58 protein-coding genes (1 of these 58 running past the window's edge) are annotated in these 57,671 nt (G+C 34.6%); 49 read left to right on the top strand and 9 right to left on the bottom strand.

All coding sequences use genetic code 11. The features are described from left to right. The 20 genes from spoIIIAA to spoIVB all read left to right on the top strand — a co-directional run. Nucleotides 1-61: the final stretch of a stage III sporulation protein AA gene (spoIIIAA, locus tag F9279_RS09600; RefSeq protein WP_152112427.1), read on the top strand. It extends 866 nt beyond the left edge of the window; the window shows 61 of its 927 coding nt (coding positions 867-927); its start codon lies beyond the left edge, outside the window; the stop codon is at nt 59-61. Further along, entirely contained in the window at nt 62-577 is a 516-nt protein-coding gene (gene spoIIIAB / locus F9279_RS09595) for a stage III sporulation protein SpoIIIAB (protein WP_152112426.1), read from the top strand. Between the two features lie 17 nt (nt 578-594). Beyond that, nucleotides 595-801: a stage III sporulation protein AC gene (gene spoIIIAC, locus F9279_RS09590; RefSeq protein WP_152112425.1), complete on the top strand. Its 207-nt coding sequence runs from the start codon at nt 595-597 to the stop codon at nt 799-801. An 8-nt stretch (nt 802-809) separates the two neighbouring features. Continuing rightward, complete coding sequence (spoIIIAD, locus tag F9279_RS09585) at nt 810-1,205, top strand: stage III sporulation protein AD (RefSeq protein WP_152112424.1); 396 nt, start codon at nt 810-812, stop codon at nt 1,203-1,205. A 38-nt stretch (nt 1,206-1,243) separates the two neighbouring features. Continuing rightward, nucleotides 1,244-2,473, top strand: a complete 1,230-nt coding sequence (gene spoIIIAE, locus F9279_RS09580) for a stage III sporulation protein AE (protein ID WP_152112423.1) — start codon at nt 1,244-1,246, stop codon at nt 2,471-2,473. 16 nt (nt 2,474-2,489) lie between these two features. Further along, complete coding sequence (spoIIIAF, locus tag F9279_RS09575; RefSeq protein ID WP_152112422.1) at nt 2,490-3,119, top strand: stage III sporulation protein AF; 630 nt, start codon at nt 2,490-2,492, stop codon at nt 3,117-3,119. Next, on the top strand, nt 3,112-3,765 hold the full coding sequence (gene spoIIIAG / locus F9279_RS09570) for a stage III sporulation protein AG (protein WP_152112421.1): 654 nt from the start codon (nt 3,112-3,114) through the stop codon (nt 3,763-3,765). Before spoIIIAF ends, spoIIIAG begins: the two co-directional genes overlap by 8 nt. A gap of 13 nt (nt 3,766-3,778) precedes the next feature. Next, nucleotides 3,779-4,327 (top strand): SpoIIIAH-like family protein, encoded by a 549-nt coding sequence (locus F9279_RS09565; RefSeq protein ID WP_193224525.1) that lies wholly within the window; start codon nt 3,779-3,781, stop codon nt 4,325-4,327. Nucleotides 4,328-4,594: 267 nt separating this feature from the next. Continuing rightward, nucleotides 4,595-5,077, top strand: a complete 483-nt coding sequence (accB, locus tag F9279_RS09560) for an acetyl-CoA carboxylase biotin carboxyl carrier protein (RefSeq protein WP_152112419.1) — start codon at nt 4,595-4,597, stop codon at nt 5,075-5,077. 14 nt (nt 5,078-5,091) lie between these two features. Further along, nucleotides 5,092-6,450 carry an acetyl-CoA carboxylase biotin carboxylase subunit gene (gene accC, locus F9279_RS09555; RefSeq protein WP_152112418.1) on the top strand — a complete coding sequence of 453 codons (1,359 nt, stop codon included), beginning with the start codon at nt 5,092-5,094 and terminating at the stop codon, nt 6,448-6,450. Between the two features lie 15 nt (nt 6,451-6,465). Beyond that, nucleotides 6,466-6,873: an Asp23/Gls24 family envelope stress response protein gene (locus F9279_RS09550; RefSeq protein WP_152112417.1), complete on the top strand. Its 408-nt coding sequence runs from the start codon at nt 6,466-6,468 to the stop codon at nt 6,871-6,873. Nucleotides 6,874-7,490: 617 nt separating this feature from the next. Continuing rightward, nucleotides 7,491-7,886 (top strand): transcription antitermination factor NusB, encoded by a 396-nt coding sequence (gene nusB, locus F9279_RS09545; protein ID WP_152112416.1) that lies wholly within the window; start codon nt 7,491-7,493, stop codon nt 7,884-7,886. Nucleotides 7,887-8,002: 116 nt separating this feature from the next. After that, on the top strand, nt 8,003-9,349 hold the full coding sequence (gene xseA, locus F9279_RS09540) for an exodeoxyribonuclease VII large subunit (RefSeq protein ID WP_152112415.1): 1,347 nt from the start codon (nt 8,003-8,005) through the stop codon (nt 9,347-9,349). A 2-nt stretch (nt 9,350-9,351) separates the two neighbouring features. Further along, on the top strand, nt 9,352-9,591 hold the full coding sequence (gene xseB, locus F9279_RS09535; protein WP_319020752.1) for an exodeoxyribonuclease VII small subunit: 240 nt from the start codon (nt 9,352-9,354) through the stop codon (nt 9,589-9,591). A 3-nt stretch (nt 9,592-9,594) separates the two neighbouring features. Next, nucleotides 9,595-10,488 (top strand): polyprenyl synthetase family protein, encoded by an 894-nt coding sequence (locus tag F9279_RS09530; protein WP_152112414.1) that lies wholly within the window; start codon nt 9,595-9,597, stop codon nt 10,486-10,488. A gap of 393 nt (nt 10,489-10,881) precedes the next feature. After that, nucleotides 10,882-12,774, top strand: coding sequence for a 1-deoxy-D-xylulose-5-phosphate synthase (gene dxs, locus F9279_RS09525; protein ID WP_152112648.1), 1,893 nt, complete (start codon nt 10,882-10,884; stop codon nt 12,772-12,774). Between the two features lie 7 nt (nt 12,775-12,781). Next, a complete protein-coding gene (locus F9279_RS09520) occupies nt 12,782-13,609 on the top strand; it encodes a TlyA family RNA methyltransferase (RefSeq protein WP_152112413.1) in 828 nt (275 codons plus the stop codon). Between the two features lie 307 nt (nt 13,610-13,916). After that, the gene (gene ahrC, locus F9279_RS09515) at nt 13,917-14,366 is read left to right on the top strand and encodes a transcriptional regulator AhrC/ArgR (protein ID WP_152112412.1); all 450 of its coding nucleotides are present in this window, start codon (nt 13,917-13,919) and stop codon (nt 14,364-14,366) included. Nucleotides 14,367-14,384: 18 nt separating this feature from the next. After that, nucleotides 14,385-16,073: a DNA repair protein RecN gene (gene recN / locus F9279_RS09510; protein WP_152112411.1), complete on the top strand. Its 1,689-nt coding sequence runs from the start codon at nt 14,385-14,387 to the stop codon at nt 16,071-16,073. Nucleotides 16,074-16,280: 207 nt separating this feature from the next. Further along, nucleotides 16,281-17,576, top strand: coding sequence for a SpoIVB peptidase (gene spoIVB, locus F9279_RS09505; protein ID WP_152112410.1), 1,296 nt, complete (start codon nt 16,281-16,283; stop codon nt 17,574-17,576). 46 nt (nt 17,577-17,622) lie between these two features. Here spoIVB and F9279_RS09500 read toward each other — a convergent pair whose 3' ends face one another. Beyond that, nucleotides 17,623-18,543, bottom strand: coding sequence for a 1,4-dihydroxy-2-naphthoate polyprenyltransferase (locus F9279_RS09500; protein WP_152112409.1), 921 nt, complete (start codon nt 18,541-18,543; stop codon nt 17,623-17,625). Nucleotides 18,544-18,934: 391 nt separating this feature from the next. Here F9279_RS09500 and spo0A point away from each other — a divergent pair, with 391 nt between their 5' ends. From spo0A to F9279_RS09420, 16 genes are all read left to right on the top strand, one after another. Beyond that, entirely contained in the window at nt 18,935-19,720 is a 786-nt protein-coding gene (gene spo0A, locus F9279_RS09495; RefSeq protein ID WP_152112408.1) for a sporulation transcription factor Spo0A, read from the top strand. A 159-nt stretch (nt 19,721-19,879) separates the two neighbouring features. Next, nucleotides 19,880-20,581, top strand: coding sequence for a tyrosine-type recombinase/integrase (locus F9279_RS09490; RefSeq protein ID WP_152112407.1), 702 nt, complete (start codon nt 19,880-19,882; stop codon nt 20,579-20,581). 547 nt (nt 20,582-21,128) lie between these two features. Further along, the gene (locus F9279_RS09485) at nt 21,129-21,329 is read left to right on the top strand and encodes a cold-shock protein (RefSeq protein ID WP_152112406.1); all 201 of its coding nucleotides are present in this window, start codon (nt 21,129-21,131) and stop codon (nt 21,327-21,329) included. A 244-nt stretch (nt 21,330-21,573) separates the two neighbouring features. Beyond that, nucleotides 21,574-22,296 (top strand): glycerophosphodiester phosphodiesterase, encoded by a 723-nt coding sequence (locus tag F9279_RS09480; RefSeq protein WP_152112405.1) that lies wholly within the window; start codon nt 21,574-21,576, stop codon nt 22,294-22,296. 165 nt (nt 22,297-22,461) lie between these two features. Further along, entirely contained in the window at nt 22,462-24,075 is a 1,614-nt protein-coding gene (locus F9279_RS09475) for a sigma 54-interacting transcriptional regulator (protein ID WP_152112404.1), read from the top strand. A gap of 20 nt (nt 24,076-24,095) precedes the next feature. Further along, entirely contained in the window at nt 24,096-25,169 is a 1,074-nt protein-coding gene (gene buk / locus F9279_RS09470; protein ID WP_152112403.1) for a butyrate kinase, read from the top strand. Between the two features lie 18 nt (nt 25,170-25,187). Beyond that, nucleotides 25,188-26,612 carry a dihydrolipoyl dehydrogenase gene (gene lpdA, locus F9279_RS09465; protein ID WP_152112402.1) on the top strand — a complete coding sequence of 475 codons (1,425 nt, stop codon included), beginning with the start codon at nt 25,188-25,190 and terminating at the stop codon, nt 26,610-26,612. Nucleotides 26,613-26,680: 68 nt separating this feature from the next. Continuing rightward, nucleotides 26,681-27,673 (top strand): thiamine pyrophosphate-dependent dehydrogenase E1 component subunit alpha, encoded by a 993-nt coding sequence (locus tag F9279_RS09460; RefSeq protein WP_152112646.1) that lies wholly within the window; start codon nt 26,681-26,683, stop codon nt 27,671-27,673. 14 nt (nt 27,674-27,687) lie between these two features. Further along, nucleotides 27,688-28,671, top strand: a complete 984-nt coding sequence (locus F9279_RS09455; RefSeq protein ID WP_152112401.1) for an alpha-ketoacid dehydrogenase subunit beta — start codon at nt 27,688-27,690, stop codon at nt 28,669-28,671. Nucleotides 28,672-28,691: 20 nt separating this feature from the next. Further along, a complete protein-coding gene (locus F9279_RS09450) occupies nt 28,692-29,948 on the top strand; it encodes a dihydrolipoamide acetyltransferase family protein (RefSeq protein ID WP_152112400.1) in 1,257 nt (418 codons plus the stop codon). Between the two features lie 79 nt (nt 29,949-30,027). Next, the gene (locus F9279_RS09445) at nt 30,028-30,468 is read left to right on the top strand and encodes a BrxA/BrxB family bacilliredoxin (RefSeq protein WP_152112399.1); all 441 of its coding nucleotides are present in this window, start codon (nt 30,028-30,030) and stop codon (nt 30,466-30,468) included. Between the two features lie 514 nt (nt 30,469-30,982). Beyond that, nucleotides 30,983-31,762, top strand: a complete 780-nt coding sequence (locus tag F9279_RS09440) for a transporter substrate-binding domain-containing protein (protein WP_152112398.1) — start codon at nt 30,983-30,985, stop codon at nt 31,760-31,762. A gap of 78 nt (nt 31,763-31,840) precedes the next feature. Next, on the top strand, nt 31,841-32,500 hold the full coding sequence (locus F9279_RS09435; RefSeq protein ID WP_152112397.1) for an amino acid ABC transporter permease: 660 nt from the start codon (nt 31,841-31,843) through the stop codon (nt 32,498-32,500). Then, nucleotides 32,493-33,215 (top strand): amino acid ABC transporter ATP-binding protein, encoded by a 723-nt coding sequence (locus F9279_RS09430; RefSeq protein WP_152112396.1) that lies wholly within the window; start codon nt 32,493-32,495, stop codon nt 33,213-33,215. The genes F9279_RS09435 and F9279_RS09430 overlap by 8 nt, the downstream gene beginning before the upstream one ends. Nucleotides 33,216-33,556: 341 nt before the next feature. Further along, nucleotides 33,557-33,961 (top strand): VOC family protein, encoded by a 405-nt coding sequence (locus tag F9279_RS09425; RefSeq protein ID WP_152112395.1) that lies wholly within the window; start codon nt 33,557-33,559, stop codon nt 33,959-33,961. Between the two features lie 83 nt (nt 33,962-34,044). Beyond that, the gene (locus tag F9279_RS09420; protein ID WP_193224524.1) at nt 34,045-34,551 is read left to right on the top strand and encodes a L,D-transpeptidase; all 507 of its coding nucleotides are present in this window, start codon (nt 34,045-34,047) and stop codon (nt 34,549-34,551) included. A 43-nt stretch (nt 34,552-34,594) separates the two neighbouring features. On the opposite strand, the gene prli42 is transcribed toward F9279_RS09420, so the two are convergent. Further along, complete coding sequence (prli42, locus tag F9279_RS09415; protein ID WP_152112394.1) at nt 34,595-34,693, bottom strand: stressosome-associated protein Prli42; 99 nt, start codon at nt 34,691-34,693, stop codon at nt 34,595-34,597. 179 nt (nt 34,694-34,872) lie between these two features. Here prli42 and F9279_RS09410 point away from each other — a divergent pair, with 179 nt between their 5' ends. The 5 genes from F9279_RS09410 (at nt 34,873) to gndA (ending at nt 40,209) form a co-directional block, all read left to right on the top strand. Then, nucleotides 34,873-35,994: a tripeptidase T gene (locus F9279_RS09410; RefSeq protein WP_152112393.1), complete on the top strand. Its 1,122-nt coding sequence runs from the start codon at nt 34,873-34,875 to the stop codon at nt 35,992-35,994. Between the two features lie 322 nt (nt 35,995-36,316). Then, a complete protein-coding gene (locus tag F9279_RS09405) occupies nt 36,317-36,535 on the top strand; it encodes a hypothetical protein (protein ID WP_152112392.1) in 219 nt (72 codons plus the stop codon). Between the two features lie 347 nt (nt 36,536-36,882). After that, nucleotides 36,883-37,350 carry a chemotaxis protein CheW gene (locus tag F9279_RS09400; RefSeq protein ID WP_152112391.1) on the top strand — a complete coding sequence of 156 codons (468 nt, stop codon included), beginning with the start codon at nt 36,883-36,885 and terminating at the stop codon, nt 37,348-37,350. A gap of 39 nt (nt 37,351-37,389) precedes the next feature. Further along, nucleotides 37,390-38,655: a DNA polymerase IV gene (locus F9279_RS09395; protein WP_152112390.1), complete on the top strand. Its 1,266-nt coding sequence runs from the start codon at nt 37,390-37,392 to the stop codon at nt 38,653-38,655. Nucleotides 38,656-38,796: 141 nt separating this feature from the next. Further along, nucleotides 38,797-40,209: an NADP-dependent phosphogluconate dehydrogenase gene (gndA, locus tag F9279_RS09390; RefSeq protein ID WP_152112389.1), complete on the top strand. Its 1,413-nt coding sequence runs from the start codon at nt 38,797-38,799 to the stop codon at nt 40,207-40,209. Between the two features lie 247 nt (nt 40,210-40,456). Here gndA and F9279_RS09385 read toward each other — a convergent pair whose 3' ends face one another. Together F9279_RS09385 and zwf are read right to left on the bottom strand one after the other, a co-directional pair. Then, nucleotides 40,457-41,554 carry a metallophosphoesterase gene (locus tag F9279_RS09385; RefSeq protein ID WP_152112388.1) on the bottom strand — a complete coding sequence of 366 codons (1,098 nt, stop codon included), beginning with the start codon at nt 41,552-41,554 and terminating at the stop codon, nt 40,457-40,459. Nucleotides 41,555-41,632: 78 nt separating this feature from the next. Beyond that, nucleotides 41,633-43,105: a glucose-6-phosphate dehydrogenase gene (gene zwf, locus F9279_RS09380; protein ID WP_226793418.1), complete on the bottom strand. Its 1,473-nt coding sequence runs from the start codon at nt 43,103-43,105 to the stop codon at nt 41,633-41,635. Between the two features lie 398 nt (nt 43,106-43,503). Here zwf and rnz point away from each other — a divergent pair, with 398 nt between their 5' ends. Continuing rightward, the gene (gene rnz / locus F9279_RS09375; protein ID WP_152112386.1) at nt 43,504-44,418 is read left to right on the top strand and encodes a ribonuclease Z; all 915 of its coding nucleotides are present in this window, start codon (nt 43,504-43,506) and stop codon (nt 44,416-44,418) included. 328 nt (nt 44,419-44,746) lie between these two features. Then, nucleotides 44,747-46,903: an NTTRR-F1 domain gene (locus F9279_RS09370; protein WP_152112385.1), complete on the top strand. Its 2,157-nt coding sequence runs from the start codon at nt 44,747-44,749 to the stop codon at nt 46,901-46,903. Between the two features lie 237 nt (nt 46,904-47,140). Here F9279_RS09370 and F9279_RS09365 read toward each other — a convergent pair whose 3' ends face one another. Together F9279_RS09365 and F9279_RS09360 are read right to left on the bottom strand one after the other, a co-directional pair. Beyond that, nucleotides 47,141-47,977 (bottom strand): STAS domain-containing protein, encoded by an 837-nt coding sequence (locus tag F9279_RS09365; protein WP_152112384.1) that lies wholly within the window; start codon nt 47,975-47,977, stop codon nt 47,141-47,143. Between the two features lie 369 nt (nt 47,978-48,346). After that, entirely contained in the window at nt 48,347-48,754 is a 408-nt protein-coding gene (locus F9279_RS09360) for a MerR family transcriptional regulator (protein WP_152112642.1), read from the bottom strand. 233 nt (nt 48,755-48,987) lie between these two features. On the opposite strand from F9279_RS09360, the gene F9279_RS09355 reads away from it, so the two are divergent. Beyond that, nucleotides 48,988-50,028 carry an NAD(P)-dependent alcohol dehydrogenase gene (locus F9279_RS09355; protein WP_152112383.1) on the top strand — a complete coding sequence of 347 codons (1,041 nt, stop codon included), beginning with the start codon at nt 48,988-48,990 and terminating at the stop codon, nt 50,026-50,028. 90 nt (nt 50,029-50,118) lie between these two features. Here the strand turns inward: F9279_RS09355 and F9279_RS09350 are convergent, their stop codons facing one another. Next, nucleotides 50,119-51,207 carry a GerAB/ArcD/ProY family transporter gene (locus tag F9279_RS09350; protein WP_152112382.1) on the bottom strand — a complete coding sequence of 363 codons (1,089 nt, stop codon included), beginning with the start codon at nt 51,205-51,207 and terminating at the stop codon, nt 50,119-50,121. 295 nt (nt 51,208-51,502) lie between these two features. Here F9279_RS09350 and modA point away from each other — a divergent pair, with 295 nt between their 5' ends. Both modA and modB read left to right on the top strand, forming a co-directional pair. Next, nucleotides 51,503-52,300, top strand: a complete 798-nt coding sequence (gene modA / locus F9279_RS09345; protein ID WP_152112381.1) for a molybdate ABC transporter substrate-binding protein — start codon at nt 51,503-51,505, stop codon at nt 52,298-52,300. 4 nt (nt 52,301-52,304) lie between these two features. Next, complete coding sequence (modB, locus tag F9279_RS09340) at nt 52,305-52,961, top strand: molybdate ABC transporter permease subunit (protein ID WP_152112380.1); 657 nt, start codon at nt 52,305-52,307, stop codon at nt 52,959-52,961. Nucleotides 52,962-53,096: 135 nt separating this feature from the next. Here modB and F9279_RS09335 read toward each other — a convergent pair whose 3' ends face one another. Beyond that, nucleotides 53,097-53,576 carry a hypothetical protein gene (locus tag F9279_RS09335; protein WP_152112379.1) on the bottom strand — a complete coding sequence of 160 codons (480 nt, stop codon included), beginning with the start codon at nt 53,574-53,576 and terminating at the stop codon, nt 53,097-53,099. A 185-nt stretch (nt 53,577-53,761) separates the two neighbouring features. Here F9279_RS09335 and F9279_RS09330 point away from each other — a divergent pair, with 185 nt between their 5' ends. From F9279_RS09330 to F9279_RS09325, 3 genes are all read left to right on the top strand, one after another. Then, nucleotides 53,762-54,430: an alpha/beta fold hydrolase gene (locus F9279_RS09330; RefSeq protein WP_226793385.1), complete on the top strand. Its 669-nt coding sequence runs from the start codon at nt 53,762-53,764 to the stop codon at nt 54,428-54,430. Nucleotides 54,431-54,451: 21 nt separating this feature from the next. Next, nucleotides 54,452-54,592 (top strand): hypothetical protein, encoded by a 141-nt coding sequence (locus tag F9279_RS25150; RefSeq protein WP_193224523.1) that lies wholly within the window; start codon nt 54,452-54,454, stop codon nt 54,590-54,592. Nucleotides 54,593-54,664: 72 nt separating this feature from the next. After that, nucleotides 54,665-55,009, top strand: coding sequence for a hypothetical protein (locus F9279_RS09325; RefSeq protein WP_193224522.1), 345 nt, complete (start codon nt 54,665-54,667; stop codon nt 55,007-55,009). 212 nt (nt 55,010-55,221) lie between these two features. Here the strand turns inward: F9279_RS09325 and F9279_RS09320 are convergent, their stop codons facing one another. Continuing rightward, nucleotides 55,222-57,180: an LTA synthase family protein gene (locus F9279_RS09320; protein ID WP_152112377.1), complete on the bottom strand. Its 1,959-nt coding sequence runs from the start codon at nt 57,178-57,180 to the stop codon at nt 55,222-55,224. Nucleotides 57,181-57,671 lie beyond the last annotated feature (491 nt).

Genomic DNA, 57,671 nt, shown 5'->3' with positions numbered 1-57,671 from the left:
CGTGACAGCGATACGAAATGGACAAGGGCAATTACTTTTGAATGAAAAGAAGGTGACTTAATTGCTGAAAATAATTGGCGCCATCTTAATAATTGCTTCCACTAGTTTCGGTGGTTTTGAATTCTCAAAGGTACTAAGTCAAAGACCTAAGCAACTAAGAGCTTTAAGGTCTGCTCTTCAGTCACTTGATGCCGAAATTATGTATGGTCATACGCCATTACATGAGGCTTGTAGAAGGCTATCAGAACAATTGGCAGAACCATTAAGCTCCTTTTTTAAAAAATTCTCCGATCGTTTGTTAACAGAGGATACCAATGTGAAGGACGCATGGACCGTCAGCCTGGATGAAACATGGAAAAAAACAGCAATGAAAAATACAGAATTAGAAATAATGAAGCAATTCGGTGAGACACTTGGTCGACACGATCGATTTTCTCAACAAAAACAAATAATCTTAACGCTCACTCATTTAGAAAGAGAAGAACAAGATGCGAGAGATTTGCAAGGGAAATATGAAAAGATGATAAAAAGCTTAGGATTTCTATCAGGACTTCTGATTGTTATCTTATTGATGTAGTTTTAGGAGGAGACTGTATGGGCTTAGAGGTCGATATTATTTTTAAAATTGCAGGTGTAGGAATCGTCGTCGCTTTTTTACACACCATTCTCGACCAGATGGGCAAAAAAGAATATGCCCAATGGGTAACATTATTTGGATTTATTTATATCTTGTTTATGGTAGCAAGCATTGTAGATGATTTATTTCAAAAGATTAAGTCTGTATTTCTATTTCAAGGATAAAGGAGGATATCATCATTGAGATTCTTCAAGTAGTTGGAGTTGCTTTAATTTCTACATTTCTCGTCATTATTGTGAAAGAACAGAAACCAAATATTGCTTTCTTACTTGTTGTTTTCGTTGGTTGTGTTATCTTCCTTTTTCTAGTTGATCAGATAGCTGCCATCTTTGACATGGTAGAAAAAATTGCAACAAATGCAAATGTCAATACCGTCTATATCGAGACAATTCTTAAAATAATTGGTATAGCCTACATTGCGGAATTTGCTGTCCAAATCACAAAAGATGCTGGACAAGGCTCTATTGCATCAAAGATTGAACTTGCTGGTAAAATTATTATCCTTGCGATGGCTGTTCCAATCTTAACGGTTTTAGTAGAAACAATCTTAAAACTAATACCTAGCTAAAAAGGATGGAGGAAACCTAAAGTATCTGAGGTGCAAAGATGAAACTAAAACTAAAAATTATACTAATTATAATGGCAGCAACATTCTTCCTATTCAATCCAATTGTACAAGCATCACCTCATGAATCTCTAAATACAGAAGCACCAGAAAATACCGAAGAAGCGGAGTCGATGCTAGATCCAGATGAGCTAGTAAGTACACAAATTGAAAAACTAAATTTAGATGAACTGAAAAGTTTCTGGGATTCTATTATTTCTGAATATGGTGGCTTTTTACCTGAAAGTCAAAAAGGAAGCTTATATGACTTTATTACAGGTGATAAGAAACTAGATTTAGAAAGCTTCTTTCAAGGAATTTTACGGTTTGCCTTTCACGAAATAATTGTGAATGGGAAATTACTAGGTTCTCTCATTTTACTAACTATTTTCAGCGTGTTGCTTCAAACTTTACAAAACTCATTTGAAAAAAGTTCTATAAGCAAAGTTGCTTACTCCATTTGTTTTATGGTTCTTATAATCCTTGCTCTCAATAGTTTTTATGTAGCAATCACCTATGCAAGTGAAACCATTGCAACTATGTCTAGTTTTGTGTTAGCACTAGTTCCATTACTACTTGCCCTAATGGCTGCTTCTGGTGGTGCAGTTTCAGCAGCTTTCTTTCATCCAGTTATACTTTTCTTAATGAATACTAGCGGGATGTTAATTGAAAAAATTGTTCTGCCACTCTTATTTCTTTCTGTACTACTACATATTGTTAGTAGTTTATCAGAGCAATATAAAGTGACACAATTAGCGAATTTATTACGCAATATAAGCATCGGTATTTTAGGGATATTTCTTACTGTTTTCCTCGGGGTTATTTCTGTTCAAGGTGCATCTGCAGCTATTACAGATGGAATTACCATTAAAACGGCAAAGTTCGTAACAGGGAACTTCATACCCGTTATTGGGAGAATGTTTACAGATGCAACAGATACCGTGATTAATGCTTCTCTGCTATTAAAGAATACAGTTGGAATTGCAGGAGTAGTTATTCTTTTGCTGATTGTTACATTTCCTGCAATTAAAATTCTAATGATCTCCTTTATCTATAAATTTGCTGCAGCACTATTGCAACCAATCGGTGGAGGGCCAGTCATTACCTGTTTAGATGTTATTAGCAAAAGTGTTATCTACGTATTTGCAGCACTTGCTGTTGTATCATTAATGTTTTTCCTTAGTATAACGGTGATCATAGTGGCTGCAAATTTAACGATGATGGTTAAGTAGAAAGGAGGGGGAGAATGTGGAATTTATTAAGGAATGGGTAACCAATATCATTCTCTTTATCTTGCTAGCAACTGTCATAGATATGCTTTTACCTAATTCTACTTTTCAAAAGTATACAAAAATGGTGGCAGGTTTATTGCTTCTTACTGTTATTTTAACTCCTGTGTTTAAGCTAGTGAGCCATAACTTTGAGGACATATTAGTGTCAGCAACAAGTAATAAGCGACTAGAAGAAAATATGAATAATTCAATAGAATTGCAAAAAAAAGAAATACAAGCATCACTTGATGAATATACATTAAATAAAATGGCTGTCCAATTAAAAGAGGATGCAAATGAGGAGTTGATAGAAGAGTACGGAATAGAAATAAATTCTATAGCGTTATCCATTGATAATAGTGAGAATGATGTGGGGTTTCCTGAGAATTTAAATAAAATGGTGATTCAATTAAAAGAAAGTAAGGCTCCACAAGATGCAGTGGAAGTTGTCAGTACCATCCAGATTGACACACAGCAACCTCTTCCAAAAAATAATGAGCAATTGGATACAGCTAGCATTGTTTCCTTCCTTTCTGAAAAATGGGATGTTCGTAACAGTGTGATAGAAATTACATACGAAGGAGGGGGGGAAGAGAAGGATGGATAATAAAGAAAAAGGACCATTGAATTTTCTTAAAAAGCTACTATCTAATGATAACAAAGTAAGTAAACAAGGAAAGCTTCCTTATCTAGTAGTGGTTATATTATTTGGTGCAGCCATCATGCTGGTAAGTAATATGTTGCTAGATAAAGATGATCAAGCACAGGAAGTGGCTGCTTACAACGAAGACGAAACTTCAGAAGCAACAGAAGAAACCTTTGGTCAAAAAACTAGTGGGAATCCAAGCAGTATTGATGAATATGAAGAGCAGTATAAACAAGAAATAAAGGACGCAGTAAATGCGATTGCAGGAGTTAAGGATGCAGTTGTTTATGTAAATATAGAAGGAACAGAGAAGAAAGTATATGAAAAAAATACTTCCCAAACCACCCAAAAAACAGAGGAACAAGATACGCAAGGTGGTAATAGGAAGGTAGAAGAAACAACAAACGAACAAAGTGTTGTACTAGTGCCTAGCGGAGACAAAGAAGTTCCATTGGTTGTGGAAACAGTGAAGCCTAGCATTAAAGGTGTACTGGTTGTCGCTAAGGGTGCTGAAGATATAAAAATAAAATCTATGATAGTAGAAGCAGTTACTCGAGCATTGGATGTACCTAGCCATCGGGTTTCTGTACAACCTAAACAAAACTGAGGAGGATTTTCAAATGTTATTAAAAAAACAAACAGTCTGGTTATTAACGATGTTGAGTCTAGTAGTAGTTTTATCTGTTTATTATATTACTTCACCTGATTCTCAATTAAATGAGTTTGCTACTACGGATGAATCGAAAGAAAATGCACAATCTGAGGAAGTAGCAGAAGAGTCAAAAGGAGATAGTACGGTAACAACTACTGATTCTGAAGCAGTTTTTGAGCAAATGCGCCTTGATATGATGGAGAAAAGAGATCAACAAAAAGAAGAGTTAGTTACCATCCAGGGATCTTCTGAAAAAACAGCAGAAGAAAAAAATGCAGCAACAGAAAAAATTGAGGAACTTCAAGAAATTACAGACAACGAAAAGATAATGGAAAGCTTAATTAAAGCAGAAAATTATGAAGATGTATTAGTTCAAACCTCTGAAAATGGTACTGTAAATGTAACGGTAAAAGCAGAAGAGTTATCTGCTGAAGCTGCTAATGACATTGTACAACTAGTAAGAAAAAATATGGATGCACCTAATGCAAACGTAGCAGTTAAAATTGATCCGAAATAAAGGGAATTAATAAGAGCCTAAAGAAAACAAGAATCGTTTTCTTTAGGCTTTCCGTTCGTTTTCTTTATATATGTAATGGAATGATAACGGTTACTTCCTTTGGGTTGTCTAGTATTAGTTATTTTTTTGAGATAGTGGTATGATAAGTATGTAGGGAATAAGATGGAACAAAAACAGGGAGATTTTCAGAAGTTTGTTGAATTATCATAAGGTCTTATCGTATGATATTAGTATCTAGTCCTAATAAGATTTTAAGGGGTGTAACAAATGTTAAAAATAACAGAAGTAAAAGAACTTATAAAACTAATAGATGATTCAAGTATCAGCAATTTTTCATATGAGCAAGATGGTGTGAAGGTAGAAATTAAAAAGAATTATGGAGAAACGGTTCTAGCAGCTCCCGCACCATTAGTAGCTAAACCAGTAATTCAACAAGAGGCAGTACAACCTGCTGTGACAGCTGTAGCTGAAAGCAATAACAAATCTATAGAGCCAGCGCAAGATGAAAACCTACATAAAATTACTTCTCCTATGGTTGGTACCTTCTATCAATCCTCTTCACCAGAATCAGAGCATTATGTGAAGGTTGGAGATAAGGTTTCAAAAGATTCCGTTGTATGTATTGTTGAAGCAATGAAATTATTTAACGAAATTACTGCAGAAGTTGATGGAGAAATCGTTGAGATACTAGTTAAAGACGGCGAACTTGTAGAATACGGTGAACCATTATTCTTAGTGAAGGCGAAGTAAGAGGGGTTAATCGCATGATAAAAAAACTGTTAATAGCAAATAGAGGAGAAATTGCTGTCCGAATTATTAGAGCGTGTCGTGAATTAGATATTCAAACTGTTGCCGTATATTCACAGGCTGATCATGATGCACTACACGTACAAATTGCAGATGAGGCATATTGTATTGGACCAAAAGCTTCTAAAGACAGCTATTTAAATTTTACTAACATCATTAGTGTTGCAACATTAACAGGTTGTGATGCTATTCATCCAGGGTATGGGTTCTTAGCGGAAAATGCTGACTTTGCAGAATTATGCAGAGACTGCAAAATTACGTTTGTCGGACCTAGTCCAGAGGCTATAAGTAAAATGGGAACAAAAGATATTGCAAGAGAAACAATGCGTCAAGCAGGTGTTCCAATTGTACCAGGTTCTCAAGGAATTATTAAAGATGTGGAAGAAGGCGTAGCTTTAGCAAGTGAGATTGGTTATCCAGTTATTATTAAAGCAACTGCTGGAGGCGGCGGTAAAGGGATACGTGTAGCAAAAACGGAAGAAGAATTAGTAAAGGGTATTAATATTACTCAACAAGAAGCTCTAACAGCTTTTGGTAATGCAGGAGTATACTTAGAAAAATTTATTGAAGATTTCCGTCATGTTGAAGTACAGGTATTAGCGGATAATTACGGAAATGTTATTCACTTAGGAGAAAGAGACTGTTCTATTCAAAGAAGATTACAAAAGCTTCTTGAAGAAACTCCATCACCAGTTCTTTCAGAAGAAATGAGAGATATTATGGGTGAAGCAGCTGTTAAAGCGGCTGAAGCAGTAAACTATTCAGGTGCAGGAACAGTTGAGTTTATTTATGATTATCGTGATAAGAAATTCTATTTCATGGAAATGAATACACGTATACAAGTAGAGCATCCGGTAACTGAAATGGTAACAGGAATGGACTTAATTAAAGAACAAATTAAAGTCGCTTCAGGTAAACCATTAGAAGTGGAACAAAAAGATGTAACCTTTAATGGTTGGGCAATTGAGTGTCGTATTAATGCAGAAAACCCTGCAAAGAACTTCATGCCTTCTGCTGGTAAAATTAACATGTACTTACCTCCCGGTGGTTTAGGTGTTCGTGTTGATTCTGCTGCATATCCTGGGTATACCATTCCTCCTTACTACGATAGTATGATTGCCAAAGTAATAACGTATGGTGCAACAAGACAAGAAGCAATCGCACGTATGAAACGTGCGTTAAGTGAATTTGTCATTGAGGGTGTTCATACCACTATTCCTTTTCACTTAAATCTTCTTAATCATGAAAAGTTTGTAGAAGGAAACTTCAACACAAAGTTTTTAGAGATATATGACTTGATGAAATCAGAAGTATAAAAGGAGGAAAGTAACATGAGCGAAACGACAAACTTAGAAATGAATCAAGAGACAAATGGGTTAGGTAAAGTAGAAATTGCCCCAGAAGTGATTGAAGTTATTGCTAGTATTGCTGCTCTAGAGGTAGAGGGTGTAGCTCAGATGAGAGGGAATTTTGCTTCTGGTGTTGTGGAGAAACTAGGAAAGAAAATGCACAACAAAGGAGTTAAAGTAGACTTAAGTGAAGACGGGATTAAAGTGGAAGTTTACTGTGTGATGAACTTTGGAATTTCCATTCCACAAGTGGCACAGCAAATCCAAGATAATATCCGTCAAACCCTAATAAACATGACGGGTTTAATAACTCAAGAAGTAAATGTACACATTGTTGGAGTACAATTTGAAACATCCAAACAAGATTTAGAACTACAACAAGAAATGTAACCTATACAATTTCATTCATTCATTAATAATGGATGAATAGTAGGAATTATAAAAGGCTGGTTTAGGTAAAAAATGAAAACTTACTAAAAAAGATTCACTTTCTTAGTAAAAGATCATTTAAATCCTATCCAGCCTTTTTAGGGCTGTTCATGCTGATGCAAAATTTTAAAAAAGGTACAGCTGGTAGAAAAAGTGATTTAGAGAGAGAATAAAATTTTTATACAGCTGATCTACGTTACAGTGGTGAGACTCCAGTGGGATTAGCGAGACCTCTTTAGGAGCGAGCAACAAAGTGGCTCGTAGATGAGTCCCGTGGAAAGCGACCATTAAGCCTCGGAAAACACAGACTATACAATACGCGGATAAAAATATGGTTACTTTTTATCAATTGTTATAGTTGCAAAGGGTGAACCCTATTCAAAATAAAGATAAAAAGTTGCTAGAAGCATAATAAAAAGCAAAGAATACCATCTAAAGATGATTAATCTACTGTTTTTTATTTGTAAGATAGAGTTTTGTTTTCATTTATGCTATTATTCATGTATTAAAGTAAATTGGTGAAGAATCATCTGACATTAGAAAATTGTCGATGAGCGCAATTCAAAGGAGTTTATATAATGAAGAGAAGAACAGCGAGAGAAAAGGCCCTACAAGCACTATTTCAAATAGATGTTAGTGATATAGATAAAGATACGGCAATTGAGCATGTTTTAGAAGAAGAAGAAAAGAAAGATCCATATCTAACTAAGTTAGTAGATGGAGTATTAAGTCATCAAACTTCCATTGATGAGCAAATAAAAAGTTACTTAGAAAATTGGACGATTGAACGTATTGCAAATGTAGATCGCAATATTTTACGAATTGCAGCATATGAAATTCTTTATGGACAAGATGCAGACGTGCCTACAAATGTGGCAATTGATGAAGCAGTTGAAATTGCTAAAGTGTTCGGAGATGAAAAGTCGAGTAAATTTATAAATGGGGTATTATCTAAGATTAAAAATAATCTATGATGAAAAAATGAATGTATTTCGTTTTTTATTCCCTTTTAAATGCTTATAACAGAGATGAAAAGGGGATGTAGTACGAAAGACTACTCCCTTTTTCATCTGTATAAGGAGATTTTTATATGGATTCAAAGTATTTATCAGTATACGCGCTTACCAAGTACATAAAAAGAAAATTCGACGCTGACCCTCATCTTCACCAAGTAATGGTGAAGGGGGAAATTTCTAATTTCAAACAACACTCTAGTGGTCATATGTATTTTACATTAAAGGATGAGAAAGCAAGAATTCTCGCTGTGATGTTTGCTAGACAAAATCAACAGATGAAATTTCAACCTGAGAATGGAATGAAAGTGCTTGTCAAAGGCAGCATTACGGTTTATGAATCTAGCGGTCAATATCAAATGTATGTACAAGAAATGCAACCAGATGGAGTCGGCGACCTTTATTTGGCTTATGAGCAGTTAAAAGCAAAACTAGAAGAAGAAGGATTGTTTGCTGATACACATAAGAAACAAATACCAAAGTATCCACGTGCTATAGGTGTTATTACATCACCAACTGGAGCTGCTATTAGAGATATTTTAACGACAATTAAAAGAAGATACCCTATTGCAAAAGTGGTTATATTTCCTGCGCTTGTACAAGGGGAGGGAGCTGGCCGCTCCATTGTTCGTGCCATACAAATGGCAAATGAGTTAGAGCAACCTAATATGGATGTACTAATTGTTGGTAGAGGTGGAGGATCTATTGAAGAATTATGGGCATTTAATGAGGAAATAGTTGCTAGGGCAATCTATCAATCAAATGTACCTATCATTTCAGCTGTAGGTCATGAAACAGACTTTACTATAGCAGATTTTGTTGCTGATTTAAGAGCTCCCACTCCAACAGGTGCAGCAGAACTTGCGGCTCCACATGTAGAGGACTTAATGGAGCGATTAATTAATAAACAATCTCGATTAATAAGAGCCATGAAAGAAAAATATGAATTGCAAAAGGTCCGACTTAATAGAATACAACGCTCTTATGCATTTCGCTATCCGAAAGTTTTGTATGATCAAAAGCTAGAGCAATTGGATAAACAAACAGAGCAGTTGTCCCGTTTAATGCTGAGAATTTATGAGTGGAAAATGAATGAACAGGAAGTAGTAACGAAACAATTAAAGAAAAACCATCCGCAACAATATATAGAAAAGGCAAGAACAGATTTAGAGCATTTACAGAAAAACCTAATTCGTAACACAGACCTAATCACAAAAGCTAAAAAACAAGCATTTGGTTCTTTAATTGGCAAAATGGATGCTTTGAGTCCTTTGAAAATATTAGAGAGAGGCTATAGTGTTGCATATGATGAAAATGGGAATTTATTAAGTAATGTTCAACAAATCAAACCTAAAGATCAGGTGGAAATACATTTCTCTGATGGGAAAGTTCAGGCAGAAATTATTTCGATAAAGGAGCGATAAAAGTGGCAAAAGAAATCGAAAAAGAGCAATCTTTCGAGGAAGCAATGGAAGAATTGGAACGTCTTGTTGATAAACTAGAAGAAGGAGATGTTCCTTTAGAAGAAGCAATCAATACTTACAAAAAGGGAATGGAATTATCTAAATATTGTCATGATAAGCTTAAGAATGTAGAAGAACAATTAGCAGAAATAGTCACTGACAATGGACAAAAACAGACTTTTTCTATGCCAGAGGGGGAATAAGACTTGAGTAATTTACCTTTATCTACTTTTACAGAAAAATATAAAAAGGCTTTGGAGCAAGAGCTAAAGAACTCTGTAGAGAACTTAATAGCTCCTCCTATCTTAAAAGATTCTATCCTTTACTCCTTAAGTGCAGGAGGGAAAAGAATTCGTCCCTTATTATTATTTGGAACTCTGTATGCTTTTGAGAAAGATCCGTTAAAGGGGTTATTACCAAGTGTTGCAATTGAAATGATACATACATACTCTCTCATCCATGATGACCTCCCAAGTATGGATGATGATGATCTACGTAGAGGCATTCCTACTAATCATAAGGTATACGGAGAAGCAGTTGCTATTCTTGCAGGCGATGCTTTATTAACATATAGTTTTCAATTAATGGCTAAAATGCCACTGGAGGATATCCCAGCACAGAAATTAATCCAATGTATTCAATTGCTTGCTGAAGCTGCTGGAGCTGAAGGAATGGTTGGTGGACAAATTGCTGATATCGAAGGCGAGAATAAAGAGTTAACAAAAGAAGAATTAGAATACATTCATGTACATAAAACAGGAAAACTCCTTGGTGTAAGTATTGAGATAGGAGCCATTCTTGCTGGAGCAAGTGACTATCAAATTAGTCAGTTAAAGGAGTTTGCTTTCCATTTAGGTTTAGCCTTTCAGATTCGTGATGATATTCTTGATTTGGAAGGGGACGAAGCGGTTATTGGAAAGCCTGTAGGAAGTGATATGGATAATCATAAAAGCACATATCCTAAAATCTTAACAATGGATGGTGCGAAAAGTGAGTTAGATATGCATATTTCTAGAGCAAAAAGTATTCTTCATGAGTTAAACATAAAAAGCTCTATCCTTGAACAAATCACTGATTTGATTGCTTCAAGAAATAACTAATAATAGGAACATAAAACGTAAGTTTAAGCTTCCTTTTAAAAAGGGTATATATACGGAAAGGGATGTCTCTAAAGATTTAGCTTCACTAGTTAATCATCAAGATTTTTCTAGGTGTTGCCGTGTCAAAAAGTGGAGGCATCCCTTTTATGAAACTCCACATACTTTCTTCTTAGTATTTGCCTTATGGCTATATAGAATTACTACTAATATAGGCAGATAAATGGTATAATACATATTTAACTAAGGATAAATAGGAATTTTGCAGAAAAAAGGTATTCTATAGGTAAAAGTATGGCAATGCTTTTAAAAGGAAACTAATACTTAATTGATGAAAACGAATAAATGAATCGTTCATATTTTGGTTATAAATTGAAGGAAAGCGAGTTGTTTGGAATGGATTTAATGTCTATTGAAAATCCATCTTTCTTAAAAAAGCTATCGAATGAAGAGCTACAAGAGCTTAGTAAAGAAATCCGCCATTTTTTAATTAACAAATTATCTACAACTGGTGGACATATTGGACCAAATTTAGGAGTAGTGGAGTTGACGATCGCCCTGCATAAGTGCTTTGACAGCCCAAAAGATAAAATGCTTTGGGACGTAGGGCACCAATCATATGTTCATAAAATTCTTACTGGAAGAGCGAAAGACTTTGATACGTTAAGACAATACAAGGGACTTTCTGGTTTTCCTAAGATGAATGAAAGTGAACATGATGTATGGGAAACAGGTCATAGCTCTACATCGCTTTCAGCAGCAATGGGGATGGCTGTCGCACGAGATATTAAGAAAGAAGATTCTTATGTTATTCCGATCATTGGAGATGGTGCCTTAACAGGCGGTATGGCATTAGAAGCCCTTAACCATATTGGGGATGAAAAGACGAATATGATTGTTATCTTAAACGATAATGAAATGTCTATTGCACCAAATGTTGGTGCTCTTCATCATGTGTTAGGAAGACTTAGAACGGCTGGAAAGTATCAATGGGTAAAAGATGAATTAGAAATGATGCTCAAAAAAATTCCTGCTGTGGGCGGCAAGATGGCAGCAACAGCCGAAAGAATTAAGGACAGCTTAAAATACTTACTTGTTTCTGGCGTGTTTTTTGAAGAACTAGGCTTTACGTATTTAGGACCTGTTGATGGACATGATTATGAAGATTTAATAGAGCACTTAAATTATGCCAAAAAAACAGAAGGTCCTGTATTGCTACATGTAATTACGAAAAAAGGAAAAGGGTTCACTCCAGCTGAAGAAGATAAAATTGGTACATGGCATGGAACAGGACCTTATAAAATTGAAACAGGAGATATCATAAAACCTAAGATAGCTGCACCAGCTTGGAGTAAGCTAGTAAGTGATACGGTTTTACAGTTAGCGAGACAGGACGAGAGAATTGTTGCCATTACTCCTGCAATGCCTGTAGGTTCTAAGTTGGAAAATTTTGCGAAGGAATTTCCTGACAGAATGCTAGATGTAGGAATTGCAGAACAGCATGCAGTAACAGTCGCAGCTGGTCTTGCTACACAGAAAATGAAGCCGTTTTTAGCTATTTACTCTACCTTCCTTCAAAGAGCCTATGATCAAATGTTACATGATGTTTGTCGTCAAAATTTAAATGTATTTATCGGCATTGATCGTGCTGGCCTTGTTGGAGCAGATGGAGAAACCCATCAAGGAATATATGATATTTCCTTTTTAAGACATATGCCGAATCTTGTTTTAATGATGCCAAAGGATGAAAATGAAGGACAGCATATGGTTTATACGGCCATAGAATATAATGATGGACCAATTGCTATGCGCTTTCCTCGTGGAAACGGCTTGGGCGTAAAAATGGATACGACCTTACAAACTATTCCTATTGGTACATGGGAAGTTCTTAAAGAGGGAACAGATGCCGCAATACTTACATTTGGAACGACTATAGAAATGGCAATGTCTGCGGCGGAAGAATTAGAGAATCAGGGAATTCAAGTAAAGGTAATAAATGCGAGGTTCATTAAACCACTTGATGAACAAATGCTGAATGAACTATTAAAAATGCAGATTCCAATTCTTACGGTTGAAGAAGCAATATTACAAGGCGGATTTGGAAGTTACGTACTGGAATATGCTCATGATCATGGATATGGTGGTAATATAATCGATCGTATGGGAATTCCAGATGAATTTATTGAACATGGAGATGTTGCTTCCTTGTTAAATGAAATCAATTTAACGAAAGAAGAAGTAATAAAAAGAATTGTATATATTGCTAGAAAAAAGCAAAAGAGGGCATAGAACATTCATGAAGAAAGAAAGAATAGATGTATTATTAGTAAACCAGGGGTTATTTGAAACAAGAGAAAAAGCAAAACGAGCAGTAATGGCTGGAATTGTTTATCATGATGAAAATCGAATTGATAAGCCTGGAGAAAAAATAAGTGTAGATAGTACCTTAACAGTTAAGGGGAAAACGTTACAATATGTTTCTAGAGGTGGCTTAAAACTCGAGAAAGCACTGAAAGTATTTGATGTGAATATGCAGGATAAAGTGCTGTTAGATATAGGATCATCTACTGGTGGATTTACGGATTGTGCCTTACAAAATGGAGCAAAACAATCTTATGCATTAGATGTAGGATACAATCAACTAGCATGGAAGTTGCGCCAAGATGAACGTGTTATTGTAATGGAAAGAACAAACTTCCGCTATGTTACACCTAGTGACCTAAAAGGAGATATGCCAACAATTTCTTCTATTGATGTCTCCTTTATATCTTTAAAGCTAATTCTCCCGGTATTAAAGACATTATTAGCATCTGAAAGTGATGTCATTGCCCTTGTGAAGCCGCAATTCGAAGCTGGAAGAGAACAAGTGGGTAAAAAGGGAATAGTAAGAGATAGAAAAGTGCATGAATCTGTTCTAGAATATATTATTGATTTTGCAAAAAAAGAAGGATATGTAATTAAAAACCTTTCTTTTTCCCCTATTACAGGAGGAGATGGAAATATTGAGTTTTTACTTCATCTATATTGGCAAGAAGGAACGCATGATGGAGTAAATACTTATGATATAAAAGGGACAGTTGAAGCTGCACATCAAGAATTAAAATCAAAAAAAGAAACAGAATAGTAATGGTCTAAAGGATGGGATACTTGACGCATCTATAATTTGAGTAAGCGGAGAATGATTACTTAAAAAATAGTGCATTAAAGTTCTATCCTTTTTCTTTTATCCATAATTTTTTTTATTTGTTCGAAGGATTAGCTTTGTTTATTCTTGTAAAAATACGAACATTAGGTAAAATAAAGAAGAAGAGAATGATGTCAGATTGTATCGAAATAATGGTTTCTTAGACAGAATGATTTATGAACTGTGTAGTCATTAATGATTATGCTTAAGGTGAATTAATTTCAAAAAAAAATAAAGGATGGAAAAAATGAATAAAGGGCAAAGGCATATAAAAATTAGAGAGATTATCTCTAATAATGATATTGAAACACAAGACGAGCTAGTAGATGAATTGAAAAGTGCGGGCTACAATGTAACACAAGCAACAGTATCGCGTGATATTAAAGAGTTACATCTCGTAAAGGTACCATTACAAGATGGACGATATAAATATAGCTTACCTGCAGATCAACGATTTAACCCCCTGCAAAAGCTGAAAAGAATGCTGTTGGACTCTTTTGTTAAGTTGGACTCTGCAGGTAATTTACTTGTACTTAAATCTTTGCCAGGAAACGCTCAAGCTATAGGGGCTTTAATCGATAATTTAGATTGGGATGAAATATTAGGGACAATATGTGGAGATGACACATGCCTAATAATTTGTCGATCAGACGCCGATGGAAAACAAATAAGTGAACGCTTCCTAGATATGCTGTAACAATGGAGGTATGATATTGTGTTAAGTGAACTATCTATAAAAAACTTTGCCATTATTGATAAATTATCTATTTCCTTTAATAAAGGGTTAACTGTTTTAACAGGTGAGACTGGTGCAGGTAAATCCATTATTATTGATGCTATTAACTTATTAGTTGGTGGTAGAGGATCAGCTGAATTTGTACGCCATGGAGAAGATAAAGCAGAAATAGAAGGATTATTTTATATTGAGGATGGTCATCCTTGTTTTAAGAAAATGAATGAGTTCGGAATTGACATTGAAGAAGGAGCTATTGTACTGAAAAGGGATATAGCTCTTTCGGGGAAAAGTGTATGTCGAATTAATGGAAAGTTAATTACAATCTCTACATTACGAGAAATTGGTGCTACTTTCATTGATATACATGGTCAGCATGAACATCAAGAGTTAATGGATGAAACGAAGCATCTAGGTTTATTAGATACTTTTGCGATGAATGAATTATCTCCTGTTTTATCTGAATATGAATCCATTTATAGAAACTATATGCAAACGAGCAAGAAGCTCACGAGTTTAACGGAAAATGAGCAACAAATGGCACAACGATTGGACTTGCTACAATTTCAATTCAATGAAATTGAACAAGCACAGCTTACATTAAATGAAGATGAAGATTTGCTCGAAGAAAGAAAGAGATTGAGTAATTTTGAAAAAATCTTTGATAGTATTCAGACAGGCTATAATGCGCTAAGAGGAGAACAAAGAGGATTAGATTGGCTTGGAGAAGTGATGGGGAATATGGAGGAAGCCGCTAGTTTAGATACAGAATATAAAGAAATGGCTGAATCGGTTTCCAATAGCTATTATATTTTAGAAGATGTAGCAAGTAAAATGAGAAGTGCTCTAGATTATTTAGAGTATGATCCAGAACGAATTAATACGATAGAAACTCGATTAAATGAAATAAATACATTAAAGAGAAAATATGGAAAAACAGTGGGAGAAATCTTAGAGTACGCTGCCAAAATCGAAGAAGAGCTTGAAACACTTCAAAATAAAGAAACACATATTGACATACTTGAGAAAGAGCTATCTTCTTTGAAAAAAGATTTATTAGTAGAAGCAAATGAGCTAAATTCCTTAAGAAGAAAAGCTGCACAACGACTAACAGATGATATTCATCAAGAGTTAAAAGAGCTTTATATGGAAAAAACGGTTTTTGAAGTAAGAATTCAAATGGACGAAGATCAAGTTTCCAAAAATGGAATGGATTCAGTTGAATTTTATATTTCAACAAACCCAGGTGAGCCTTTAAAACCGTTCTCCAAGATAGTATCTGGTGGAGAGTTGTCTAGAATGATGCTTGCTTTGAAAAGTATTTTTTCTAAACATCAAGGAATCACTTCCATCATTTTTGACGAAGTGGATACAGGAGTAAGTGGAAGGGTAGCACAAGCTATTGCAGAGAAGATACATCATGTTGCATTAGATTCGCAAGTATTATGTATCTCTCATTTACCACAAGTGGCTGCTATGGCAGACACGCATCTGTTCATAGCTAAACAAATACAAGAAGGTAGAACATCTACCTCGGTGTTACCTTTATCACAGCAAGACAAAATTAAAGAAATAGGAAGAATGATTTCTGGCGCAGAAATTACTGATTTAACAAAAAAACATGCAAAAGAGCTGTTAAAATTAGCGCAAAAAGCTAAGACTAAAAGATAGACATTGCCGCCTCTGCAAATGTGCAGAGGTGTTTTCTTTTTTTTAATCTGATTTTAGTAAGTATTTTTCCTAATTTATAATTGAAAGATTTAATATTATCCTCAAGTATTTTTTAACAGTTATAAATGACACAAATACAGGCAAAGTTATATATGTAGCCAAAAAAGATATGGTGAATAGAAGCAGAAGCGAGGAGAGTGAAGTGATATGAAAAGTGATATCCTTAGAAAAATAATTGGTGGAATTCTCCTTGTTTCCATAATATCCTTATGCTTTAACAAGCCATTTCAAGATTATCTACACATTCCAAAAAGCGTTACACTATTTGAAGGACAAAATATGGACATCAATAGTAATGATGCTATACCTGTAACAGCAAATGTAACAAAAGATGATTCTGTTGTTGCATTAAGTCAGGAAAAAGGGAAGTTTTCCTTAGATGGAAAAGAAAGTGGTAAAGATGAGATGATTCTTGAACTTGCTGGTTTCCCAATTAAAAAAGTGGATGTCAATGTTCTAAAAGACTTTAAAGTGATTCCTGGCGGACAATCGATAGGCGTAAAACTAAATACTGTTGGCGTATTGGTGGTTGGACACCATCAAGTAAATACAGATGAGGGGAAACAATCCCCTGGTGAAAAAGCTAATATACAAGTTGGCGATATGATTATTGATATCAATGGTACAAAGATAGAGAAAATGGCAGATGTTGCACCTTTTGTTCAAAGTGCTGGAGAAACAAAAGAATCTTTGAAAATTACGATTAAAAGAGATAAAGAAGAAATAAAAACAGAGCTATACCCTCTGATGGAGAAAAGTGACCAATCGTATAAATTAGGATTGTATATCAGAGATTCTGCAGCAGGTATTGGAACGATGACATTTTATCATCCTGAATCAAGAAAATACGGTGCTTTAGGACATGTGATCTCAGATATGGATACGAAAAAACCGATTGTTGTAGATGATGGTGAAGTATTACGTTCCACTGTAACTAGCATCGAAAAAGGAAGCAATGGCAATCCTGGCGAGAAGTTAGCGAGATTTTCTGAAGATAAAGAAATTATCGGAAATATAAAGACAAATAGCCCATTTGGAATATTTGGCGAGCTAAATAAAGAAATCGGTAATGGCATATTAGATACCCCTATGCCCATCACATTATCTGATCAGGTAAAAGAAGGTCCAGCTCAAATATTAACAGTAGTGGATAATGATGAGGTTAAATTATTCGATATAGAAGTAGTAAGCTCTGTACCGCAAAAATACCCAGCTACAAAAGGGTTAGTTATCAAAGTTACAGATAAAGAATTATTATCTAAAACGGGTGGAATTGTACAAGGTATGAGCGGAAGTCCAATTATTCAAGATGGAAAGTTAATTGGAGCAGTTACACATGTGTTTGTTAATGATCCGACAAGTGGATATGGTGTTCATATAGAGTGGATGCTTAATGAAGCAGGCATTGATATATATGAAAAAGAGGCACAAAAAGCCTCCTAACAAAGAAAAAAGCATGATGTAGAAAAATTCTACATCATGCTTTTTTTTAAAATCGTTCCATTAAAAAGGATAGAAGATAGCCGATGGTAATAAATAGACCGAAAAAGGTATTTGTCATGCCTGTATTTTTCATCGCAATAGGAGTTTGGCTTTTTCCACCTTTGAAACCCTTAATTGCTTGTAATGGTTTATTGAAAGATAGAACAACAATAAGTAACCATGGAGTAAAAATGCCAAATGCAACGAAAACAATAACCCATAAATACGAGAAAATAAATAGACCTGCAAGAAATTGGACTGCTTTATCATATCCCATTAAAATAGCTATTGTTTTTCGACCACCAAGCGTGTCCTCTTCTATATCACGAATATTATTGGATAAATTAATGGCTCCAATCAAAACGGAAACAGGAATAGAAATAAGAATGCTTTCTTGACTTAATGTACCAGTTTGTATAAAGAATGATATTAAGATAAAGATACATCCCATACAAACACCAGAAAAAATTTCCCCGAATGGTGTGTATGCGATTGGTAGTGGTCCTCCAGTATAAAGATACCCAATAGCCATTCCTACTAAGCCAACTAAAGCTATCCACCAACTAGTACTAGAACATATATAAACACCTAGTATAAGGGCAATTAGATACAATGTAAGTGCCATAGTTAATACCGTTTTAGGTTTCATCCCATGGTTTACAATAGCTCCACCGATACCAACTGAATCAGCTGTATCAATTCCTCTAACGAAATCATAGTATTCGTTAAAAAGGTTTGTAGCTATTTGAATAATTAAACAAGCAAACATCATGGCAAAAAATAAGCCCCAATGTATAGAGGTAAGAGGGACTGCCAAGACCGTACCGATTGATACTGGTACAAAAGAGGCTGTCAGTGTATGAGGCCGCGTTAACTTCCATAATATTTTATGGGTAGGCTGATCATTATTTGTGGTAACATTATCCATAAAAAAATCCTTTCTAGAAAACAATATAAAATCTTCATTTAGTCCAACTTTTATAATACCCTAACTTAATAGAAGCCAACAAGAAAATATTCATAAAATAGTCATAAATATTTTTACCAATAGAAGATTTTACTTCCTATTTCCTTTTCCATCTGTCTTTAAAAGCATAAATATGTAAGTTATAATAAGAAAATAAAGATTTTTCGACAAAAAGAAGAAGAATAGCGAATAAGGTCGAAAACAAGAGAAAATCAAAGAAAATTAATGGTTTTTCCTATATTTTATGTTTTTTTCATAAAATCAAAGGATTTTTTGTTGCTTTGTCGAAAATGTCCTTTAGAATAAAAGATAGATAAAAAGAGACATAAGGATTTGAGGGAGGAAACAATCGTTGAAAAAAATAAAAGTATGTATTGTAGATGATAATCGAGAGCTCGTTGGATTATTAGAAGAATATATTAGTGCCCAGGAAGATATGGAAGTAATCGGTGTTGCGCATAATGGTCAAGAATGCCTTGAACTAATGGACCAAATCGAACCCGATGTGATGGTTTTGGATATAATCATGCCTCACCTTGATGGTCTAGCAGTCTTAGAAAGACTTCGTGAAGCAAAGTCAAAAATGCCGAATGTCATCATGCTTACTGCGTTCGGACAGGAAGATGTAACGAAAAAAGCGGTAGATCTAGGAGCTTCTTATTTTATTCTAAAGCCATTCGATATGGACTATTTAGCAAGTCAAATCCGCCAAGTTAGTGGAAAGACCTCTGGACTTATTCGTAAATCTTCTTCCATCTATAAAACACAAACAGAACAAAAGCCAAGAAACTTGGATGCAAGCATTACAAGCATCATTCATGAAATAGGAGTGCCAGCACATATTAAAGGATATTTATATTTAAGAGAAGCAATTTCAATGGTATACAACGATATAGAATTATTAGGCTCTATCACAAAGGTTCTATATCCAGACATTGCGAAAAAATATAATACAACAGCAAGTCGTGTTGAGCGTGCTATTCGTCATGCAATTGAAGTTGCTTGGAGTAGAGGTAATATAGATTCTATTTCTTCTTTATTTGGCTATACTGTAAGCATGTCAAAAGCAAAGCCGACTAATTCTGAATTTATCGCGATTGTTGCTGATAAGTTACGTCTTGAACACAAGGCTTCTTGAGAGGGATAGGATAAGGATTTATGGTTAATATCAAGCCAACCAATTCCTATAATGTTAACTTCCTCTTTGGATTAAAACCAATAAATTTTTACCATCTCACCCAATAAATCATTTTGATTTGTTGGGTTTTGTATTTGTTGGAGATGGGGAGTGTAAGTAGTGAAGTTAACAGAATTAGAATTTCATTTAGAGGACTTTTTATTATCCTGTCAAAGTAAAAACTTATCGTCTAAGACACTATCTTCTTATGAGCAGAGTTTGAAGCTATTCTTAGCGTATTTAAAAGCGGAACATGAAGTAGAAGAGGTGAAACGGGTAAAAGTAGGTCATATACGTCAGTATGTAGCTTATGTACAAGAAAGAGGGAAATATACTGTAGTCAATCGAGAAACTTCTAAGAATATTAATCATCCACAAAATAGAAGGGATTATAAGAAAACAGTATCAAATGTAACCATTAATAATTATATAAGGAATATAAAAGTGTTTTTCAATTGGTTAGAGCAAGAAGGGGAATTACATAAGAATCCAGTTGCAAATATAAAACAAATTAAAACGGAAAGAAGACAAAAGGCAGGAATAAGCCAAGAAGAATTTAATGCGTTGCTTTCACAGTTTGATTACACAAAGTTTCATGGTTATAGAAATAAGGTCATTACTATGATCCTTCAAGATACAGGTATGAGGATTTCAGAGTGTTTAGCCTTAGAAGTTGATTTCATTGATTTTAAGCATCGAATGATACTAGTTACCAAAACAAAAGGAAGAAAAGAAAGGTATGTCTACTTTTCTCAAGTAATGGCAAGAGAACTAAAACATTATCTCAAATTTAAGGATAGATATACGGATGGTAAAAACTAGGTTACTTTTAATGATATTTCGATATCTTCTCTAAAGTTGATCGATTCTTCGTCTTAAACGATTTCAAAACTCATTATTATTTGTCCATGTTCCCATTTATAGTCACAAAGGAAGGGAGTGGTATACTATTGCTTGAATAGGGGTGAAGTTAAGGGGAATTAAAAAGGCAAAATAATTGATTTCATTGTAACCATTAAGTAAATAGATCTTCAATATTCAATTGTTGAGGCTATAAATGTAATGATTATTGTTAATTACTTGCTTGTTCCTAACCATTATCAGTAAAATTATTTAATTAATTGTAAATTTTAAAGTAATGATTTGCTTTATTCAAATTAAACTGTTACTATTAAGTAGACTTATTTTTGTTCTAGGAAAATAGTTGAGAGATACATATGAGAGTTACAACGCAATAAGTATTGCGCGCTTTCTGGTGATGTAAAACAAATTGTTTTAGATTGCCTACATATTTCTTTAATTTTCATTTTTCATTTTGAGCAAGGATAGTAATACATTGTGCTAAGAAAGCACATAGGAGGACATAGCAATGGCTACAGGTAAAGTAAAATGGTTTAACGCAGAAAAAGGATTCGGTTTCATCGAAACAGCAGAAGGACAAGATGTATTCGTACATTTCAGTGCTATTCAAACTGAAGGTTTCAAAACTTTAGATGAAGGCCAAGAAGTTTCTTTTGACATAGAAGAAGGTCAACGTGGACCTCAAGCTGCTAACGTTACTAAAAACTAATTAAATGCAGACAAATGCAGACTCTAACATATTGTTAGAGTCTGTTTTATTTTATTTATGCAAATAGCTAGCAAGTGTGTATATTCTTGATAAGAAAATGGATATTACTATGTGAGCCTTTAGATAGAAGCTTTTTAAGACAACTGAGCAATATGTAAGAGCTTACTTTGTATACATAAAAACACCTTTAAATTCTATATAATAGGATAAGTAGAAGAAGTTTTAAGTAAAGGGAGTGAAGGATATGACACAAATCTTTGCACATCGAGGTTATGCAGCTAAGTTTCCTGAAAATACAATGATAGCTTTTATGGAAGCTGAAAAGGTAAAGGCAGACGGAATAGAGCTAGATATCCAAATGACGAAAGATAATGAAGTAGTTATTATTCATGATGAAAAGGTAGATCGAACCACAGATGGATCTGGTTATGTAAAAGACCTTACACTTAAAGACATTCGCTCACTGAATGCTGCTAAGAAGTTTCCCAATCTTCCCAACCAACTCATTCCTTCTCTGGTTGAGTTTCTAGACTGGATGAAGGATACTACTCTTGTTTGTAATATAGAATTAAAAAATAATAAAATAAACTATGAGGGAATGCTGGAAAAAACGATACAGCTAATTAGAAATTATGGCTTAGAGAATAGAATTATTTTTTCCTCCTTTAATCATTATAGCCTTGTACAAGCGCATCGAATAGCTCCAGAAATAGAAACCGCTCCATTATTATCTGATGGCATCTACCAGCCATGGATTTATGCAAATGCCATCTGTGCAAAAGGCTTCCATCCTAATTACCGTCGTATTAATAAGCAGATGATACAACAGTCTGAAATGAATCATATAAAAGTAAGAGCTTATACTGTTAATCATCCAAGTGCGATGAACGAACTTATAAAAACTGGTATCTCTGGTATTATTACAGATGAACCTAAATTAGCAAAAGAACTACTTGCGAAAAATTAAGGAGAAAAGCATCCCTCTGTTCTGCAAAAGAGGGATGTTTTTTTATTGGTATGCTTATATTTTCAGAATAAAATGAAAAAGAGAAAAAAATTGCATAATAAAAGAGAGATAGGTATAGTATAATTATGAAAGAAATTGCACGGTATATAGGAAGAAGGTGTCTTTATGTTTGATCCAGTAACTTCAGTTGCTTCATATGCACTGTTTAACGAGTTGAAAAGTGGAATTGTTATGATTGATAATCGAGGATTAGTCACTTACTACAACAAAAGGGCTGAGTCACTCATAAATCAACACTATTTTCTCCAAATAGGAAAACATATTCAAGATATTATCCCAGACAGTCAGTTGTTGCGAGTGGTGCATACTAAAAAAATGGAAGAAGGGAATCTATTCCTTTTATCAGATAACCAATCTGTTCGTATTTCAAGATATCCTTTAATTGATAAGGATAATAGTGTCTCTGGTGCTATAGCAGTTCTAACTGATTCAAAAGAAAAGCCTAATTGGACATCAGCAGATACTATACGGACAGTTATTGATTTGATTATGCAAAATACTGCAGATGGCTATGCCCTTTATGATGAACAAGGGAAACTGATTATGCAAAACTCATCATACAAAGAGATATTAATAACTTTGACTGATATAAATCAAGTAAAACGGATGAAAACTTGTCGTGAAAAGGTATATAAAACGAGAAGACCTATAGTAGAACAATTCGAGACAAGCTCTATATACATACATATGAAAACTTTGCCTATCATGGTAGAAGGTAAGCTAAGAGGGTGTCTTCAAAGTATTGTAGAGGAAACAGAAAAACAGCAATTAAGAAAAGAACAGAGCTTATCCAAAAGAATTATTCGAGCACTAGAACAAAGTTATCAATGGGATGATTTTATATATCGCTCACCCTTAATGAGCTTTGCGATTGAGCAAGGAAGAATAGCTGCAAGTACAAATCGAGTGTTATTTATCAGAGGAGAAGAAGGAACAGGAAAATTTATGCTTGCAAATGCAATTCATAATAATAGTGATAGAAGCTTGTTTGCTTTCAAACGAATTCATCCAAAGAGGAATGAAGAAGATTGGCGAGACTTTCTATTAAGCGATAAATTCCAAGCTTTTAAAGGAACAATACTTATAGAGGAAATAAATCATTTATTAATGGAAGAACAAGAGCAGTTGCTAAAAAAGCTCACTAAAAGAAGTACTGACCCACAATTTCAGCTGATTATATCTGCTACAGAAAAACTGGAAAAGTTACTTATTGCAGGCAGCTTCTCAGAGTCCCTTTATGATGAGCTCATGAAGTTTCATATCAACTTACCTTCCTTACAAGAAAGAAAAGAGGATATTATTCCGTTATGTGAGCATGCTCTCGAGCAGCTTACAAGAGAGTATGGATGTACCTCTTTGACATTAGATACAGAAGTACAGCAAATATTAATAGATTATCCGTATCAAGAAAATATAAAAGAATTAAAAGCACTTTTATCTCTTGCGTCTCTAAAAGCGAAAAAATCTAATTATGAAATTAAAAAAGAATATATAGCTTTTTCAACTACTCATTCAAAACAAGAGCAAAATAAAAATTCGTCACTACCAAGAGAAGAAGTGGAAGACAAACGTTTATCTGTTTTAGTAGAAGAATATGAGAAAGTCATTATTGAAAAAACGTTAAGAGAGTTAGATGGCAATAAAACATTAACAGCAAAAGAACTTGGTTTATCTGTTAGGAACTTATATTACAAGCTTGATAAGTATCACTTAAGCTAGATGTTTGGAGGGGTATCTTAATGAAGAAATTTAGGATTCTAACCATTAATCCTAGGGTGACTACAACAGAAGTTGCTCTATATGAAAATGAAGTTCCCTTGCTTGAATATGTGATTGCACATACTTCTGATGAATTAACCAAACATGCCATTATAAGTGCTCAATATGTACTTCGGGCAAACCATATTCTTGCTTTTCTTGTGGAAAAAGGAATAAATCTCTCTAAGATTCAGGCGGTTTGTGGAAGAGGAGGTTTATTAAAACCAATTGATGGTGGTACCTACTCAGTGAATTCTATAATGGTGAAAGAATTGCTTGAACAGTCACGAGGAGAGCATCCATCTAATCTCGGTGCATTGATTGCTTTTGAAATTGCAACTCATTTAGATATCTCTGCATATATCGTAGATCCAGTTGTAGTAGATGAAATGGAAGATCTAGCAAGAATTACAGGATATCCTGGGATTGATAGGAAGAGTGTTTTTCATGCTTTGAATCATAAGGCTTGTGGAAGAAGAGCTGCTTTGGAGCTTGGGAAGAAGTATGAAGATATAAACCTGATTGTTGCTCATATGGGAAGTGGCATAACAATTGGAGCTCATTCAAAGGGGAAGGTTATCGATGTTAATAATGGCTTTAATGGGGAAGGGCCATTTAGTTTAGAACGCTCAGGAACTATTCCTCCTGGTGATTTAATTGATTTATGTTATTCTGGACAATTTACTTATGAGGAAATGAAACATCAGTTATTATTTCATTCAGGATTGAAAGCCTATATGGCTAATTCAGATATGACCAGTATAGAAAGCTTACTACCAAAAGAAACGGATTCTAACATTCTTTATTTGAAGGCTCTTGCCTATCAGGTTGCTAAAGAAATTGGCAGTGCAAGTACCGTTCTTTATGGAAAAGTAGATGGAATTATTTTAACAGGTGAACTTGCTTTTAGTCATCTATTTGTAAATTTAATTATGGAACGAGTGGACTGGATAGCGGATATAATGGTATATCCAGGTGAAGACGAATTACAATCCTTAACAAACGGGTGTTTAAGAGTGATGAGAAAAGAAGAAGAAGCGAAAGAGTATATTTAAAGATAGGAGTGTATGAGAATGGCGAAAGAATATGATCTTGTTATTTTGGGTGGAGGTACTGGGGGTTATGTGGCAGCAATTAGAGCATCCCAGCTTGGTCTAAAAACTGCAGTAGTAGAAAAAGCGAAATTAGGTGGAACTTGCTTACACAATGGCTGTATCCCAAGTAAAGCTCTATTGCGAAGTGCAGAAGTGTATTCCACAACAAAGAAAAGTGACGTTTTTGGTGTATTAGCATCGAATGTATCCCTTGATTTTAATAAAGTGCAGGAAAGAAAAGCGAGCATTGTTAATCAATTACATAGTGGCGTTCAATATTTAATGAAAAAAGGCAAAATTGATATATATGAAGGAAACGGCAGAATATTAGGCCCATCCATTTTTTCTCCTATACCAGGAACTATTTCAGTAGAAATGAATAATGGAGAAGAAAATGAAATGCTTATACCAAAGAATGTTATCCTGGCTACTGGCTCAAGACCTAATACTCTCCCAGGCTTAGAGGTTGATGGAAATTATGTCCTTAGCTCAGAAGAAGCATTAAAGCTTGAACAGCTACCTAAATCTATTATTATTGTTGGTGGTGGAGTGATAGGAGTAGAATGGGCATCCATGCTTGCTGATTTTGATGTAGAGGTAACCATTTTAGAATATAGCAAGACACTTGTTCCAACAGAAGATAAAGACATTAGTACAGAGCTACAAAGAGTATTAAAGAAAAAAGGGATAAAAATTGTAACTAGTGCCAAAGTTTTACCAGAAACACTTGAGAAGCAACAAGGTACGATTTCCATTCAAGCCGAGAAAAATGGAGAGGTTGTTTCCTATCAAGCAGATAAGTTATTAGTGTCTGTTGGTAGAATTGCGAATGTGGAAGGAATAGGAATTGAGAATACTGAAATTGTTGTGAAAAATAACAGTATTGAAACGAACCGATATTATCAAACAAAAGAATCACACATTTATGCAATAGGTGATTGTATTGGAGGCTTACAGCTTGCTCATGTTGCTTCACATGAAGGAATGATAGCAGTTGAACATATTGCAGGAAAGAATCCTGAACCACTAGATTATACAACTGTTTCCAAGTGTATTTATACAAGTCCTGAAATTGCAAGTATAGGTTTAACAGAAACAGAAGCAATAGAAAAAGGTTACAAGATTAAAAAAGGGAAGTTTTCTTTTAAAGCAATTGGGAAAGCGTTAATTTATGGAGAGCAAGATGGTTTTGTGAAAATTATTTCTGACGAAGAAACAGATGATTTACTGGGTGTTCACATTATTGGAGCACATGCTACAGATTTAATTGCAGAAGCTGCTTTAGCAAAAGTTCTAGATGCAACAGCATGGGAAATAGGAAACACAATCCATCCTCATCCTACATTAGCTGAAGCAATAGGGGAAGCTGCACTAGCTGTTGATGGGAATGCTATTCATAGCTAATTAACTACTTTCTATTTGAATATATGGAGGAAATAAAGATGAATCAATCAGGAGGTAATAATATGACAATGGTGCAAAATCGCCATATAGATGCAGGATTAACAGATGAACAAGTATTAGAAATGTATGAAACGATGTTACTCGCAAGAAGAATTGATGAAAGAATGTGGTTACTAAACCGCGCAGGAAAAATACCATTTGTTATTTCTTGTCAAGGTCAAGAAGCAGCACAGGTAGGGGCAGCATTTGCTTTTGATCGTAGTAAGGATTATATGCTTCCATACTATCGTGATTTAGGAGTGGTACTCGCTGCTGGTATGACAACGAAAGAGATTATGTTATCTGGCTTTGCGAAAGCAGAAGATCCTAACTCAGGTGGAAGACAGATGCCAGGTCATTTTGGGCAAAAGAAAAATCGTATTGTAACAGGATCTTCTCCTGTAACAACACAAGTTCCTCATGCGGTTGGTGTGGCACTTGCTGGGAAAATTGAGAAGAAAGACTTTGTAACATTTGTTAGTTTTGGAGAAGGATCTTCTAACCAAGGCGATTTTCATGAGGGAGCTAATTTTGCAGGAGTGCATAAATTACCAGTTATCTTTATGTGTGAGAATAATAAATATGCTATTTCTGTACCTATTGAAAAGCAATTAGCATGTGAAAATGTTTCTGATCGCGCAATAGGTTATGGTATGCCAGGAGTAACAGTTGATGGTAACGATCCAATTGAAGTATATCGTGTTACAAAAGAAGCAGTTGACAGAGCAAGAAGAGGCGAAGGTCCAACTTTAATTGAGACTGTATGCTATCGTTTAACTCCACATTCTTCAGATGATGACGATAGAAGCTATCGTGCTAGAGAAGAAGTGACAGAAGCTAAAGCAAAAGATCCGATGATTACGTTTAAAGAGTATTTACTATCTTCTGGAGTACTAACAGAAGAAATGGATGTAATATTAAACAAGAAATTAGCAGATATAATTAATGAAGCAACAGATTATGCAGAGAAAGCACCATATGCAAAGCCAGAAGATGCGCTAACACACGTATATGGCAACTAAGGGGGAAAAATAATATGCCAGTTATTTCATATATAGATGCTGTTACACAGGCAATAAGAGAAGAAATGGAAAAAGACGATAAAGTATTTATTCTTGGAGAAGATGTTGGAGTTAAAGGTGGAGTATTCAAAGCTACTACTGGTCTCTATGAACAATTCGGATCAGAAAGAGTAATAGATGCACCTCTTGCAGAATCTGCAATTGCTGGTGTAGGCATTGGAGCTGCTATGTATGGATTAAAGCCTATTGCTGAGATGCAATTTGCTGATTTTATTATGCCAGCAGTAAACCAAATCGTATCTGAAGCCGCTAAGGTTAGATATCGTTCTAATAATGACTGGACTTGTCCTATTGTAATTAGAGCTCCATACGGTGGCGGAATTCACGGGGCACTATATCATTCTCAATCAGTGGAAGCAATGTTTGCAAATACACCTGGTTTAAAAATTGTTATGCCATCTACACCCTATGATGTAAAAGGATTACTAAAAGCAGCCATTAAAGATCCAGATCCAGTACTATTCTTTGAGCATAAGCGTGCTTACCGTTTAATTAAAGGATTTGTACCAGAAGAAGAGTATGTCCTTCCAATAGGAAAAGCAGATGTAAAGCGTGAAGGTGAAGACATAACAGTTATAACATACGGACTATGTGTACACTTTGCTCTTCAAGCAGCAGAGAAGTTAGCTGAAGATGGTATTTCTGCTCATATTCTAGATTTAAGAACGGTTTATCCACTTGATAAAGAAGCAATAATAGAGGCAGCTTCTAAAACTGGGAAAGTACTATTAATTACTGAAGATAATAAAGAAGGAAGCATTATTAGTGAAGTGGCTGCTATTATCGCAGAAAACTGTCTATTTGATTTAGATGCACCAATTATGCGATTAGCAGGAGAAGATGTACCTGCAATGCCATATGCGCCAACAATGGAAAAATTCTTCCTTGTAACACCAGAAAAAGTAGAAAACGAAATGAGAAAGCTTGCAGAATATTAATTCATAAAGGAGGGATTATCATGCCAATTGAAAAAATTACAATGCCTAAGCTAGGTGAAAGTGTAACAGAAGGTACCATTAGTAAATGGTTAGTATCTGTAGGAGATACGGTAAATAAATATGATCCACTTGCAGAAGTCATGACAGACAAAGTAAATGCAGAAATTCCTTCTTCCTTTACTGGTAAAATTAAAGAGCTTATTGCACAAGAGGGCGAGACACTTGAAGTAGGAGAGGTAATACTTACTATGGAAGTGGAAGGAACAGAGGAAGTAGAAGTAGCTAAAGAAGCGAAGGCAGAAACTACCACTACATCAACATCTACCGACACTTCACAAAAAGGAAGATACTCTCCAGCAGTTTTACGTTTATCTCAAGAAGCAGGAATTGACTTGAGTTTATTAACTGGAACAGGAGCAGGTGGTAGAATTACAAGAAAAGATGTACTGAAAGTAATTGAAAATGGACTTCCAGAGAATATAGAAGCATCTTTACCTTCTCCAGTTGTTGCTAAACAAGAATCTACACCAAAAGTAGTTCAAGATAAAGAAGTGATTACATATGCACAACCAGCAGTAGGAGATAAAGAAATTCCTGTTACTGGTATAAGAAAAGCAATTGCATCTAATATGAAGAAAAGCAAGCATGAAATACCACATGCTTGGACGATGATAGAAGTAGATGCAACGAAACTAGTTCAATATCGTAATCAATTAAAAGATTCGTTTAAAGCACAAGAAGGATACAATTTGACATTCTTTGCTTTCTTTGTGAAAGCCGTTGCTCAAGCATTGAAAGAATTCCCACAAATTAATTCAACATGGGCAGGAGACAAAATTATACAGAAGAAAAATATTAATATCTCTATAGCTGTAGCTACAGAGGATGCATTATTTGTACCTGTTATCAAAAATGCTGATGAGAAAACTATTAAAGGTATTGCTCGTGAGATTACAGAGTTAGCAATTAAAGCAAGATCTGGTAAATTAACAATGGATGATATGAGTGATGGAACATTCACCGTGAATAATACAGGCTCATTTGGTTCTATTCAATCTATGGGAATTATAAATCAACCTCAAGCAGCTATCTTACAAGTAGAATCTATTGTAAAAAGACCTGTTATTAAGGATGGTATGATTGCAATAAGTGATATGGTAAATCTATGTATGTCACTTGATCATCGTGTATTAGATGGATTAGTTTGTGGAAGATTTTTAAATAGAGTAAAAGAAATTATCGAAAATACATCTGAAGCAACAACACCAATTTATTAAGGCAAATGTATTGAAAAGAAATCTTTTTTTAACCATAATGATTGTAAAGACTAATGATTACTTTAAAAGGAGCTAAATAATGAATATTGACTTTAATTTATTCATGAATGATGTTGTTCGTCAGGCACGTCAAGAAATAGTAGATGCAGGGTATCAAGAATTAACGACACCAGAAGCAGTAGAGGGAGCTTTAACAAAGACGGGAACTACCTTAGTAATGGTAAACTCTGTTTGCGGTTGTGCAGGAGGTATTGCTAGACCAGCAGCAGGCTATTCCTTACATTATAAAAAACGTCCAGATCAACTAGTAACTGTTTTTGCTGGACAAGATAAGGCAGCAACAGAAAAAGCACGTTCATACTTTACAGGATTTCCTCCTTCTTCTCCATCATTTGCATTATTAAAAGATGGAGAACTAGTGAAAATGGTAGAACGCCATGAAATAGAAGGACACGATCCAATGCAAGTAGTGGAAAAACTACAAAACGCCTTTGAAGATTATTGTGAAGAAGCAAAATAAGGATGAAAAGAGCAAGAAGATATTACTCTTCTTGCTCTTTTATACGATTTAAATATATGTTACCAATCATTTGTTGGTGTCAGTTAGAAGTTTAAGAGGTAAAAGAAAATCAAAAAATAGCTGTTAATTTAAAAATGATTGATTAAGTTATGATAAGAAAGATATACATATATTTATACCTTCTCAGTATTAAATACACTACATAGAAACACGCAACAATTAGTCATGATGCATGAAAACTATTTTTATTAATCCTGCAAGCTGCTTTATTTATGTGGGAGTAAATAAACAATATAACGTTGATATTAATAGAGAATATTTGATATTTTGAGTAATCAGTATTTTCAAAATAAAAATAAATTTAGTGAATTACTATAAATAGTATTGCATAATTATTAACATGTGTTAAAATTCATATAGTTGCATGAATATGAGTAGAAATATACATGATATTTTTCAAAAATTAAGCAATATTAATAAAGAAATTAAGTGAAGTAGGGGGAGTAAATACATCATGAAAAAGTTATTAACATTTATGCTGGTATCATTAGTAGTAGTATTAGGAGCTTGCGGAACTTCTTCTGAAGAAAAGAGTACAAGCAGCGACTCATCTGATAAAAAAGTTTTAGTTATGGGAACATCTGCAGACTATGCACCATTCGAATATATCGATACAGCAAAAAGCGATGAAATTATCGGTTTTGATATTGATTTAGCAAATGCACTTGGAGAAAAGCTAGGATATGAAATTCAAGTAAAAGATATGGACTTCAGTGGATTAATTTCTGCTTTACAATCTAAAAAAGTAGATTTAGTATTATCTGGTATGTCACCAACACCTGAAAGAGCGGAAAACGTTGATTTCAGTGATATTTATTACACTGCAAAAGACTTAGTAGTAACTGCTGCTGATAGCGATATTAAAACTGTTGCAGATTTAGACGGGAAAACAGTTGGAGTTCAATTAGGATCTATTCAAGAAGATGCAGCGAAAGAAATTGCGGAAACAGTTAATGTAACAGTAGAAAACCGCGACCGTATTCCACAATTAATTGAAGAAATTAAATCAGGTAGATTTGATGGAGCAATTATTGAAGATGTAGTAGCAAAAGGTTACTTAGATAAAGATGATTCATTAGCTGCATTTGCTGCGAAAGAAGCAAACGATGATGCAGGGTCTGCAATTGCCTTTCCTAAAGGCAGTGATTTAACGGAGAAATTCAATGCTGAATTACAAAAAATGAAAGACAGCGGAGAATTAGATGAACTAGTTGTTAAATGGTTTGGTAACTAATAAATAGAAAAAAGAAACGTTTTAGGGCTCAGTATGGCCCTAAACGTTTTCTTGTTTTTAGAAAGGAATTGTGAAATTATGGGTTTAGATTTCCAACAATTTATTCCATCCCTTCCTTTTTTACTGCAAGGGATTACCGTAACATTACAAATTGTATTAGTTGCAGGAATAATTGGTTTTGTATTAGGAATTATATTATCAATTTTTAAATTAAGTAAGCTACCAGTCTTAGGGTGGATTGCTCAAGCATATACATCTGTTTTTAGAGGAACACCTCTTGTTCTTCAATTAATGATTATTTATTACGGAATACCACAGTTAACGGGACTTCAAATAGAGCCAGCAGTTGCAGCAATTATGTCATTTGGATTGAATTCAGCTGCTTATATCTCAGAAATTATCCGTGCAGGAATTCTTGCTGTAGATAAAGGGCAAAAGGAAGCAGCAATGGCTTTAGGGATTTCTCCTAGACAAGCTATGTTTGATTTAATTTTACCGCAAGCATTAAAAAATATCTTTCCAGCACTGATTAATGAAGCTGTATCCCTTACAAAGGAATCCGCAGTAGTTACGGTTATTGGAGTAACAGATATTATGCGTAGAGCGTATATCATGGGTGGAGAAAAATATTCTTATCTAGAGCCAATGATTCTTGCTGGTCTCATTTATTATGTATTAGTAATGATTCTTACAACATTGGCGAAAGCACTAGAAAGGAGAATGAGAAGAAGTGATTAATGTTGAAAATTTGCATAAATCATATGGCTCCTTGCAGGTTCTAAAAGGGATCACAACACAAGTGAAAAAAGGGGAAGTAGTAACAATCATTGGTCCATCTGGATCAGGGAAATCAACCTTCCTACGTTGCATCAACTTATTAGAAATACCTACCCAAGGACAAATTAACATTGATGGTGTTAATATTACAGATAAAAAAACAAATATAAAAAAAATCAGAGAAAACGTTGGAATGGTATTTCAACATTTTCATTTATTTCCTCATAAAACAGTTCTGCAAAACGTTACCTATGCACCAATTAAGGTAAAAGGAATGAGCAAAGCAGAAGCGGATAAAATGGGATTAGAGCTTCTTGCAAAAGTTGGACTTCAAGAAAAAGCGGAGGTATATCCAAATCGCCTTTCTGGAGGACAAAAACAAAGGGTTGCAATTGCACGTGCTCTTGCTATGAATCCAGAAGTTATCCTATTTGATGAACCTACTTCTGCACTTGATCCAGAAATGGTAAAAGAAGTACTAGAAGTTATGAAGTCACTAGCTCATACAGGTATTACGATGTTAATTGTCACGCATGAAATGGGATTTGCACGCGAGGCAGCAGATAGAGTACTCTTCCTAGATGGTGGTGTGGTTGTGGAAGATGCCCCTCCAGAAGAATTCTTCACTAGTCCAAAAAGTGCTCGTGCTAAAGAATTTCTGGAAAAAATGCTTTAATAGGAATAAAAAATAGATTTCTTCGTCTTAGGACTTGGAAATCTATTTTTTTTGCTTGCATAAGTGCAAGTTCTATTATTTTATCTGCATATATTCACTTGGTACATGACACAATAGTATCCATGTTTCTACCAGTTGATTTATGAAGTCTGGCTTTGCTAAGTTACGCCATGACTAACTTTAGGTAAAATCAAACCCCTTCCATTAGAATTAGAAAGGAAAAGTTTCGAATATTAGAGATAACAGAGTTTAAACACTTAATTTGCATATTGATGCATGGTCACTTAGATGTTTTAATAATATCAATGATTGGAAACTAAAGAAGGGGTTGGTGAAGAGAAATGATTTATCGAATTGGAACAACCTATCTACCAGTAAAAAATGTGAAAGACTCTGCTACATGGTACAGAACCGTTTTAGGGGCAAAGCAGAATTATATAGATGAAAGTAAAGCGATACTTGAGTTGGCTAACCAAAGTATTTTCTTAGTTCGAGTACAAGACAGTCAGAATGCTAATTTTTTTGATTGGGATGGTAAGGAGCATTTTTCTCTTACTTTTGAGGTGAATGGTCTAGAAGCTCTAAAAGAGCTACATGAAAAGTGCTCTAATCAAGGAGTCCATGTTGGTGAGATAGAAAACAGAGGACATCCAGGGAGGAACTTTGTTTTCTCTGACCTTAATGGAAACTTATTCGATGTTTGGAGTGAACTTAGTCCGGATTATAAGAAGAGATATGATGTTTAAGGGTAGTAATCTTTCAGTAAAATACTTCGTATAAAGGGATAAATATCCACACACAATATAGAAAAAAGTGGAGTGTGATAGATATGTTACAGTTAGTGCTTTCGTTTCTTTTAACCGTATCCCCTATATGGCCATTAGGACAAAATCCACTACCAGGAGATCCTTTTATTATCATAAACAAACTAAATAATGAAATGTCATTAATAGATGATAATCGCGTTCAGACATCCATTAGTGTAGCAACAGGCAAAAAAGAAAATCTAACACCAGAAGGCTTATTTACTATTACAGTCAAAGCTACAAACCCTTATTACAGAAAGAAAGATATTGAAGGAGGAGACCCTAAAAATCCGCTAGGGACTAGGTGGATTGGCTTTAATGCAAAAAACTCAGATGGAAGAACGTATGGAATTCACGGTACCAATAATCCTGCATCTATTGGTCAATATGTATCAGAGGGATGTATCAGAATGCAAAATGAAGCTGTTGAATCTATTTTTGATCTAATTCCTCTAGGGACAAAAATTTTAGTGATAACTTCAGAAAAAACAGCTTTAGATTTAGCGAAAGAATATGGTGCGATAAATTAAGAAAGGCGAAGAAGCAGCTGCTTCCCCGCTTTTTTTAATCCTATTAAAATAACATTCCTATTCCAATTAAAAGGGAAGAAGCTAACATGATAAAAATCATTAAATAAACAACTATTTTTTGTAACCTTTTTTTCTTTTTCATAAAGTCCTCCATTGTATAAGCTGTGCTTATTTATATTGTACTAAGAATATGATTGGTGGACAACTATAAATAGATGGAACTTTATCAATGGACTTAATATTAGACTATGATTTTCATTTGAAGTTCGCCTTTTATAGGCGTATACTAAAAATGTCAGTAATTATTTGGAGGAACGAAAAATGATTAATCAAGAGCGCTTATTAAATCAATTCTTAGAATTGGTGAAAATTGATTCTGAAACAAAATTCGAGAAAGAAATTAGTGTAGTTCTAAAGAAGAAATTTGAAGATTTAGGTTTAGAAGTATTCCAAGATGATACAACTGCGATCACGGGGCATGGAGCTGGCAATCTAATATGTACGCTTCCTGCAACAAAAGAAAATGTGGACCCAATTTATTTTACCTCTCATATGGATACTGTAGTACCAGGAGTAGGTGTAAAACCTTCTATTAAAGATGGATACATAGTAACAGATGGAACAACTATTTTAGGGGCAGATGATAAAGCTGGTCTTGCAACAATGTTAGAAATTTTATCCGTAATTAAAGAGAACAACATACCTCATGGTTCTATTCAATTTGTTATTACAGTTGGAGAAGAGTCAGGTTTAGTTGGTGCTAAGGCATTAGATCCTGCTTTAATAAAAGCGAAATACGGCTATGCACTTGATAGTGATGGAAAAGTAGGAAACATTGTGGTAGCTGCTCCTACACAAGCGAAAATTAAAGCAACTGTTTTAGGTAAAACAGCTCATGCAGGTGTAGCACCTGAAAAGGGAGTTTCTGCGATTACTGTTGCAGCTAAAGCCATTGCTAGAATGCCTTTAGGAAGAATTGATTCAGAAACAACAGCTAACATCGGAAGCTTTGCAGGAGGACAACAGACGAATATTGTTTGTGATCATGTAGATATCCTTGCAGAAGCTCGCTCCCTTGTAGAAGAAAAGATGTTAGCACAAGTAGATAAAATGAAAGAAGCATTTGAATCTGCTGCGAAAGAAATGGGCGGAGACGCTATTGTAGAAGTAGAAATAATGTATCCTGGCTTCAAATACGGAGAAGGAGACCACGTAGTAGAAGTTGCCAAAAAAGCAGCGGCTAAAATCGGAAGAAGCTGTGAACTACTACAAAGCGGCGGTGGCAGTGATGCCAATGTAATTTGTGGATTTGGTATTCCAACAGTGAATTTAGCTGTAGGTTATGAAGATATCCATACAACAAATGAAAAAATGCCAATCGAAGAGTTGAACAAATTGGCTGAAATGGTCTTAGCAATTATTGCAGAAGTAACAGGAGAATAAGAGGATAGGATTGTTTCTTTTGAGAAGCAATCCTTTTTATTTAATAAAGAAAAGGGCTGGGACATAACTAGCTGGCTCCTCATCAAAGGTGAACAAGTGATCTGATGTGTTTTTTTAAATAGTTGTGTTGTATGAACAAGTTCCTTCCATTGCTAGATAGATAACTCAACACCCTTGGTAAGATCTTTCTTCCTTCTATTTATATTCACTTTTTCTCTGAGAAAAGTCATCTTATAACCAAGAGATAACTAGCATAAGAAAAGTAAATAAAGGGTAAACTATCATAAAGTTAACCGCTATAAAAGGATGAGGTGAATCTAAAATGGAAGATAAGAAAAAGAGTTTGAAGGAAACGTATACCCAATCTAATATGGATAACCCAGAACAATATCCAACGGAAAATATTAGCATCTTCGATATGTTTGAGTCAGAGCAAACCGTAGATGCACTGCCATTAGAGGATGTAAGAGAAGAGTGGAGAGAAGAGAAGATGAAACACTATACAAAAAGTACTTCTTCTAGTGAGAAAAAATATTTATAGGCGATTATATTGGGAAATAAAATGAGGATGGGACAAAATCCTCCTTTCTAAACGAAAAAGCCATGAAATTTTACGATGAGTAAAATTTCATGGCTTTGTTTTATTTTTTTCGTTAAGGGTTTGATAAATACAAAGGCTCTCAGCCAAAACCACATTCTCACAGGTGGTACATACGTATTGCAGCAGAATATACAAATAAATCATTTTCTGAGAACTAAACAACCAAACCTAATAAACTTGTATCATTATGCAAACAAGCGTTTCTATTAATACTTGCAATTATATGCAAAACAGAGGAAAATATTATTAGAATATTATACAGTTTGGTTTAAAATGGGGGAATTGAAATGATAGATAAAAAAGTCGTTATTTTTAAAGTAGTAAACGGGGAATACTCTATAGATGTGAATTATGTCATTTCTATAGAAAAAGAAGAAAATATTACACCTGTACCACAATTACCAGCATTCGTTAGAGGACTTACGAAAGTAAGAGAGGAATTAATACCAGTTATTGATTTACAAAGTGTTTTATATAATCGATTAACAGAACAAAGTGTACATAATAAGTTAATTGTTGTTCGCACGTCTGATATGTCATTCGCTGTTATTGTAAATGATGCCAAGGAGATCTTAGATATTAAAGAAGAGCACTTTAAAAATGTAGGTATCGCAGCATATCAAAAAACAGAATATATTACTAATGTAATCAATCTAGAAAATCGCTTAATCTTAATGTTAGATCCTACCATTCTGTTAGATTCACTTGAAGGAGTAAAGGATATTAAAGAGTTTATGAAAAATCAGCCTGCATAATCTTATCCGTCAGGCTACTTAAAGGATGGTCAGTTAAATATGAAGGAATACTATCCTAAAAATGGCCGAGTTATTTTACATGTTGATATGAATAGTTTTTATGCATCTGTGGAAATGGCGTATGATGCAAACCTTAAAGGCAAACCAGTAGCTGTTGCAGGAAATGCAGAAGAGCGAAGAGGGATTATTATTACTTGTAGTTATGAAGCAAGGAAATTCGGTGTAAAAACCACCATGCCATTATGGGAAGCGAAGAAACTTTGCCCTGATCTAATTACCCTGACTCCTAATTTTCAGAGATATCGTACAGCTTCACTAGCTATGTTTCAAATATTGTATGAATTTTCAGAATTGGTGGAACCAGTATCAATTGATGAAGGGTATGTAGATATAACGAACAGTTATGATTTAGGTTCTCCCATTCATATTGCAAATACCATACAAAAGCAAATCTTTGAACGACTAGATCTACCTTGTAGTATTGGTATTGCTCCAAATAAATTCCTTGCTAAAACAGCTTCTGATTTGAAAAAACCGATGGGCATTACTATATTAAGGAAAAGAGATATTCCTATCATCCTCTGGCCATTAGATGTTGAAGAGATGCACGGTATAGGAGCTAAAACAGGAGAGAAATTGCGATCAATTGGAATAGCTACTATTAAGGATTTAGCAATGGCAAATGATATTCAATTAAAAGCACTATTAGGAATTAATGGATTTCGTCTAAAGGAAAGGGCAAATGGCCGAGATAATCGGCTTGTAGATCCTGAAGCTGCGAATGAATTCAAAAGTATTGGTAACTCCACCACTTTACCAAGAGATGTAAAAAACCAGCAAGAGCTATTTAAAGTAATCGAATCACTATCTGATAAAGTAGCAACAAGAATGAAAAAAAAGCAAGTACATGCGCAGAATATTAGTGTCACTATACGGTATAGCAATCGCAAAAATTATTCCAAAAGTAAAAAACTACAAAACCCAATAAAAACTTTAGAAGAAATCAATCAGTTTAGTAAAGAAATCTTTTTATCAGTATGGGATGGTAATCCCGTTCGATTACTAGGTATAACAGCAAGTGATTTAATAGACAATAATATAGTAGTAAAGCAATTAGATTTGTTTTCCTATGAAAAGGAAGCAGATAAAGAACCGTTGTGGTCAGCTATTGAGAAGCTTAAATCAAAGTATGGAAAATCTATTATTGAACCTGCTTCTGAACGAAATAATATTTCACAAAAAGAAGAAGATGTAGGCACACATACTAGTTTTAATAAAGATTTTTTACATGGAAAGAAATTTTAATAAACCAAATGAAATTAAAAAATATTTTTTCGAAAATGGACCAAAAACATGGTATCATATAGTTGCATTAGTTTATAAATCTTGCTAAAGTAAAGTGAATTCTACTATTACCTATATATAGTTTAGAAAGGAACGTTTAACATGACAAAACAACAATTTGGTGTAATCGGTTTAGCGGTAATGGGTAAAAACCTAGCTATGAACATCGAAAGCAGAGGCTATACTGTTTCCGTTTTCAACCGTTCTAAAGAAAAAACAGAAGAAATGCTGAAAGAAACAGAAGGAAAGAATTTAGTAGGAACGTACACTTTAGAAGAATTTGTACAATCATTAGAAGTTCCTCGTAAAATTATGTTAATGGTTAAAGCAGGACCTGCTACAGATGCTACTATTGAGCAATTAAAGCCTTTATTAGATAAAGGAGATATTGTCATTGATGGTGGTAATACTTTCTTTAAAGATACACAAAGACGTAATAAAGAACTTAGCGAGCTTGGTATTCACTTTATAGGTACTGGTGTATCAGGTGGAGAAGAAGGAGCTTTAAAAGGACCTTCTATCATGCCTGGTGGTCAGAAAGAAGCATACGAGCTAGTAGCTCCAATCTTCCAAGATATTTCTGCTAAAGTTGGCGATGAGCCTTGTACAACATACATTGGTCCAGATGGTGCTGGTCACTATGTAAAAATGGTACACAACGGTATCGAGTATGGAGACATGCAATTAATCTGTGAAGCATACTTCATTATGAAAAATGTTCTTGGATTAGACGCACAAGAACTTCATGAAGTATTCTCTGAGTGGAATAAAGGTGAGCTTGATAGCTACCTAATTGAAATCACTGCAGATATCTTCACGAAAGTTGACGAAGAAACTGGTAAGCCACTAGTTGATTTAATTCTTGATACGGCTGGTCAAAAAGGTACTGGTAAATGGACTAGTCAAAGTGCTCTAGACTTAGGTGTTCCACTTCCAATGATCACTGAATCTGTATTTGCTCGTTTTATTTCTGCAATGAAAGAAGAGCGCGTAAAAGCAAGTTCAGTTCTTTCTGGACCAGAAGTGAAAGCTTTCACTGGCGACAAACAAGCTTATATCGAATCTGTTCGTAAAGCATTATACTTAAGCAAAATCGTTTCTTATGCGCAAGGTTTTGCTCAAATGAGAGAAGCTTCTAATGAGTATGATTGGAACCTAAATTATGGTGAGATCGCAATGATCTTCCGTGGTGGATGTATCATCCGTGCACAATTCTTACAAAAAATTAAAGATGCATATGATCTTGATCCAGAATTGAAAAATCTTTTATTAGATCCATACTTCAGTGAAATCGCTGAGAACTATCAAGCTGCACTACGTGAAGTAATTTCAGGAGCAGTTCTAAACGGAATTCCTGTACCAAGCTTTGCTGCTGCATTAGCTTACTTCGATAGCTACCGTACAGCTACTTTACCGGCTAACTTACTTCAAGCTCAACGTGATTACTTCGGTGCACACACTTATGAGCGTGTAGATAAAGAAGGCGTATTCCATACAAATTGGATGGAGAAATAATATGAAAAGAAGCACTCTGCATTTGCAGTGTGCTTCTTCTCGTTTTTACAACTCTTAATCATATAATAGTTTTTCGTCTCCCATATTATCACGATGAATAGTTTCAACCCAAGTTAGAAGTGATAGCAAAAATTTAAATAGATAACTTTTAATTTTACGCAATCAAAGAATATAGTAACAAAAAAGATAATAGTTAGTTCCTATTATCTTCAATAAAAATATCTAAATATAAGAATATTAAGTAACTTTATTCAAAAGTTATATCAATATAAAGAATTTCAGAACGACTCCCGATTCGAATGGGAGGACCCCAAAAGCCAAACCCAGAAGATACAATAGCATGTAGTTGTTTCTTTTTCTTATAACCCCAGTCTAATTCAAATACTTTCTTAGTGATTAAATGATTGGGAGCCATTTGTCCGCGATGAGTGTGTCCAGACAGTATAACATCAATCCCATCATTCATGGCAGCTTCTAGTTCTGCTGGTTGATGGTCCATCATTACAATAGGCAAAGTTGATTCTTCATTTTCTAAAAGAGAAGGTATCGTTAATCTGTCTTTATCTGTTTTATCTTTTCGACCAATCAATCGGATAGTATCATCAATGGTTATTTTTTCATCTAATAATATTTTAACCCCTACACGCTCCATTTCTTTAATAAATTCAGGTATCATCTTCCCATAATATTCATGATTTCCTAATACACCGTAAATCCCTAGTGGAGCATACAGCTTTGCTAGTTGATCTCCCATTTTCTTTTTCATAAAGGGAGTAGGATCATCATCTATAATATCGCCAGGGAATAATATTAAATCAGGCTGTAAGTCGTTTATATTGGTTACTAAGCGATTTAGATGCTTCCTCCCAGATAAAGTGCCGAAATGCATATCAGACGCCATTGCTATCTTCAGAGAAGGTCTACGTGCGTGTTTTTTTGCAATGGTTAGTTTGTAGGTACGAATAATAGGAGAATAAGCATTAAAGGACCCATAGATTAAAATAAATGCAATTAAAAGAAAGGTAATACTCCCGATTATTTCTGTAGCTTGAATATAAGGATTTAATACATAACAAGCTATGTTTGCGATTGGGAATATCAATATTCCATATTGTAAAATGGCTAACCAATAAGAGCCAATAATTTTGAAAAAAGAGAAGTGGCTAACATGACTAAGAATATAGGAATAACCAAATAAGATTATTAATGCAATGTATGGAATTGGATAATCTAATATCTCTAAGGAAGAGAGCCAAACATAGCCATTCCAACCAATATAGAAGAGAATGATCGTATATATAAGAAACGCAACACTAACACCAATAACAGCCTTTAATCTGTTCATAAAAATAATTTCTCCTTACTTTCAATGATAAAGAAAAAACGTGAATAGTTTTTTATTCACGTTTTCGTATTTAACTATTTAACAGATATCTACTTCAAATTGGTTTACTGGCCACCAGAAGAAGCCATCTTGTTCTAATAATTCATCTGCTTCTTTAGGTCCTACTGTCCCAGCAGCATAATTAGGGAAATGTGTAGCTTCTTTTTCTGTCCATGCTTGAGAAATCTTATCAACATAGCTCCAAGATAATGCTACTTCATCCCAGTGAGTAAAGTTTGTTGCATCTCCTTTTAAGCTGTCATCAATAAGTTTTTCATAAGCTTCTGGCGTGTTAATGCCTGCAATACCAGTATTAGCATAACTCAGCTTAATAGGTGTTGCTTCCATGTTTTGTCCTGCTTTTTTCGCATTCAAGTGAAGCGTAATTCCTTCTTCTGGTTGAATGTGAATGACTAAAAGATTTGGTGTGATTTCTTGATTAGGACGGTTATATAAATTCATTGGGATATCTTTAAATTGAATAACAATTTTCGTTGACTTGCTGTCTAATCTTTTTCCTGTACGGATATAGAATGGAACACCAGCCCAACGGAAATTATCAATCATTACTTTTCCAGCAACAAATGTTTCTGTATTAGAACTTGGGTTTACCATTTGTTCTTCACGGTATCCAGGTACTTCTACACCATCAAATTGACCTTTACCATATTGACCTCTTACAAAGTAGTTATCTACATCTTGAACTTCCATTGGTCGCATAGCACGGAAAACCTTAACTTTCTCAGATCGTATTTCATCAGGAGTTAGTTTAATTGGTGGTTCCATTGCAAGAAGTGCAACCATTTGTAGCATATGATTTTGTACCATGTCACGAAGCGCACCACTTGTCTCGTAGTATCTTCCGCGTTCTTCCACTCCTAATACTTCACTAGAAGTTACTTGGATGTTTGAGATATAGCGATTGTTCCATAGATTTTCGAAAATAGCATTAGAGAAACGAATTGTTTCAATGTTTTGTACCATTGCTTTTCCAAGATAATGGTCAATACGGTACACTTCATTCTCTGAAAATGCAGTACGAATTTGCTCATTTAGTTCTTTGGCAGATTCTAAGTCATGACCAAATGGTTTTTCAATAATCAATCGTTTAAATCCTTTTACATCAGTTAAACCGTCTTGTTTTAAATGAATGGCAATAGGACCAAAGAATTCTGGTGCCATTGCTAGGTAGAATACACGATTTCCATTAAGGGAATATTTAGTGTCTAAATCATTTGCGATACTTTTTAATTCTTGGTAAGAGCTAGAATCAGCGACATCATGGGAATGATAGCAGAAGAAAGAAGCAAATGTTTCAAGTTGTTCTGGATCTGTGCTTTTCATTGCTTCTGAAACAGAGTTAATGATATTAAGTTTAAACTGCTCTTGTGTTAATGTTCTTCTTCCTACACCAACTACAGCAAAATTAGATAATTTTCCTTTTGTATAAAGACGGTATAATGATGGGAATAACTTTCTATTAGCTAAATCTCCAGTAGCACCGAAGATCATGATAAGTGCATTTGATGGTTGTTGTTCGTTCACTTTTTACGTACCTCTTTTCATTATATGTATGTAAAAATTCAATACGGCATTAGCTCTCTTAATATTGTAACTTAAATTACCTATACAGTTATAAAATTTTAACTTTTTATTTAAGATATAGCAACCCTTATGTTTTGAATTTTTGCAAAAATTTAAACTATTTATATTTAACGTTTTTTATTTTCGTCATTGTAGATATTACAATATAATAGAAAAAGTTACTAGAGAAAAGATTCGAGAAATGAATAGATTTTAAATTTTGATTAATTATTAGAATTATTAATAGTATGAAATAATATATTATAATTTATTCTCAAAGGAATATTTGTGATTAAAGAAAAACTTACAGAAAGAAGTGGCTTCAAATGAAACTACAATTTTTAGGTACTGGTGCGGGTGTACCAGCAAAAGCAAGAAATGTTACAGCAATCGCTTTAAAGATGCTTCAAGAAAGAGGAACTATATGGCTATTTGACTGTGGAGAGGCAACGCAGCATCAAATTTTACATACAAGTATTAAACCTAGAAAGGTAGAAAAGGTTTTTATTACGCATTTGCATGGAGACCATATTTACGGCCTACCTGGTTTTTTATCAAGTAGATCTTTTCAAGGTGGAGAGTCACCTGTTACGGTCTATGGTCCAAAAGGGATAGAAGAATACATTCGCATTAGTCTTTCTATTAGCCAAACTTATCTAAAATATGAGCTAAAGGTAGTAGAAGTGCAAGAAGGAATTATTTTTGAGGATGATAGTTTTTATGTGGAAGCAAGAGAATTAGACCATGGAGTCACAAGCTTCGGATATAGAATTGTGGAGAAAGATCGCCCTGGAAAACTGGATACAGATAAATTATTGGAATACGGTATATCACCAGGACCAATCTACAAACAAATTAAAGAAGGAAAAGATGTAGTATTACAGGATGGATCCATAGTACAAAGTGGTGAGTTTGTTGGTTCCTCTATTAAAGGTAGGATTGTAACTATTCTTGGTGATACTAGATTTTGTGCTAATGCACAAACATTAGCAAGTAATGCTTCTATCCTTGTACATGAAGCAACTTTTTCAGAAAAGGAAGAAGAAATAGCAAAAGAATACTTCCATTCTACCACTACACAAGCAGCTACAATTGCTAAGGATGCAAATGTAGAAAGATTAATTATGACTCATATTAGTGCAAGATATGATTATACTGATACAGAGCAATTACTTACAGAGGCAAAGAAAGTTTTTGAACATGTATCCATTGCTGAGGATTTAGCTGAATTTGATATATAAAAAAAGTATTAGGATATACCTTTTTCTATTTTACATAATTTGAATAATGAAGAAAAGTAGAGCAATATTTAATCTACTTTTTTTATTTTAATCTATATAAGGAAATCCACTTATAAATGAATGGATGTTTTATAGGTGGGGAAATTTCTGTAAAGTAAAAAATATTAATAGATGAATAGTTTTTTTAAGCGGAAGTTATTAATTTACTTCCGCTTTTTTCGTTTAGTAGAAAAAATGTGTTAGTGATTGTCGTGAAGCGTTTAGCCAAAGAGGAGCTCTTTTTCATATGATATCTAGTTAAGAAATATAAAAAAGAAAGGAGTATTAGATGAGTATAATAAATTTTATTACGAATGGTGGGTTTGAATCAGGAGATTTAACTGGTTGGATTTCATCTTCTAATTCTTCCGTTACAAGTCAATTTTCGCATTCAGGGGTCTATTCTGCTTTACTTCAACAAGGAGAAACGCCAGCTTATATTGGTCAATTTGTACCAGTGAATCCTGAGGAAAGCTATGAAGTAATTCTATCATTGGCTAAAGTTAATACAAATCCAGCACCTACTGTATATATTCAATTATTTTTCTATGGTTCTAATTCGGAGTTACTTGGTACAGGCTTTTCTACCTATGTTCCTTCAAGTAGACTGCCAAATGCTCAAACTAGTTCATGGCATGATATTTATTTAACAACTATGACTGCACCAAGTGGTACTAGTCAAGCTTATTTGCTTATAAATACTATTCCTTTACAAGGTGGTTCTGATGTTTTAGTAGATGATGTAACGATTTTAACTGTTTCGGGTGTTAGTGGACCAACAGGACCAACGGGAGCAACAGGCCCAGCTGGAGTAGCTGGAGCAACAGGAGCAACCGGGCCAGCTGGAGTAGCAGGTCCAACGGGAGCCACAGGTCCGGCAGGGGTAGCAGGTCCAACGGGAGCAACAGGAACTGCCGGAGTAACCGGACCAACAGGAGCAACAGGAACCGCAGGAGTAAGAGGTGCAACGGGAGCAACCGGTCCGGCAGGAGTAGCAGGTGCAACGGGAGCAACAGGAACTGCCGGAGTAACTGGACCAACGGGAGCAACAGGAACTGCCGGAGTAACTGGACCAACGGGAGCAACAGGAACTGCCGGAGTAACTGGACCAACGGGAGCAACAGGAACTGCCGGAGTAACCGGACCAACAGGAGCAACAGGAACCGCAGGAGTAAGAGGTGCAACGGGAGCAACCGGTCCCGCAGGAGTAGCAGGTGCAACGGGAGCAACCGGCCCAGCAGGAGTAGCAGGTGCAACGGGAGCAACCGGTCCGGCAGGGGTAGCTGGACCAACGGGAGCAACAGGAACTGCCGGAGTAACTGGACCAACGGGAGCAACAGGAACTGCCGGAGTAACCGGACCAACAGGAGCAACAGGTCCAGTGGGAGTAGCCGGACCAACAGGAGCAACCGGTCCGGCAGGGGTAGCTGGCCCAACGGGAGCAACAGGACCTGCCGGGGAAATTGGCCCAACGGGAGCAACAGGACCTACAGGAGAAACCGGCCCAACGGGAGCAACAGGACCTGCAGGAGAAGCCGGCCCGACAGGAGCAACAGGCCCAGCAGGAGAAATCGGTCCAACGGGAGCAACAGGCCCAGCAGGGGAAATTGGTCCAACGGGAGCAACAGGCCCAGCAGGAGAAACCGGCCCAACGGGAGCAACAGGCCCAGCAGGAGAAACCGGTCCAACGGGAGCAACAGGGACTGCAGGAGAAACCGGTCCAACGGGAGCAACAGGGACTGCAGGAGAAACCGGTCCAACGGGAGCAACAGGCCCAGCTGGGGAAATTGGCTTAACGGGAGCAACAGGAACCGCAGGAGTAACTGGCCCAACGGGAGCAACAGGCCCAGCAGGAGAAATCGGACCAACGGGAGCAACAGGCCCAGCAGGGGGAATTGGTCCAACGGGAGCAACAGGAACCGCAGGAGAAACCGGTCCAACAGGAGCAACAGGCCCAACAGGCCCAGCAGGGGAAATTGGTCCAACGGGAGCAACAGGACCACCAGGAGTGACGGGTCCAACAGGTCCTACCGGAGCTACCGGACTGCCTTCAGTAGCAGCACTATTCTATGATCAGCCTACAGTACCTATAGTTATCCCTTTAGGTACAGAAACAATAGTTAATACTATTACAGTACCAGTAACTGCAGGAAACGAAATAAAAATAGACACTTCCCAAGTTGTTGCTTTTGTTACAACTGCCAACTGGGTAGTTAATTTTAATGTAATTTTAAGAAGAAATGGGACAATATTAAATCAACAAACACTTTCGAGAACGGGTACTGCTGCAGGAACACAAAGATTCAATCTGGCAGTCACGTATGTAGATTTGCCACCTACAGCTGGGACAAACACCTATACTGTTAACGTTATTACTACAACTGTAGCAAATATAACGTCAGCTAGTGCTGAATCAAGATCAACCAATATTATCAGATTCGTTTAAAATAGAATGACTACCTTGAGAATTAAGGTAGTCATTTTAATAAGTATATATAATTAGTAAATGGAAAATAAAATGGGAAATTAATGTAACTTTATAATGGTTTCTATATGGTAGCTAGAGGAAATAAAAGCAAATATTATTAGAATATAAATCAATATTTAAGATGAAATATCATATCATTCTAAAATAATGAAGCCTTCGAAATTTTTACCAGGCATTTAGAAGGCTTCTTCTATTTTATATGTATGCCAACTTAATTGATTTTGCAAGTGTAGAGTTAACAGATACCTTATCAAATTTTAAACCAAGTTGTATAGCTGTTTGAGCTACTTCTGGTCGAATTCCAGAAAGATGGGTTTTCACACCGATTAAGGATAAAGCATCAATTAATTGAAAGATTTGTTGTGCTACCATCGTATCAATTATAACTACACCAGAAAGGTCTAAAAGTAAAACGTTAATACCTAAGCGATTACATTCCTCTAAGGTTTTTTCTAAGAGAATTTTTGCACGAGTTGTATCAATCTCTCCAACTAGTGGTAATAAAGCAACATTGCGATTGAGTGCTATTACTGGTGTGCTAAGCTCTAAAATTAATTCTTGTTGGGCATGTAGTCTTTTTTCGGCATTTTTATTGAATTCTTTTGTAAACCACTCTATTACATGATTCATTGTGACTGTAATAGAGTGGTATATTTGGTGGATTTCTTGTATGGAGTAGTTATCTTTATCCCTTTCTATGAAGAGTTTGGCTAATTTTAAATACTGTTCTTGGGTCCTATGAAATTCTTTAATAATAAACTGTATAGGAGTTTGCGTGTGCTCTGGGTCACTGGCTACTTTTAAAATCCATGATTTGAAGTCGAATAGAAATGCTTCTTTCTCTTTATTAAAAACCTCAGAAAATTTTACATGGAATTCATAGTTTTGTTGTTTTAATAATTCTATGACACTTGGGTTTTCTGTAGCATAGATCCCAGCAGTATTAGACTTATCAATGCTCGTATACCATTCCTCTGTTAAACTCCATGTTTTTTCAATAAAAAATTGGTAAAGTTGATTATTTACGTACAACTTATAGTCCTCCCAAAAGTAATTAAATCTAAGGAAATTTCCTTCTTATTAAAGAAATTTCTTAGAAATGGCTGAGTAAGTATTCAGCCTGTATTAGTAATAGTAGATTTTTCTGATGTAAGCTAAATAAATCCTGAGTATATATATTTTCACATTTTGAGTAAGCTCTCTTATCTATGCCTCTTTATGACTTGTTAATGGTGAAAGCTTATTATTATTAAACACATATTATCATCAGAAAAAGCTACTATCTTTTACCCAATACAGAATAATTTAAAACATAAAAAACATATATTTTTCTCCTATTAATTAAAAAAGAATTCTAAATCTGTACATATACTTAATAAAAGAATCCAGTGTCCATTAAATTTAATTAAATTCTAGCTTTCGTTTCTTATGGATTTCCTCTGTTCCTGCATCTAAGGCAGACATGTAATAGGTGCATTTATGATTAATTATCTCCATTGTTTTTCTTAACTCGTCCATTTGTGCTTCTACCGTTGCTTTTCTCTCTAGGAATAGGTCGTACCTTTGTTGTAACGTGGAGTCTCCCTCCGAACACCATGCTATAAACCCTTTTATATCTTTAATAGGCATACCTGTAGCCTTCAAGCATTGAATGATTTTTAATGCTTCAATATCGGATTCCTTAAATATTCGAATTCCTCTTGCATTACGTTCTACAAAAGGCATTAGTCCTTCTTTATCATAGTACCGTAATGTATAAATGGTAAGATTTAATTCTTTTGCTGCTTCACTAATAGAATAGGTTATCATCATAAGCTCCTCTTCAATCTATTTTTGCGAAATTCTATCATTTTGGTTCAACCTTGTCAAAAAATACTAATCTTCTTTTTATAAAAAATTTTCCTCATTGCTTGACCTAGAGTTAACTAGAGGTATTATTCTATTCTTGGATAGAGATAAGGAGAGACAGTAGTTAAAGCTTCTTTCAGTAAAGTAAGCTCCTTCTTTTCTCGTTACATTTATTATTTATGGAGGTTGAAAAGATGACAATCGCTAAAGCAAGGGCTGTTTATGGTGCAAAAGAACAGTTCCAAGCAACTGAAAATAAAAGACGTGAGCTTGATTTACAGGATGTATTAATTGAAATAAAATATGCAGGGATTTGTCATTCAGACATTCATACTGCACATGGAGAATGGGGAGCTGTTAATTATCCATTAGTACCTGGACATGAAATAGCTGGTATTGTAACAGAAATAGGCTCAGAGGTAACGAAATATCAAGTAGGGGACCGTGTAGGTGTTGGATGCATGGTTGATTCTTGTAAAGAATGTGTAAACTGTTTAAAAGGAGAAGAACAGTATTGTTTAAAAGGAAATATTCCTACATATGCAGGTGTAGACAAATATGGAGAACCAACGCAAGGAGGCTATTCTACTCATATAGTTGTGACAGAAGACTTTGTAGTGAAGATACCTGATAACATTCCACTTGATGCGGCAGCTCCATTACTTTGTGCGGGTATTACAACTTATTCGCCACTCAGACGTTGGGGAGCGGGTCCAGCGAAGAAAGTAGCAGTAGTTGGATTGGGAGGACTTGGGCATATGGCAGTTAAAATTGCTCATGCGATGGGTGCAGAGGTAACCGTCCTATCACAAACTTTGAGCAAGAAGGAAGATGGATTACAGTTTGGAGCTACTAGTTATTATGCTACTAGTAATCCAGAAACCTTTGAGATACTAGCTGGTACATTTGATCTTATTATAAACACAGTAAGTGCTAGTATCGATTTAAATGCATATTTCTCCTTATTATCTCTAGATGGAACAATGGTTAATGTCGGTGCACCTGGAGAGCCTTTATCACTGAATGTGATGGCACTTATAGGTCATCGTCGTTCTTTTGCAGGATCTATGATAGGTGGCATTCAAGAAACACAAGAAATGTTAAACTTCTGTGCAGAACATAGTATTGTGCCTAATATTGAGATTATTTCAGCTGATCAAATTGACGAAGCATATAAACGTGTATTAGCTTCAGATGTTAAATATCGCTTTGTAATAGATACTAGTACGATATAAAAAGTAATAAATGATGTCCAATTATTCAGTTATTGGGCATCTTTCTTATTATTAAATAAAAATAGCTTGGTACAACATAAATCTAAGAGATTAATTTTTTTGATGTTTAAAAAGCATGATAATCATAAGAAAAGCAGGAAACATAAAGAAAAATGGTAGGCTTAGTAAATAGGGTACTACTGTTACAGATTCTTGCAGATGATCTGTTAGACTAAAGCTAATAAAAGTAGAAAATAGGGTAGATACACAAATCATTGGAAAAACAAAAAAACGGTAAGGTATTTGGAATATATACTCAAGTCCTTTTAATCCTGCCAAAAGAAAGATAGCGATTTTAATAATGACACCCAATGCAATAATAAAAACAGCTAAAGCATCAAGCCTTTGGATAAAATCAGCTATATTTATTAACCTAGCTGCACCAACTAAAGGGAAATTAGTATAAATTGCTCTACTTGCTCCTAGGGAAGCAGTAATAGTAAAAGTAACAATAGAAAGAATGATACCTGAAATAAAAACAGCTGAAATGATTGTTTTTTTTGTTATTTTGTTAGTAGGTAAGCTGGAAAAGAAAAATGTTAAAGCAAATAATTGTCCGTAGGGGCGAATAATTTCATAAGGAAAGATAGATTGAAAAAGTGGAGTCACTCCATTTGCTAAAATTGGCTGAATCTTTTTCATTTCCATATTCCCACTTGAGAATAACAGGATGGTGAGAAGAAAAATAAAGAAAAGTCCATATGGAGTAAATACTTCCGTAACTCTCCCTAATACCTCAATTCCTAAGTAAAGTATGTAACCAATTATAAACAATAATAAGAACATCGAGAATTCGATGGGGGTATTTGGAATAACATAGACACTTATTAACTCTCCAAAGTCACGGGTAACTCTTTCAGCTAAGTAAAAAAAGTAAATGATATAAGTAAGAGTAATAATAATAGATATAGGACGATTAAAGATTAGCTCTACTATATCAAAAAAGTTCTTCTTAGGAATTAGCTCTTGAAAATAATTATAAAACATACTAATCAAGATACCTATGAAAGAAGTGATTAAAACCGTTATCCATGCATCCTCCATAGTATCTTTACCAAGACCAATGATAAGTGAACTGCCTAAGTTGAAATATAATATAATGGTAAGTAATTGATTGGAAGAAATTTTTTCTTTCAGCATAACCTTTTTCTCCTTTTTGGTAAGACAATATTCATACAAGAACATAATGATATTATTAGTAATATTAATAGGAGTATTCTCATTATTAATAAATGACTTAAAGTTGTAGAAAATCAGATAGATACAGTTGTTCTGAATGTTTAGAGGACAAGAAAGAGTGATGAAAAGGCTCGGTAAATAGATTCTAAACGATAAGTCATTCATTTATTCAGGAATAAACTAGTGAATAGAATAATAGTTTTCAAACAAAAAACTAGCTATAATTAGTAATAACTAAAGATAAAGGAGTTACAGAATGAAAAAAATAGTACCTAAAATGCTTATACTAATGTTCTTCCTTACTGCTTGTTCAACAAATGAACAAACAGAAACTTCAGAGAAACTAGACACAGAATCTCCAAAATCAGTAGAATTGACTGTTTCAGCTGCTGCTAGTTTACAAGATGCACTAACGGATATAAGCGAAGAATTTGAAAAGGAACATTCTACTATCAAAATAAATTACAATTTTGGTGCGTCTGGTGCTCTACAACAACAAATTTCACAGGGTGCTCCTGTTGATTTATTCTTTTCTGCTGCAGAAGATAAGTTTGATACATTAGTTGCTGAAGGATTGATAGAAGAGAAGAATGGAATAGATTTAGTAGGTAATAGTTTAGTATTGGTTACTCCTAAAAATTCTTCTATAGAAATGAAGAGCTTTAATGATATGACAAAAGCCAATACAGTAGCTTTAGGGACACCAGAATCAGTTCCAGCGGGAAAATATGGAAAAGATACATTAGAAAATATAGGAGTATGGGATGATATAGAAGATAGAGTAGTATTTGCAAAAGATGTTCGTCAAGTACTTACATATGTGGAAACGAATAATGTGGATGCAGGAATTGTGTATCAAACAGACGCTTTAACCTCAGATAAAGTAAATATAGTTGCTACAGCTGAAGAAGACTTACATGGTCCGATTATTTATCCTCTAGGTATTGTGAACAATAGCTCTCATTTGGAAGAAGCAGAACTTTTTTATAACTTTCTGAAGGATAATCATGCTATTAATATACTAGTAGAATACGGATTTAAGGATCTTCGATAAAACAATGAATAATAGTTTTTGGTCACCCGTTTTATTATCTATTGAAATAGCAACTGTATCATCCATTATAGTAATTGTTTTAGGATTATTTCTTGGTAAATTCATGGCAAAACGAAAGTTTAAAGGAAAAGTGTTTGTAGAAACATTTTTACTACTTCCCTTAGTTTTACCTCCTACTGTAGTAGGCTTTTTGTTAATTATTATCTTTGGTCGGAATAGTCCAGTCGGTCAAATGTTAGAATGGGTATTTCATCAACCAATTATGTTCACAATGTGGGCTGCTGTTATAGCTTCTACCATTGTTGCATTTCCAATGATGTATCAGTCTGCTAGGACAGGGTTTGAAGGCGTAGATGGCGATATAGAGAATGCTGCACGAGTAGATGGTGCAAATGGTTGGTATGTATTTATTTTTATCTCTATTCCCCTTGCTTTGAAATCAATTATTTCAGGTGCCATTCTAAGCTTTGCAAGAGCTTTAGGAGAATTCGGAGCGACCTTAATGTTTGCAGGGAATATTCCTGGAAAAACGCAAACAACTCCAACAGCAATTTATGTGGCAATGGATTCAGGAAATATGGAGTTAGCATGGTTATGGGTCATTAGTTTAATCGTTATATCCTTTATTATGTTGGTTTGCGTATATGTTGTTAGGTCTTGATGAAGGAAGAAGATGAAAGTGAATATCGAAAGACAGCAAACCACAATAAATCATAAACTCTATTTTAAGAATAGAATTTGTGATTTATTTTTTAAAAGTTAGAATAGGGGAGTATTTATTATATAAACGGTCTTTTTATGACTTTATTTTGTATTTCAGAGATAGATTTAATAATAAATACCGGATCACAAATCCGCTAGCTAAACCAGGAATGACAAAAATCATTGGTGTGAAAACTGGCCCTAATACCTGGCCGAAAAATTTAATTACATTGGAATAAATAAGACCAAGGGTAACAAATGCAGCAGCCGAAGCAAATGGAAGAAATGCAAGCTCCTCATTTTCAGGCATTTCATACTTATAGGCATCCCACATGGCAAAGAAATATAAAAAGGCATAAGACATTAACCATTGATAATCAACAATAGAAGAAGCATTCGAGAATTCTCCTAAAAAACTAAGCATAATAGCTTTGTTAAAATGACTGCAAACATTAATGGTGATCTCTGATAATACAAATAGGGTACCTTTAAAATATTGACCAGTCAATAATTGGCTAAATCCTGGTAAAGCAATGCTCCACATAATCGATTGAAACTTACCTAATTTTGTCATAAAATATTTCTCCCTAAAGCTTTTAACGTTATATTGTGAAATTAACCTATTAGTTATGTATACCTAAATAAAATAAATACCTTCTATTATAAATTGAATAGAAAGATATATACAGTAATACTAAATTATAGTAACGTTTTATTAAATACAAATATAAGGAGGTGTTTCCTATATCTAAAATATATATGTTACATGGATTTATGGGAACAAGTAAAACGCATTTTTCCAATCAATTAAATTTCTTAGAAAAAGAAAACTACGAAGTGATTTTACTTGATTTACCTGGTCATGGAAGTTCAGAGAAAGTGGCTGTTGATGATTACTTTGAAGATGCGGTAAATTGGGTCATCACAAAGATAAAGGAACAAGGAAAAGGGTATATAATTGGTCTATCATTAGGTGCTTCTATCGCTGTTCATATTGCATTGAGAGAACCAAACATATTATCTGGAATTATGTTAACTGGTTATTCACCTTTCATACCAGATGAACTAAAATCTGTTATGGAAAAACAGTATCACCATTTTTTACATATTGAACAGAATGATGAGAATGTTGCTAGGCATTTTAAAGAGCTTCATGGTGATAAGTGGTTTGATACTTTACAAAAGGTTCTATACTCACAAACATTTCATTACCCTAGTCTTTTCGAAACAGATCTAAGGGACTTGAAAGTACCAACATTAGTGTTGAATGGTAGTAACCAACAGCATGAAATAGATTCTGTACATTATATCAAAACACACAATAGCATGGTTGAAGTAGGATTGATTCCACAAGCAGGACATACAGCTAATATAGATCAACCAGATATTTATAATAATATGATGAGCGAATTTCTACGCAATAATTGAAACTTGAGGGTGAGATATTTAATGAATGTTCATCTAATACATAATATCGAGAAAGAACAAGATTGGGTTACCTTAAAAGGTGATTTTGAACAATATCATGTTTATGGAGATAATGAAGATTATGTGGAGGATACACTGATTTTGATGAAAAAAGCAGTGTAAGGATGCTTTCATTATCCTTTTTATATCCATCTTGAAGCATATGATGAAGATGATGTGCAGTCAATATTATTAATGTGCAATAGGTTAGACATTTATCATCAAAAGTCAGGAAGAAAAGTACTTACCATGTCTGGTGGGAAAACGTATCATGCAGAAGTACCATCTTTTACAGTGAAAATCTCCAGTGAACAAGAATTAGATTATGTTAGTGAGCAATGGTTTCATTTTGCACAGGAAAATAATATGTGGTTACTTACACAGTGTTCCAGTCTGCAATATAAAGATGGTTTTGCCACCATTGATATTGGAAATGAGCCAACTATTTTATTAGTTGATCATGATGCACAAGGTATCCTGTTTATTACTGGTTCTGTTTATTATCAGAATAAGGATCGTATATTATCTCTTTTCCAATAAGGAGAGAAAACTAATTACGATAACAATGCTCGTTCATATTTTGATAAGAGCCTGAAAGGAATTGAAAAAAATATCATTCAAGAAGGTTAAGAAGCACAGGGGAAATAATCAAATACAAAATGTAAAAAGTGGTTTACTGATTTAATATTGGTCATAAATAAAACCCCCGAATATGTTTATTCGGGGGTTAATTAGCTGTAGAATAACTATACTTATTCTACTTCACTAGTGTTCGACGCTTCATTTTTATAATTATACTTGGATCGATCTACAGGAGTGAAGCCTTCTGGTGTATAAAAACGTAATAAATCTCCATTTACTACTTTATCCGATAAATATAGTTTATGCTCTACAGATTCTTGATATTCTTTAGCAACTTCTAATTGAGTATCATCTAATAATAAACCTGATGTAGTATCGTAGTATTTTCCACCAGTATAAGTGATAGTTGGACTTACATAACTACCATTACGGAAAGGTACTACTTGATCATGTTGTTCAGATAATAGGTCTGTCCCTAACTGTACATACTCTCTTGTATCAATCCCTAATAAATGTAACAAGGTTGGAAGTAAATCAATTTGTCCGCCATACGTATGATTGACTCCACCTTCTAAACCAGGTGTATGAATAATTAATGGTACTTCTTGTAGTGTTACATTATCTGTTGGTGTAATTTCGTCTTTTCCAAGTACTGTTTTCATGGCTTTATTATGATTTTCTGAAATACCATAGTGATCCCCATACATAACAATAATGGAGTTTTCATATAAACCTGTTTCCTTCAGGTAGGTGAAGAATTGCTCTAATGCTTCATCCGCATATCTTGCTGTTTGGAAGTACGTATCCACCGATTTATCTCCCGTTGTATGTGGGGCAATAGACGCTTCTTCTTCTGGAATTGGATATGGATAATGGTTTGTTACTGTAATAAACTTCGTATAGAAAGGTTGTGGTAACGATTCTAACAGTGTTTTTGATTGTTCAAAGAACGGTTTATCCATTAAGCCGTAATCTGCTAAGTCTTCTGTTTTCATATCATAATAAGCAGAATCAAAAAAGTTAGTGTATCCAAATGATTTGTAGATTTCATTACGGTTCCAGAAGGTTCCTGCATTTCCATGGAACACGGCTGAACTATACCCGTTTTGACCTAGAATTGCAGGAGCTGCCTGATAGGTATTTAACCCTTTTGTTGTAAATGCTGCACCTTGTGGTAATCCGTATAAAGAATTTTCTAGCATAAATTCTGCATCTGCTGTCTTCCCTTGAGCAGTTTGATGATAAAAGTTATCAAAGTAAAGGGTATTGGCATCTTTAGTCAAGGAGTTAAGGAATGGCGTTACTTCTTCTCCATTTAACTGATAATCAACCAGGAAATTCTGAATGGATTCAAGATGGAAATAGATAACATTCTTCCCGTTAGCAGTGCCAAAATATGTTGGATTTGGCTCAGCATAATTTGATTGAGTGAAGTTAATTACTTCCGTAATATCATTACTTTTCGCCGTAACTCTTTGTGCAGATGCTTTTGTACTTTGTACAGCATCATATATCGTATAGTTGTACATTCCTAAATATTTCACAATATAATTTCGATCAAAACCACGTGTTAATAGTTCTGGTCGATCTGTCTCAGCTATAGAAAGGTTTAAAAAGGAAATCCCTAGAGCTAAAGAAAGTAATGCCGCGACTTTACGACGTTTCATATCTGTTCTTTCTATTTTAAACACTTTAAAAATCAGTAATCCAATTAACACAAGAAAATCTATAAAGAAAAAGAAATCATGTGCGCGTAATAAGGAGCTTACACTTCCGCTAACATCCCCAAAATTCTGTGTTTGGAATAAAGTTGGCAATGTAATAAAGTCGTTAAAGAATCGATAATATAAAACATTCGCATATAGTAAAAACGTCATGAAGAAGTAAATCACCATAAGCATAATATATTTTTTACGACCTTTAAAGAAGTAAGCTAATCCTAAAAATAGTAACGACGATCCTAAAGGATTAAAGAATAAAAGAAATTTTTGAAGTGTATTGTCTATTCCTAGGTCAAATTGTGTAAGTTGTATTATATACGTTTTCATCCAAAGGAAAAATACGGTCAATAGAAAAAGGCTAAAGAATTTATTAGATGTATTTTTTAATGTAAGTAATAAGCTTTTCATGGTTGTGTTGCACCTACCTCCTAGCAATCTATTATATTTCTAAAACAAAATTTTAACATACTTTAACGTAAAATTAAAATAAAAACATAAAACACTCTATTTTTCTTTACAATAATATTAATTCTTTACAATGTAATTTATGGGTGAAGTTGTCCTTCTAGAACAGCACAAAGGGAATGAATGAGATATTAAGACTTATTTTATAAGGGATGGATTATTGCATTTAGTTAGCTGTTAAGTCGCAACAAATCAGCACTCCTTACTTAGGTTCTTAAGGAAATGAGTGTTTTTTTCTCTGCTACATTAGTTTCAATACTCTACAAGTTATTTAAAGTATTCATGAACTGTTTTTTCTAGAAATTACTAATTGAATCAATTTCATAAATTTAACGCTTAGAGCCTCAAGCTCTCAGAGATGCAAAAAAAGGAGTACCTCCCCAAAATGTCGAATTTAGTAAGCACCACACAAACTAATCAGACTGGAGGAAGAC

Source organism: Bacillus sp. B1-b2 (assembly GCF_009183415.1).
Lineage (GTDB): Bacteria > Bacillota > Bacilli > Bacillales > Cytobacillaceae > Niallia.
Note: the sequence above shows the minus strand (reverse complement) of the source record. Positions and strands in the feature narration are given on the sequence as shown.

Bases quoted from the DNA above. Each gene is read 5' to 3' on its own strand.
- spoIIIAC (WP_152112425.1), top strand. From the start codon at position 595: ATGGGCTTAGAGGTCGATATTATTTTTAAAATTGCAGGTGTAGGAATC.
- spoIIIAE (WP_152112423.1), top strand. From the start codon at position 1,244: ATGAAACTAAAACTAAAAATTATACTAATTATAATGGCAGCAACATTC.
- spoIIIAG (WP_152112421.1), top strand. From the start codon at position 3,112: ATGGATAATAAAGAAAAAGGACCATTGAATTTTCTTAAAAAGCTACTA.
- F9279_RS09565 (WP_193224525.1), top strand. From the start codon at position 3,779: ATGTTATTAAAAAAACAAACAGTCTGGTTATTAACGATGTTGAGTCTA.
- accB (WP_152112419.1), top strand. From the start codon at position 4,595: ATGTTAAAAATAACAGAAGTAAAAGAACTTATAAAACTAATAGATGAT.
- accC (WP_152112418.1), top strand. From the start codon at position 5,092: ATGATAAAAAAACTGTTAATAGCAAATAGAGGAGAAATTGCTGTCCGA.
- F9279_RS09550 (WP_152112417.1), top strand. From the start codon at position 6,466: ATGAGCGAAACGACAAACTTAGAAATGAATCAAGAGACAAATGGGTTA.
- nusB (WP_152112416.1), top strand. From the start codon at position 7,491: ATGAAGAGAAGAACAGCGAGAGAAAAGGCCCTACAAGCACTATTTCAA.
- xseA (WP_152112415.1), top strand. From the start codon at position 8,003: ATGGATTCAAAGTATTTATCAGTATACGCGCTTACCAAGTACATAAAA.
- dxs (WP_152112648.1), top strand. From the start codon at position 10,882: ATGGATTTAATGTCTATTGAAAATCCATCTTTCTTAAAAAAGCTATCG.
- F9279_RS09520 (WP_152112413.1), top strand. From the start codon at position 12,782: ATGAAGAAAGAAAGAATAGATGTATTATTAGTAAACCAGGGGTTATTT.
- ahrC (WP_152112412.1), top strand. From the start codon at position 13,917: ATGAATAAAGGGCAAAGGCATATAAAAATTAGAGAGATTATCTCTAAT.
- spoIVB (WP_152112410.1), top strand. From the start codon at position 16,281: ATGAAAAGTGATATCCTTAGAAAAATAATTGGTGGAATTCTCCTTGTT.
- F9279_RS09500 (WP_152112409.1), bottom strand. From the start codon at position 18,543: ATGGATAATGTTACCACAAATAATGATCAGCCTACCCATAAAATATTA.
- F9279_RS09485 (WP_152112406.1), top strand. From the start codon at position 21,129: ATGGCTACAGGTAAAGTAAAATGGTTTAACGCAGAAAAAGGATTCGGT.
- F9279_RS09480 (WP_152112405.1), top strand. From the start codon at position 21,574: ATGACACAAATCTTTGCACATCGAGGTTATGCAGCTAAGTTTCCTGAA.
- F9279_RS09475 (WP_152112404.1), top strand. From the start codon at position 22,462: ATGTTTGATCCAGTAACTTCAGTTGCTTCATATGCACTGTTTAACGAG.
- buk (WP_152112403.1), top strand. From the start codon at position 24,096: ATGAAGAAATTTAGGATTCTAACCATTAATCCTAGGGTGACTACAACA.
- lpdA (WP_152112402.1), top strand. From the start codon at position 25,188: ATGGCGAAAGAATATGATCTTGTTATTTTGGGTGGAGGTACTGGGGGT.
- F9279_RS09460 (WP_152112646.1), top strand. From the start codon at position 26,681: ATGGTGCAAAATCGCCATATAGATGCAGGATTAACAGATGAACAAGTA.
- F9279_RS09455 (WP_152112401.1), top strand. From the start codon at position 27,688: ATGCCAGTTATTTCATATATAGATGCTGTTACACAGGCAATAAGAGAA.
- F9279_RS09450 (WP_152112400.1), top strand. From the start codon at position 28,692: ATGCCAATTGAAAAAATTACAATGCCTAAGCTAGGTGAAAGTGTAACA.
- F9279_RS09445 (WP_152112399.1), top strand. From the start codon at position 30,028: ATGAATATTGACTTTAATTTATTCATGAATGATGTTGTTCGTCAGGCA.
- F9279_RS09440 (WP_152112398.1), top strand. From the start codon at position 30,983: ATGAAAAAGTTATTAACATTTATGCTGGTATCATTAGTAGTAGTATTA.
- F9279_RS09435 (WP_152112397.1), top strand. From the start codon at position 31,841: ATGGGTTTAGATTTCCAACAATTTATTCCATCCCTTCCTTTTTTACTG.
- F9279_RS09425 (WP_152112395.1), top strand. From the start codon at position 33,557: ATGATTTATCGAATTGGAACAACCTATCTACCAGTAAAAAATGTGAAA.
- F9279_RS09420 (WP_193224524.1), top strand. From the start codon at position 34,045: ATGTTACAGTTAGTGCTTTCGTTTCTTTTAACCGTATCCCCTATATGG.
- prli42 (WP_152112394.1), bottom strand. From the start codon at position 34,693: ATGAAAAAGAAAAAAAGGTTACAAAAAATAGTTGTTTATTTAATGATT.
- F9279_RS09410 (WP_152112393.1), top strand. From the start codon at position 34,873: ATGATTAATCAAGAGCGCTTATTAAATCAATTCTTAGAATTGGTGAAA.
- F9279_RS09405 (WP_152112392.1), top strand. From the start codon at position 36,317: ATGGAAGATAAGAAAAAGAGTTTGAAGGAAACGTATACCCAATCTAAT.
- F9279_RS09400 (WP_152112391.1), top strand. From the start codon at position 36,883: ATGATAGATAAAAAAGTCGTTATTTTTAAAGTAGTAAACGGGGAATAC.
- F9279_RS09395 (WP_152112390.1), top strand. From the start codon at position 37,390: ATGAAGGAATACTATCCTAAAAATGGCCGAGTTATTTTACATGTTGAT.
- gndA (WP_152112389.1), top strand. From the start codon at position 38,797: ATGACAAAACAACAATTTGGTGTAATCGGTTTAGCGGTAATGGGTAAA.
- F9279_RS09385 (WP_152112388.1), bottom strand. From the start codon at position 41,554: ATGAACAGATTAAAGGCTGTTATTGGTGTTAGTGTTGCGTTTCTTATA.
- zwf (WP_226793418.1), bottom strand. From the start codon at position 43,105: ATGATCTTCGGTGCTACTGGAGATTTAGCTAATAGAAAGTTATTCCCA.
- rnz (WP_152112386.1), top strand. From the start codon at position 43,504: ATGAAACTACAATTTTTAGGTACTGGTGCGGGTGTACCAGCAAAAGCA.
- F9279_RS09370 (WP_152112385.1), top strand. From the start codon at position 44,747: ATGAGTATAATAAATTTTATTACGAATGGTGGGTTTGAATCAGGAGAT.
- F9279_RS09360 (WP_152112642.1), bottom strand. From the start codon at position 48,754: ATGATAACCTATTCTATTAGTGAAGCAGCAAAAGAATTAAATCTTACC.
- F9279_RS09355 (WP_152112383.1), top strand. From the start codon at position 48,988: ATGACAATCGCTAAAGCAAGGGCTGTTTATGGTGCAAAAGAACAGTTC.
- F9279_RS09350 (WP_152112382.1), bottom strand. From the start codon at position 51,207: ATGCTGAAAGAAAAAATTTCTTCCAATCAATTACTTACCATTATATTA.
- modA (WP_152112381.1), top strand. From the start codon at position 51,503: ATGAAAAAAATAGTACCTAAAATGCTTATACTAATGTTCTTCCTTACT.
- modB (WP_152112380.1), top strand. From the start codon at position 52,305: ATGAATAATAGTTTTTGGTCACCCGTTTTATTATCTATTGAAATAGCA.
- F9279_RS09335 (WP_152112379.1), bottom strand. From the start codon at position 53,576: ATGACAAAATTAGGTAAGTTTCAATCGATTATGTGGAGCATTGCTTTA.
- F9279_RS09330 (WP_226793385.1), top strand. From the start codon at position 53,762: ATGTTACATGGATTTATGGGAACAAGTAAAACGCATTTTTCCAATCAA.
- F9279_RS25150 (WP_193224523.1), top strand. From the start codon at position 54,452: ATGAATGTTCATCTAATACATAATATCGAGAAAGAACAAGATTGGGTT.
- F9279_RS09325 (WP_193224522.1), top strand. From the start codon at position 54,665: ATGTGCAATAGGTTAGACATTTATCATCAAAAGTCAGGAAGAAAAGTA.
- F9279_RS09320 (WP_152112377.1), bottom strand. From the start codon at position 57,180: ATGAAAAGCTTATTACTTACATTAAAAAATACATCTAATAAATTCTTT.